Source organism: Paraburkholderia heleia NBRC 101817 (assembly GCF_000739775.1).
Lineage (GTDB): Bacteria > Pseudomonadota > Gammaproteobacteria > Burkholderiales > Burkholderiaceae > Paraburkholderia > Paraburkholderia heleia.
This window is the reverse complement of sequence record NZ_BBJH01000036.1, coordinates 1-55,616: the sequence shown is the minus strand read 5'-3', so window position 1 is coordinate 55,616 and position 55,616 is coordinate 1. Positions and strand designations below refer to the sequence as shown.

Genomic DNA, 55,616 nt, shown 5'->3' with positions numbered 1-55,616 from the left:
GTAGCGGATCGTCGCGTCCTTCGTGTAGCTCTTGAAGATGAACGGACCCGTGCCGACCGGGTACTGGTTGATGTCGGCGGCCTTGCCGGCCTTCATCAGTTGATCCGCGTATTCGGCCGAGAGGATCGAGGCGAATTCCATCGCCATGTTCTGGATGAACGGCGCGTTCGGCTCGTTCAGTGTGAACTTGACCGTGTACGGATCGACCTTTTCGACCTTCGCGATCAGCTTGTCGAGGCCCATGTCGGTGAAGTACGGGAACGACACCGGGTACGCCTTGCGGAACGCATTGTTCGGGTTGAGCATGCGGTCGAACGAGAACACGACGTCGTCCGCATTGAATTCGCGCGTGGGCTTGAAGAACGCGGTGGTCTGGAACTTCACGCCATGACGCAGATGGAACGTGTAGGTCTTGCCGTCCGGGGAAACGTCCCACGACTGGGCGAGGCCCGGTTCGACCTTGGTGCCGCCGCGCTCGAACTCGACGAGGCGGTTGTAGACGGTAAACGTGTTCGCGGTGAAGTCGGTGCCGGTCGTGTATTGGGCCGGGTCGAAGCCAGCGGGGCTGCCTTCCGAGCAGTAGACGAGCGTCTTGTTCGGGATGCTTTGCGCGGCGTGCGCGAGCGGGGCCCCGGCAATCGATGCCGCTGCGAGCGCCACGAGAGACGTCAATCGGGCAGCTCGCAACAGTTTGTTTTCTTTCATGTTTCCTCCGGTTCAATGCCGGCTTGCGCCAGCGTAGCGCGATCTTACTTGAGCACGCGCCGCAGTCACAAGCAAGCCAAAAGTCCCGTCGCCTGTGGAAAACGCCGGGTTGACAGGTTCATTTGTTGCCGCATGCTGCGGTGCAGCGTCGCCTTGCCCCTTTTTATTGCGCCGGAACCCGACAATAGCGCGCCGAAATGACGCGCGCTCCCGGCCGGGCTTGTGCGCCTGAGACTCGTCACCCGCAATCGTCCGGATCACGCTACCCAAAAGAAAACCGCGCGGCCCGGGAGTCCGGGAGCCGCGCGGTTGGTCGCCGCTTGCGGGGCCGGGAGCGAGCGCCCTCGCCCTAGAACCCGAGCCGCTCGCAAACGGCCTTGGTGGCCGGCGCCGCGTTGAGCGTGTAGAAGTGAATGCCCGGCACGCCCGCCTCGACGAGGCGGCGGCACAGGTCGGTCACCACGTCGAGCCCGAACGCGCGAATCGACTCGCGATCGTCGCCGAAGCTTTCCAGCCGCTTCGCGACCCAGCGCGGCACTTCGGCGCCGCACATTTCCGAAAAACGCATGAGCTGCGAATAGTTCGTGATCGGCATGATGCCGGGCACGATGGGGATCTCCACGCCCAGCTTCTTCGCGTCGTCGACAAAGCGGAAATACGCATCCGCGTTGAAGAAGTACTGCGTGATCGCCGAGTTGGCGCCCGCTTTCACCTTTTGCGCGAACGCTTCGAGGTCGTGGCGCGGCGAACGCGCCTGCGGGTGGTACTCGGGATACGCGGCCACTTCGATATGGAACGCGTCGCCGGTTTCCTCGCGGATGAAGGCGACGAGTTCCGAGGCGTAGCGCAATTCGCCCACCGCGCCCATGCCCGAGGGCAAGTCGCCGCGCAGCGCCACGATGTGGCGGATGCCGTGCGAGCGGTACTCGCCGAGAATCGCGCGCAGGTCCTCTTTCGAAGAGCCGATGCACGACAGGTGCGGCGCCGCCTCGATGCCTTCCTTCGCAATATCGACGACGGTGTCGAGCGTGCCCTGTTGCGTCGAGCCGCCCGCGCCGAACGTCACCGAGACGAACTTCGGCTTGAGCGTGGCGAGCTGGGCGCGCGTGGCGCGCAGCTTCTCCACGCCGTCCGGCGTCTTCGGCGGGAAGAATTCGAATGAGAGTTCGATCGGTTTCATGTTGATGAGGCCAGTGAGGCCGGGCTGCGAACGTGAGCGGCCCGGACCCGCATCAGCCGAGGCTGCGGTTGCCGAAAATCAGCGCCGAAAGCAGCCACGACACGATGCTGTACAGGATCGAGCCGAAAAATGCCGACCAGAAGCCCGACACCTCGAAGCCCTTGAGGAGCGACGCCGCCAGCCAGAAGCACAGCGCATTCACCACGAGGATGAAGAGGCCGAGCGTGAGAATGGTCACGGGCAGCGTGAGCACGATCAGCAGCGGCCGCAGCACGGCGTTGATGAGGCCGAGCACGATCGCGACGATGAGCGCGGTGCCGAAACTGCGAATATGGATCGACGGAACGAGCCACGTGATGATCAGGAGCGCGAGCGCGTTGATCAGCCAGGTCAGCAGCACGGTCATAAGGACTCCTTTTGCGTCTTTGCTTTTGTGTCGCCAGGTGCCGGCGGCGGATGCCGCCCGCGGTCCCCACGCGTTGCGTGTGCGGGGATGGGGGTCAGCATCCGCGCTGTGTCAATTAGTAACGGTAGTGATTCGGCTTGAATGGACCGTTCTTGTCGACGCCGATGTACGAAGCCTGGTCGTCCGACAGCACGGTCAGGTTCGCGCCGATGCGCGCGAGGTGCAGACGCGCGACCTTTTCGTCCAGGTGCTTCGGCAGCACGTACACCTTGTTCTCGTACTTCTTGCCCTGCGTGAACAGTTCGATCTGCGCGAGCGTCTGGTTCGTGAACGAGTTCGACATCACGAACGACGGGTGGCCCGTGGCGCAGCCCAGGTTCACGAGGCGGCCTTCGGCCAGCAGGATCACGCGCTTGCCGTCCGGGAAAATGATGTGGTCGACCTGCGGCTTGATGTTGTCCCACTGGTACTGGCGCGTGGACGCGACGTCGATTTCCGAGTCGAAGTGGCCGATGTTGCAGACGATCGCGTTGTGGCGCATTGCCTTCATGTGGTCATGGCCGATCACGTGGTAGTTGCCCGTGGCCGTCACGAAGATGTCGGCCTTGTCGGCAGCGTATTCCATCGTCACGACGCGGTAGCCTTCCATCGCGGCCTGCAGCGCGCAGATCGGATCGATTTCCGTGACCCACACCGTGGCGCCGAGGCCGCGCAGCGATTGCGCGCAGCCCTTGCCCACGTCGCCGTAACCGGCGACCACGGCGATCTTGCCCGCGATCATCACGTCGGTTGCGCGCTTGATGCCGTCCACGAGCGACTCGCGGCAGCCGTACAGGTTGTCGAACTTCGACTTCGTGACCGAGTCGTTGACGTTGATGGCCGGGAACGGCAGGCGGCCGTCCTTTTCCATCTGGTACAGGCGGTGCACGCCGGTCGTGGTTTCTTCGGTCACGCCCTGGATGTGCGCCAGGCGCTTCGAGTACCACGTCGGGTCGATCTCGAGATGCTTTTCGATCGACTTGTACAGCGCGACTTCTTCTTCGTTGGTCGGCCTGGCGATGACCGAGCGGTCCTTTTCGGCCTTCGAGCCGAGGATTAGCAGGAGCGTGGCGTCGCCGCCGTCGTCGAGGATCATGTTGGCGAACTCGCCGTTCGGCCATTCGAAGATGCGATGCGAGAATTCCCAGTACTCGTCGAGCGACTCGCCCTTGAACGCGAACACCGGCGTGCCGCCCTGCGCGATCGCGGCGGCGGCGTGGTCCTGGGTCGAGAAGATGTTGCACGAGGCCCAGCGCACGTCGGCGCCGAGCGCCTTCAGGGTCTCGATCAGCACGCCCGTCTGGATCGTCATGTGCAGCGAACCGGCAACGCGCGCGCCCTTGAGCGGCTGCTGCGCCTTGTACTCTTCGCGAATCTGCACGAGGCCGGGCATTTCGGTCTCGGCGATGTCGAGCTCCTTGCGGCCCCAGCCGGCGAGCGACATATCGGCGACGACGAAATCTTTGGCTTGATCTTGCGGAACTGCGGCGTTCATCACGCCCTCCTTTCTAAAAGTGACTAGAAATTAAAGACGTGAGCGCCGTTTCAGTGCGGTCGATTCAGTGGATTCAACCGGATTGAAGCACTTTCGAGCCTGGCGGGTTACGGAAAACCCGTCGCAACGCTCCTCGAAAGCGAGCCGAGATTGTAGCAAATCGGGATGGCGTCCGCGCGTGGGCGACATGTGCGCAGGCGACATGCGCGTGGGCGACATGCGCGTAGGCGATAAAGCGGGTGCGAACGCGCCCGCCGGACTTCAAACCGGCAGAAACCCGAGCGCCGGCGCGAGCAGCACCATCACCACGCCCGCGATCATCATCGTGAGGCTCGCCACCACGCCTTCTTCGCTGCCGAGCTCCCGAGCCTTCGCCGTGCCGACGCCGTGCGCCGCCGCGCCAAAGAGCGCACCGCGCGCCAGCCGCGTGCGCAGCGGCACCAAGCCGAGCACCAGTTCGCCGAACAGCATGCCGCACACGCCCGTGGCGATCACGAACAGCGCGGTGAGGTCGCGCGGCGCATGGATCTTGTCCGACACCGCGAGCGCGAACGGCGTGGAGATCGAGCGCGTCATCAGGCTGCGCTGCAGATCGGGCGAAAGATGCAGGAGCTTGGCCAGCGCGAGCGAGCCGCCCACCGCCACAATGATGCCGACGCTCACGCCCACGGTGAGCGAGATCCAGTGGCGCCTGAGCAGCTCGCGGTACTCGTAGATCGGCACCGCGAAGGCCACGGTGGCCGGGCCGAGCAGCCACATGAGCCAGCGCGTGTCCTGGAAGTACACGGGGTACGGAATATGGAGCACCAGCACGAATACGCCGAGCACCGCGGGCACCGCGACGAGCGGCGTGAGCCACGGCGAGCGAAAGCGCGCATAGAGCGCCTTCGAGGCGAAATAGAGCGCCACGGTGAGGATGAAACAGCCGGCGGCGATGAGCCGCGCCGCGTCGTCGGCGAACAGGGACGAATAAAACGTGTTCATGGCGCCATCACCCTCGCTCTATTCAGGACGTCGCGGCCTCAAGCCCGCACCAGATGGCGCGCGTGCCGCGAATCGCGCACGCGGCGCAGCGCGAGGCGCCTCTCGAGCTTCGCGGCCTGTTCGACCGCGAACGCCACCGCCACCATCACCATCAGCGTGCCGCCGACCACGACGAGCGCGAGACGCCAGCCGTCGGCGCGAAAGAGGCCGCCGTATTTCACGGCGGCGACGGCGGCCGGGATGAAGAACAGCAGCATGTCGGAGAGCAGCCAGTCGGCGCCCGCCTTCACCCAGCGCGGCGTGACGCCGCCGCAAAAGAGCAGCGCGAGCAGCAGCACGAGGCCCACCACGCCGCCCGGCACCGGCAGGTGCGTGAAGCGCGTGAGGGCGTCGGCGGCGTACCAGACGCCCGCGAGCAGCGCCGCTTGCACGGCAATGCGGCCGATCCGGCGCCCGAGGCTCGCCATGCCGCCGACGTTGCGCTCAGCGCTTTCAGAAACCTTCGCGGTCGTGATCGGTGCAGTCATGGCAAACCCTAAGTGACACTGGAATGGAAGTCAGTATAGGGTTCAGCCAATTATAAGTATAATGACTTGGAATCATCCGCTACATTCCATATTGGAATGCACCAACTCGGCGCCCGGCTGAGCGTGTTTCCTGCCCATTTGTGGAGTCCCGAACGTGGAACTGCGCGCGCTTCGCTATTTCATCGAGGTGGTGCGGCAACAGAGCTTCACCGCCGCGGCCGAAAAACTGCATGTCACGCAGCCGACCATCAGCAAGATGGTGAAGGCGCTCGAAGACGAGACCGGCACTCAGCTCCTGCTGCGCGACGCGCGTCAGATGGTGCTCACCGACGCCGGCCGCATCGTCTACCAGCGCGGCCAGGACGTGCTCGCCGCACAGGCGCAGCTGCAGGCCGAACTCGCCGATCTCGGCACGCTCGGGCGCGGCGAACTCACTATCGGCATTCCACCGATGGGCGGCTCGCTCTTCACGCCCGCCATCGCCACCTTCCGCCAGCGCTATCCGAAGATCGAGCTGAAGCTTTTCGAGCAGGGCTCGCGCGCCATCGAAGCCGCGCTGATCTCGGGCGAGCTGGAACTGGGCGGCGTGCTGCTGCCCGTCGATCCCGCGCTCATCGACGTCCTGCCGATCTCGCACGAGCTGCTGTGGCTCGTCGCGCGGCGCGGCTCGCGCTGGGACAACAAGCTCGCCGTGCCGCTCGCGGAGCTGGCCGGCGAGCCGTTCGTGTTCTACGGCGAAAGCCTGGCGCTCAACGACGTGGTGCTGGGCGCGTGCCGCACGGCCGGCTTCGTGCCGCAGATCGTGGGGCGCAGCGGCCACTGGGACCTGATGGCGGCGCTCGTGCTCGCGGGCGTGGGCATCGCGCTGCTGCCCGCGCCGTACGTGCGCCGGCTCGACGCCGGGCGCTTCACCTGCTTGCCCGTGAGCGAGCCGCAAATCACCTGGGACATGGCGATCGGCTGGAAGCGCAGCGGCTATCTCTCGCATGCGGCACGCGCCTGGCTCGACGTCGCGCGCGCCGAGTACGGCAAGCCCTTCACGTTTCTCGACGACTTCGTGCATCCGCCGGGGATGGAAAAGCAGCCGGGCAAGCCAGGCTGAAGCCCGCGATGAGCAAAGGCCGCGCAACAGGGAAAACGAATCGTCAGGCGTCGACGCGCTGAGGCGCCGGATCGCGTTCGTATCGCGCTTGAGCGATGAAGTCGGCCGCCCGCTCGCCGATCATCACGCTCGGCGCATTCGTGTTGCCGCCGATGAGCGTCGGCATGACCGAGGCATCGGCGATGCGCAGCCCCGTCACGCCGCGCACGCGCAACTGCGGGTCGACGACGGAACGCGCGTCGCCGCCCATGCGGCAGGTCGCGACGGGGTGGTAGATCGTGTCGGCGTGGCGGGCGATCGTCTCTCGCAACTGCGCGTCGCTCTGCTCGCCGTGCGTGTAGAGTTCGCGGCCGCCCAGCCGCGCCAGTGCGCTCGCGTCGAGGATGCGCCGCGCGAGGCGCGCGCCCTGCGCTAGCGCGTCGAGGTCGCGCGGATCGGACAGAAAGCGCGGGTCGATCACGGGCGCCACGCGCGCGTCGGCGCTCGCGAGCGTGAGCGTGCCGCGGCTCGCCGGGCGCAGTACGCACACGTGCAGCGAATAGCCGTGGCCCCAATGCAGGCGGCGGCTATGATCGTCGACGAGCGCCGTGCAGAAGTGCAGCTGCAGGTCGGGCCGGTCGAGTTCGGGGCGGCTCTTCAGGAAGCCGCCTGCTTCCGCCACGTTGGTCGTGAGCATGCCGCGCCGCCCGCGCAGATAACGCACGAGCCCTGCGGTCATGCGCGCCACGCCGCGCAGCGAGTAGCCCACGGTGTCACTCGAATGCACGCGCTTGTTGAAGGTGAAATCGATATGGTCGATCAGGTTGCGGCCGACTTCGGGCGCATCGTGGCGCACCGCGATGCCGAGCGCACGCAGTTCGTCGGCGGGGCCGATGCCCGAGCACATCAGCAACTGCGGCGAGTTGAACGCGCCCGCGGCGAGGATCACCTCGGCGCGCGCGTGCAGCTTCTCGATCGCGCCGCCGCGCGCAAGCTCCACGCCGCTCGCGCGCGCGCCGTCGAAGCTCACGCGCAGGACCGTCGCGTCGGCGATCAGATGCAGGTTTGGCCGCTCGCGCCCATACAGATACGCGCGCGCCACTGTGCAGCGTTCGCCGCCGCGCTGCGTCACCTGATAGAAGCCGACGCCCTCCTGTTCCTCGCCGTTGAAGTCGTCGTTCAGGCGAAAGCCCGCCTCGCGCGCGGCCTCGACGAAGCGCGCAGCCACCGGATTGCGCTCGCGCAGGTCGGCCACGCCTAGCGGACCGCCCGCGCCATGCCACGCGCTCGCGCCGCGCTCGTTGTCCTCGGCGCGCAGAAAGTACGGCAGCACGTCGCGCCACGCCCAGCCCGTGCAGCCAAGCTGCGCCCACTCGTCGTAGTCGAGCGGATGGCCGCGCGTGTAGATCATCGCGTTGATGATGCTCGAGCCGCCGAAGCCGCGGCCGCGTGGCTGGTAACCGCGCCGTCCGGCGAGTCCAGGCTGCGGCACGGTTTCATAGGCGTAGTTGTTTTTCGTTCGAAACGGGACGAGCGCGGCGACGCCGAGCGGCATGTTGACGAACGGATTGCGCGCCGTGTGCGGTCCGGCCTCGACGAGCGCGATGCTCGCCTGCGGGCAGCGCTCGGCGAGGCGCCCCGCCAGCGACGCGCCGCCCGAGCCGCCGCCTACGATGATGTAGTCGTATTGCATCGTCTCCGCCTGTCCAGTGCGCGCTATTTGCACGTTCGTTCGTTTTCGGCTTCAATGGCGCATTGTAGGAAGCGTCTGATTCCGAGGTCAGCTTTTATGTCAGAGCATCCACTCTAAAACTGACGGCGGATCGAAGCCTATGATGGAAGGCGGTTCAGCCTTGCATCGGAGACAAGCAGATGAACCCGACGGAAGTCACGCATCGCCCCGGCACGACCCACGAAGTGACGAACCAGGCGCCGCCGCTCGCCGACTACAACCTCTTCACCACCGACGCCGCGCTCGGCGAGGCCCTCGCGCGCGCGGGCGCGGACTGGCACCGCGAAACGCTCGCGCGCCACGGCGAGACGCTCGGCAAGGCGCAAACGCTCGCGCTCGCGGAGCTCGCCAACCGCCACGAGCCCGAACTGCACACGCACAGCCCGCGCGGCGAGCGGATCGACGCGATCGAATTCCACCCCGCCTGGCACGAGTTGCTCGCGCTGCTGCGCGAACAGGGGCTGCATGCGCTGCCGTATTCGGACCCGCGACCGGGTGCGATGGCCGCGCGCTGCGCGGGCTACTTCCTGCACGCGCAGATCGAATCGGGGTCGTTATGCCCGCTGACCATGACGTTCGCGAGCATTGCCGTGCTGCAGCGCGAGCCGGCGCTGTTCGAAACGCTGCGTGCGCCGCTCTACACGCGCGAGCACGACGCGCGCGACCTGCCGCTCGCGCAGAAGCGCTCGATGATGATCGGCATGGGCATGACGGAGAAGCAAGGCGGCTCGGACGTGCGCAGCAACCGCACCGAGGCGCGAGCGGCGGGTGCCGAAACCGGACGCGGCGCGGCGTATCTGCTCACCGGCCACAAGTGGTTTTTCTCGGCGCCGCAGTGCGACGCGCATCTCGTGCTCGCGCGCACCACGGAGCACGACGGCTCGGGCGCCCCCGGCCTCTCCTGCTTCCTCGTGCCGCGCTACCGGCCAGACGGCACGAAAAACGCGATCAATGTGCAGCGCCTGAAGAACAAGCTCGGCAACCGCTCGAACGCGAGCAGCGAAGTGGAGTTTTTCGATGCCTACGGCGTGATGATCGGCGACGAAGGCCGCGGCGTGCCGACCATCATCGAGATGGCGAACTACACGCGGCTCGACTGCGTGATCGGCAGCGCGGCGCTGATGCGCGCGGCGCTCGTGCAGGCGATTCACCACGCGCGCCACCGCAGCGCGTTCGGCCGCGTGCTCGCCGAGCAGCCGCTCATGCAAAACGTGCTCGCCGATCTCGCGCTCGAATCGGAAGCGGCAACGGCGCTCTTCATGCGTCTTGCGCGCGCCTTCGAAGACAGCGCCGAGACGAAACCCGCCGACACCGACGACAAGTCGCTCGAAGCGCGCGCCTGGCGGCGCATCGTCACGCCCGCGGCGAAGTTCTGGGTCTGCAAGCGCGCGCTCGCGTTCACGGGCGAGGCCATGGAAGTCTGGGGCGGCAACGGCTACGTCGAAGAGGGGCCGATGGCGCGCTTTTACCGCGAAGCGCCCGTCAACTCGATCTGGGAGGGGTCGGGCAACGTGATGTGCCTCGACGTGCTGCGTGCGCTCGAACGCGAGGCCGACGCCGCCCAGGTGCTCTTTCTCGCGTGGCGCCGCGACGCGCAGACTCACCCGGTTCTGAACGCCGCGCTCGACCGCCTTTCGGTGCTGCTCAACGGCGCGCCGGGCACGCGCGAGGCGAGCGCGCGGCGCATCGCGCAGCAGATCGTGCTGATCGCCCAGGCCATGCTGCTGCGCGACGGACCGCCCGAGATGGCGCAAGCGTTCATCGCCACGCGCCTCGACGAGCACGACGCCGACTGCGACCGCGTATTCGGTACGCTGCCGGCGCGCTTCGACCATGCCGCGATCATCGAGCGGGCGTTTGCGTCGAGCCAGGCGTGATCGAAGCGTGATCCCAGCGTGATCCGTGCCAAGCAAAAATAAAGTTCTACAGTGGCTGCGTATTGCCGACTGAAGACCAACGGTGCTTCGCGGGGTCGGGTCCCGGTTTGCCGGCACCCAGCGAGCGGGTGGTACTCAGGCTAACTTCGAAAGTACCGCCATAGCTTCATGATCATGAAGTAGGCAAGCGTTGCCACAATCAGATCGGCCAGCAGGATGATCGGGATGTACAGGTCATCCGGGTCACGAACGCCGAGCCAGTTGGCGGCGTGCAACCATGCGCGCGCCTGATTGGCTGGCATGGGTATCGGGTATGTGTGGATATAGGGCACTGCCAGGCAGAACAGGCCGACAAACAGCGCGACCTTCAACAGCCTACGGACAAGTATTCCGATATGTGACGACCTCGATCGATCCATAAGCATTGATCCCCGGCTTACCGGCCGCAATCTTCCCGGTTCCCAGCAGCGCCGAGCGGATACGCAGGAAATCGACGCGGCTCGGCAGAGTAATGCAGCCAAGCGTGATCAACTGGACTTCCAATCGCTGAATTAACCGTGTGCTTTATGGAGGCCCATGCGCGAGACCCGAAGCCGCCTGTGACGCGATCCACGATCCAGTACTTTCCGGCAGGGATCGGACTGTTTGAAGGAATCATCGTACAGCCACCCCTATTTCGGTATTGATCACTCCCGGAATATTCGCGATTTAACAATTTCCGGTAGACCTACGAGGACCGACCATGAAGCAGGACCTGCCCGAAGACTTCGCCCGCAGTGCGCACGACGCGCCCGCAGACCCGCGCGACGCGCTCGACACGCTGCTCGCCGCGCAGCGCGAAGCGTTCCTGCGCGACCCGTTCCCGTCCTGGGACGCGCGTGCGCGCCATCTCAAGGCGCTGCGCGAGGTGCTGTTCTCGCACCGCGACGCGCTCGCCGACGCGATGAACGCCGACTTCGGCCAGCGCGCGAAGGCGGAGGTCGCGCTCGCGGAATTCGTCGTCCTCAAGCAGGAGATCGATGCGGCGCTCAGGCACGGCGCACGCTGGATGAAGCCGCGCCGCAGGCCGGTCGGCAAATGGCTGCTGCCCGGGCGCGCGAAGCTCGTGCCGCAGCCGCTCGGCGTGGCGGGGATCGTCGTGCCGTGGAACTATCCGCTGCAGCTTGCCGCGAGCCCGCTCGTGTGCGCGCTCGCGGCGGGCAACCGCGCCATGATCAAGATGTCGGAGCTGACGCCGCGCACGTCCGCGCTCTTCGAGGCGCTGATCGGCAAGACCTTCGCGCGCGACCACGTGGCGGTCGTGAACGGCGACGCGTCGGTTGGCGCCGCCTTCAGCGCGCTGCCGTTCGACCATCTGCTCTTCACGGGCTCGACGCGCGTGGGGCACGAGGTCATGCGCGCGGCTGCTGCGAACCTCACGCCGGTCACGCTCGAACTGGGCGGCAAGTCGCCCGTGATCATCGGCGAAGCGGCGCGCCTGAATTACGCCGTGGACAGCCTGCTGCTCGGCAAGACGCTGAACGCCGGGCAAACCTGTATCGCACCCGACTACGTGCTGCTGCCGCGCGGGCAGGAGGCGGCGTTCATCGCCCGCGCGCGCACGCGCTTCGCCCAGCTTTATCCGGACTTCGCGAACAACCGCGACTACACGTCGATCATCTCGGCGCGCCACTTCGAGCGCCTGCAACGCCTCGCCGACGAAGCGCAGGCAAGCGGCGCGCAGTTGCACGCGCTCGGCACGCACGACGCCGCCACGCGGCGCTTCGCGCCCGTCATCGTGACGAACGCCGGCGCACGGACGGCGCTCATGCAGGAGGAAATCTTCGGGCCGCTCTTGCCGCTCGTGCCCTACGACACGCTCGACGAAGCGTTGCGCTACGTGAACGAGCGCCCTCGCCCGCTCTCGCTCTACCTCTATGCCGACGACCCGCGCACGGTCGCGCGCGTGACGCGCGAAACGGTGGCGGGCGGGATGTCGGTGAACGAGACGCTCATGCATGTCGCCGCCGAGGGACTGCCGTTCGGCGGCGTCGGGCCGAGCGGCATGGGCGCGTATCACGGCTACGAGGGCTTCGTCACGTTCTCGCAGATGAAGCCCGTCTTCACCCAGGCGCGGCTGAACGCGCGCGGACTCATCGCGCCGCCCTACGGCAAGCGCGTCGCCTGGCTGATCAGGTTGATGTTGAAGGGTTGAAGGGCAGCGCGGGGCGCGTGCCGCCGATCCTGCGAACGTCGCTGATATCGCGTGGTGCGGTCGCGGCCGGCGTGGCGGTTTGCGCCTGCGCGGCAGCGTTGGCCTTCGCGTCGTCGCCCGCTTCAAGGCGGTGCAGCCAGGCAAGCAGTTCGGCCACCGCCTGATAGAGCTGCGGCGGGATCTTCGCGTCGAGGTCCACGCGCATGAGCAGCGAGACCATCTCGGGCGCTTCGTGCACGTAGAGGCCCGCTTCCTTCGCACGTTGCACGATCATTTCCGCGACAAGGCCGTAGCCCTTCGCGACCACGCGCGGCGCGCCGTCGCCTTCGGGGGCGTCGTAGGCGAGCGCGGCGGCGCTCTTGCGGTGCGTGCGGCTCATCACAACTCCCAATCGTGGTCGAGGCGGCGGTTGCGCGGATCGGCCGCGTCGGCGCCCGCTCGTGCAGCGGGTGCATCCGCCGCGGCGCCAGCCTGCGTGTTCTGCGCCGTGGCCGCGGCGGATGTGGTTTGGGCGGCGTAGGCACTCGCGGCGTTCGCGGCCCTTGCCGCCTCGGCGGGGCTCGCCGCGGCGCCGCTGCCGATCTCGCGGATCGAGAGCCCCGCGAGCGTGAGCCCGAGCGCTTCGAGCCGCCCGCGCAGCGACTCGCTTTGCGCCGTGAGGCGCGCGGCGCCGCCCGCGTTCGCCTGCACGCGCACGGCGAGCGTCGAGCCCGTCAGCGTGAGTTCCGCATCGACGGTGCCGAGCTTCGGCAGCGCCAGCGTGAGCCGCGTGCGCCATGGAATGTCGTCGGCGTCTGCCCCGCCTGCGCCCGGGTGCGGGTCGCGGGCATCGTAGTCGTCTTGCTGGATGCTCCAGTCCACCCGCACGCCCGGCCAGGCCTCGCCATTCCAGCGAAACTCGCCGGTCGCGAGCAGATCGAGCTGCTGGCGCACGAGCGGGATCACGGCCGGATGGACCGTCGGGCCGGCGGCCTGCGCGGCAGCCTCGTGCATGGCGGGCAACAGGGTGTCGGCAAGCGTCGCGCGCGCCTCGGCCTGGCTCGCGGCCGCTTCGTCGTGCAGATCCGCGAGCCCGGAGAAGGCGCGCGCCAGCGCGGCATTGATCGCGTTTGCCGTGTTGCGGGCATTGCCCGCTTCGCCGCGCGCGGCGCCCGGCGCGTCGGAGAACGTTTCGATCCACTGCACGTCGTCGACGTCGTCGGCCGGGCTCCAGTCGAGCGGCAATTGCGAGTGAGCGCCGAGCAGACGGTTCTGCGGTTCGTCGGCAAGTTCGGCGGGCGAGAGCAGGCCGCGCAACCATTGCGCGAGGTGGGCTTCGTAGAAGAGCCCGCTCGTGCTCACCGTCTGCGCGAGCGACGCAGCGAGCGCGGCGACCGGGCCGGCCTGTGCGGCGGCGGTTTGCGCAGCTTGTGCGGCCTGAGCCGTTTGTCCGGCTTGCGGGTTTTGCGTGGATGACGCTTGCGCGGAAGCGCCGGTCCCGGCGTCGGCCGCCCCGGCCAGCGCCTCGCCGGCCAGACCCTGGGCCGCGAGCGCCACGTCCGCCAGCAACGCAGCTTGCGCCGCCTGCGCCTCGCCGGCGAGACCCGGCAGCGGCAACGTGGCCGCGCCGCCAGGCGCAGCGTCCGCATCGGGGCTGGCCCAGAGCGGCGCGCGGCCCACCACGGCGGGTGTCGCTTCGCCGCCCGAGCGGATGATGGCGTCGAGCGCGAGCGCAACGGCCGAAAGCACGGTCTGCGTGGAGTCCTGCGTCGTGCTGGTGTTGGCGGCGGTGTCGGCGAGCGCGGCGGTGCCCGTTGCGAGCGCCGAGACGCCCGTTTGCGCCGCGCCGGAGGCGCTCTGCGGCCCGACCGGCGTGAGCGCCGCGATGCGGCTCGCGAGGAGCGCGGCGGCTCCGGTGTCGATTCCGTTCATGGTGTTCCGGATCTGCGCAAGGCGCTGACCCGCCGGTTCATGGGGCGTTGCGCGCCGTTGCCTCGCGAGGCGTCATGCGCCGCGCTAGCGGGCTCCGTAGATTTCCTGCAAGACCCGCGCGGGCTGCACGGTGCCGTAAAAGAGCGCCGAAAGCCGCGCCATGCAAGGGCTTGCGAGATCGCGAATGGCGGCGTCGTCGGCGAGGATCTGGCGGATCAGCTCGTACTTGCGCGCCCGCTCGGAAACCGTGAGCCGCACCGCGGCTTCGGCGTCCTTCAAGGCATCGACGAGGATCCGGTACTCCTCCTGCAAGCCGATCAGATCGTTCCAGTGCGCATCGCGCGCCGCATGGAGCATCTGCTCCGACACGGCCGCTATCGCTTCGTAGCGGGCGAAGTAGTCTGCTTTTGAACTCATCTCATCAATGAGCCGGGCGCTGACGCGGACGCCTGTTCGGCCATCCTCGCCACTTCCGGCGCTATCCCCAACCAGGCTTCTTCGAGCGTAGCCAGCAGTCCATCGACCTCGACCAGCATGGTCTCGCTCTGTTTAATATTGGCTTCCAGCAGGCGCTTCGTCATGTAGCTGTACAGCGCATTCAGGCGTTGGGCGATCTCGCCGCCCGCCTCGACGTTCAACGCGAGCTGAAGTCCGCTCTCGACAATCCGGATCGCCTTGGCGATCGCCTCGCAACGCGGGCCGACGTTGCCGGCCTGCAAATGCATACGTGCCTGCGCGATGGCCTGGCGCGCCCCCTGGTACAGGAGCACGATCAGCTTGTGCGGGCTCGCACCCATGACCCCCGTTTCGACGCCCACACGTGCGTAGGCGTTAGCTCCAGATTGGGCTGGGGAAAACATCGGCGCTTCTCCTTGATACGTTTGGCTTGAATGCGGTCGTCCGGCGCCTGCGCGAAGCACGAGCGGCGGACTCTTCTAGCCGGGTTATCGGAACGTAGGGGAAGAAGCTTTAGCGCGTTGACTGGGCAAAGGCCACGGGCACCGTCACACCTGGATCTGCATGATGTCGGTGTAGGCGGCCACGAGCTTGTTGCGCACCTGCAAGCCGAACTGGAAGCCGATGTTGGCTTTCTGCATGTCGACCATCACGTCGTTGAGCGACACGTTGTTCGCGCCCAGCTCGAACGCCTGCGACTCGCCAACCGCCTTCTGCTGGGCGTCGCTGATCTGGTCGAGCGACGACTTGAGCGCCGCCGCGAACCCGCCGGCCGTGGCCGCGCCCGACTTTTCGTCGGCTGCGGTGGGGCCGCCGGCCGCCTGGGCCGCCATCGACTGCATCTGGGCCAGGGCGGACGTGAGCGGGGATACTGGCACGGTCATGTTTGCTCCACGAAAAGGGGACATGCGGGGAATTCCGGGGACGAGCCCCAGGGCCGGGGTTCGGCTATCCCGCAGCAATGCCGCGGGTCCGGCCGGCGCGGCGCACCGACAGGGCGCCGAATCTGGAGGAGAGCATAGCAGCGGGTCCGTTTCGGCAGCCCCGAAACTAGGGGGAAAACCCGGCTCTATTCGCGCAATCGGCTTGCCAGTGGCCCCGGATAATGCATCACGTGAAAGTCTCCGCCGTGCAAGGCGAGACCTGGAAGCCTCCGGAGATACCCGTCGCATGGATTCGACTGCCAATTCTTTGATCAACCCCGACGCCCGCATGGGCCTCGCCACCTCTGGCGCGGGCGCCGCGCCCGGCGCTGGCGCGGGCGCAGGCCTGGGCGGCGCGGAAGACCTCGGCGGCGGCTTCGCACAACGCCTTGGCTCGCTCTCGTCGCTGCGCAACGTGCGCGGCAACCCGCGCGCGCCGCTCATTTTCGCCGTGGCAGTGCTCGTGGCCGTGGTCGCGGGTCTCGTGCTGTGGTCGCGCGCGCCCGACTACAAGGTGCTGTACAGCAACCTGTCGGATCGCGACGGCGGCGCCATCATTACTGCGCTGCAGGCCGCCAACATTCCCTACAAGCTTTCGGACGCCGGCGGCGCCATTCTCGTGCCCGCCGAGCAGGTCAACGAAATGCGCCTGCGCCTCGCCTCCCAGGGGCTGCCCAAGAACGGCTCGGTCGGCTTCGAGCTGATGGACAACCAGAAGTTCGGCATCAGCCAGTTCGCCGAGCAGGTCAACTACCAGCGCGCGCTCGAAGGCGAGCTCGAGCAAACGATTCAGTCGATCGCGAGCGTGAAGTCGGCACGCGTGCATCTGGCCATTCCGAAGCCTTCGGTGTTCGTGCGCGAGCGCGAAGCGCCCTCCGCCTCGGTGCTCGTGAACCTGTATCCGGGCCGCATTCTCGACGACGGCCAGGTTGCCGCGATCACGCACATGGTGGCTTCGGCCGTGCCGGACCTGCCGGTGCGCAACGTGACGGTGGTCGACCAGGACGGCAACCTCCTCACCCAGAGCGCCACGGGCGTGGGCCTCGACGCCTCGCAGCTCAAGTATGTGCGCCAGGTCGAGCACGACACCCAGGCACGCATCGACGCGATCCTCGCGCCCCTGTTCGGCGCCGGCAACGCGCGCTCGCAGGTGAGCGCCGACCTCGACTTCTCGAAGCTCGAGCAGACCTCCGAAGCCTACGGTCCGAACGGCAACCCGCAGGCCGCCGCCATCCGCAGCCAGCAGCAGAACATTTCGACGGAAATGCAGCAAAGCGGCGCGGGCGGCGTGCCCGGCGCGCTCACGAACCAGCCGCCGCAGCCGGCTTCGGCGCCGATCAACGCGCCTGCGGGTGCGAGCGGCGCCTCGGCCCCGGTGCCGGTCTCCGATCATCGCGACACCACCACCAACTACGAACTCGACAAGACTGTGCGCCACTACCAACAGGCGCCGGGCGACGTGAAGCGCCTGTCGGTCGCCGTGATCGTGAACTATCAGCCGAAGATGGACGCCAGGGGCCACGCCACCATGCAGCCGCTCGACGCGCAAAAGCTCGCGCAGGTCGAGCAGCTCGTGAAGGACGCCATGGGCTACGACGCCAAGCGCGGCGACTCGGTGAACGTGGTGAACGCCGCGTTCCAGACCGAAGTCGACCCGAATGCGAACCTGCCGTGGTGGCGTCAGCCCGACATCCTCGCCCTCGCCCGGCAGATTGCGACCTGGCTCGGCATTGGCGCGGTGGCGCTGTTCCTCTATTTCGTGATGGTGAAGCCGGCGCTGCGCCGCGCGTTCCCGCCGCCCGAGCCCGTTGCGCCCGCGCTGCCTGGCATGGCCGACGGCGAGCCGCTCCTGCTCGACGGCATCCCCGAAGCCGTGCGCGTCGGCGGCGCGGGCGCGCAAGGCGAAGACAGCGCGGACAACGAAGCCGCCCTGCTCGCCTTCGAAAACGAGAAGAACAAGTTCGAACGCAATCTGGAATACGCGCGCAACATCGCGCGCCAGGATCCGAAGATCGTCGCAACCGTCGTGAAAAGCTGGGTGAACGATGAACGCTGAAGGCGCAACCAAGAGCGCGCTGCTGCTCATGTCGATCGGCGAGCAGGAGGCCTCCGAGGTCTTCAAGTTCCTCGGTCCGCGCGAAGTGCAGAAGATCGGCGCCGCCATGGCGGCGCTCAAGAACGTCAAGCGCGAAGAGATCGAAGTCGTGCTGCAGGAGTTCGTGAAGGAAGCCGAGCAGCACACGGCCTTCTCGCTCGACTCGAACGACTACATCCGCAACGTCCTCAACAAGGCGCTGGGCGAGGACAAGGCCGGCGCGATCATCGACCGCATTCTGCAAGGCGGCGACACGAGCGGCATCGAAGGCCTCAAGTGGATGGATTCGGGGTCGGTAGCCGAACTCATCAAGAACGAGCACCCGCAGATCATCGCGACGATTCTCGTTCACCTCGACCGCGACCAGGCCTCGGAAATCGCTTCGTGCTTCACCGAGCGCCTGCGCAACGACGTGCTGCTGCGTATCGCGACACTCGACGGCATCCAGCCGCAGGCGCTGCGCGAGCTCGACGACGTGCTCACGAACCTCCTCTCGGGCAGCGACAACCTCAAGCGCAGCCCGATGGGCGGCATCCGCACGGCGGCCGAAATCCTCAACTTCATGACAAGCCAGCACGAAGAAGGGGTGATCGAGAACGTCCGCCAGTACGATGCGGAACTCGCGCAGAAGATCATCGATCAGATGTTCGTGTTCGAGAACCTGCTCGACCTCGAAGACCGCGCGATCCAGCTGCTGCTCAAGGAAGTCGAATCGGAGTCGCTCATCATTTCGCTCAAGGGTGCGCCGCCCGCGCTGCGTACCAAGTTCCTTTCGAACATGTCGCAACGTGCGGCCGAACTGCTCGCCGAAGACCTCGACGCGCGCGGTCCGGTGCGCGTCTCGGAAGTCGAGGCGCAGCAGCGCCGCATCCTGCAGATCGTGCGCAACCTCGCCGAGAGCGGCCAGATCGTTCTAGGCGGCAAGGCAGAAGACGCTTATGTCTGACACGCGCTCCGCGAACAGCCATCGCTCGGCGTATCAGCGCTGGGAGATGGCCTCGTTCGACCCGCCGCCTCCCCCGCCGCCTCCCCCGCCGCCGCCGCCCACGCCCGACGAAACGGCCGCGTTCGAGGCCCAGCTCCACGCGCTGCGCGACGCGGCGCACCAGGAAGGGCTGCGCTCCGGCCACGTCGCGGGCCAGGCGCTCGGTTATCAGGCCGGACACGAACAGGGCCGCCAGCAGGGCTTCGAGCAGGGCCAGGCCGAAGCGCGCGCGCAGGCGGCGCAGCTCGCGGCGCTCGCCAGCCGCTTTAGCGATGCGCTCGAAACAGCGCAGGCCGGCGTGGCCGAAACGCTCGTCGAGCTCGCGCTCGACATCGCGCAGCAAGTCGTGCGCCAGCACGTTCAGCACGACCCCACGGCGCTCGTCGCGGTCGCGCGCGAAGTGCTCGCGGCCGAGCCGCAGCTCACCGGCTCCCCGCAACTCGTGGTGAGCCCCGCCGATCTGCCGATCGTCGAGGCCTACCTTCTGGACGACCTGCAGGCGCGCGGCTGGAGCGTGCGCACCGACCCGACGATCGAGCGCGGCGGCTGCCGCGCGCAGGCCGCGACGGGCGAAACCGACGCCAGCGTCCGCACGCGCTGGGAGCGCGTGACGGCCGCGCTCGGCAAGGCCCGGCCATGGTGAATCACCCGCAACCGCCGAGCCGTCAGGCGATCCACACGGGCGGCCTCACGCCGCTCGAGCAGGAGCTCGCGCTCGCGTCGTTCGGCCCGCTCGCGAGCGACCCCGCGCAGCTCGGCGCGCTGCTCGTGGGCGACCTCGACATCCCGGCCAGGCGCGAGGCGCGCGAACTGGGCGCCATCGACGCAATCGACGCCGCCCTCGCCGCGGACCCGGCCGATGCGCCGCCACGCCAGACCGATCACGGCGCGACCGGCGCGCCGGACGATGCCAAAGCCGCGAGCGCACCCTATGTGCCGCCGGCGAACTACGACCCGGCCAACCCGTTCCTGACCTCGTGGAACGCGCAACTGCAGGGCGTGCGCGAGCGCAATGCGCTCGCCCTGCCGCTGCGCGGCTGCGGGCGTCTCACGCGCGCGGCGGGCCTCGTGCTCGAGGCGGTGGGGCTGCGCCTCGCCGTGGGCGCCGAGGTGATGATCGAACTGCCGCCGGGCAGCTCGCTGCCGATGGCCGAAGCGGAAGTGGTCGGCTTCGGCGGCGACAAGCTCTTTCTGATGCCGACGACCGAAGTCGCAGGCCTGTTGCCCGGCGCGCGCGTCTGGCCGCTGGAAACCGCGCCTATCGCCGACCCGAAAGCCGGTGCGAAGCGCCTGCCGGTGGGCTGGGGCATGCTCGGCCGCGTGGTCGATGCCTCGGGCAAGCCGCTCGACGGCCTCGGCCCCCTGAACACCGAAGCCGACGCGCCGCTCACCGCGCCCGTCATCAACCCGCTGAACCGCGAGCCGATCCACAAGGTGCTCGACGTGGGCGTGCGCGCGATCAACGCGCTGCTCACGGTCGGGCGCGGCCAGCGCATGGGCCTCTTCGCGGGCTCGGGCGTGGGTAAATCGGTGCTGCTCGGCACGATGGCCCGCGCGACGAGCGCCGAAGTCATCGTGATCGGCCTGATCGGCGAGCGCGGCCGCGAAGTGAAGGAATTCATCGAGCAGATCCTCGGCGAGGACGGCCTCGCGCGCTCGGTCGTCGTGGCCGCACCGGCCGACGTTTCGCCGCTTTTGCGCATGCAGGCCGCCGCGTACACCACGTCGCTGGCCGAATATTTCCGCGACGAGGGCAAGCACGTGCTGCTGCTCATGGACTCGCTCACGCGCTACGCGATGGCGCAGCGCGAGATCGCGCTCGCCATCGGCGAGCCGCCCGCAACCAAGGGTTATCCGCCTTCGGTGTTCGCCAGGCTGCCGGCGCTCGTCGAGCGCACCGGCAACGGCCCCGAGGGCGGCGGCTCGATCACGGCGTTCTACACCGTGCTCACCGAAGGCGACGACCAGCAGGACCCGATCGCCGACTCGGCGCGCGCGATTCTCGACGGCCATATCGTGCTTTCCCGCGCGCTCGCCGAGGCGGGGCATTATCCTGCCATCGACATCGAGGCCTCGATCAGCCGTGCGATGACCGCGCTGATCGACGACCAGCATCTGAACCAGACGCGCACGCTCAAGCAGATGCTTTCGCGCTACCAGCGCAACCGCGACCTCATCAACGTGGGTGCGTACGTGAGCGGACGCGACGCCGTGCTCGACCGCGCGATCGCGCTGTATCCGCGCATCGAGGCCTTTCTTCAGCAGGGTTTTCGCGAAACCGCGAACTATGATCAGAGCGTCGAGATGCTCGGCCAGCTGATCGGAGCCAGGACATGACGAAACAGACCGCGCTGCAAACCTTGATCGGCCTCGCGCAGGACGACGTCGACGCCGCCACGCAAAAGCTCGGCCGCGTGCAGCGCGAGTGCGTCGAGGTCGAGAAGCAGCTCGAGGCGCTCATCGCCTACCGTGACGAGTACCACACGCGTTTCACCGAATCGGCGCGCAGCGGCATGGCCGCGGGCAACGTGCGCAACTTCCAGGCGTTCATCGACACGCTCGACGCGGCGATCGACCAGCAGCGCCGCCTGCTCGAACAGGCCACCGCGCGCGTGGAGGCCGCGAGGCCCGAGTGGCAGCGCAGCAAGCAGAAGCTCGGCTCGTACGAGGTCCTGCAAACGCGCCACGACGATGTGCAGGCCCGCAAGGACGCCCGCCGCGAACAGCGCGACGCCGACGAGCACGCCGCCCGCGTGCTGCGCACGCGCACGTCGCAACATCCGTAAATCCGCTTCCGAGGCCGCCGCCATGTCGCTCCTCTCTTCCCTTTCTTCGCTGTTCGGCGCCGCCGCGGACGCGGTGTCGGGCAATACCGCATCGAACAGCGCGTCGAACGCCATCAGCCAGGCGGACGCGTCGAGCCAGGATTTCGCCCAGGCGCTGCAGCAGCAGATGAACGCGCAAAGCGCGCAGGCGAACCAGAACGCCCAGGCGGCGCAAAGCGCGCAGTCGAATGCGTCCGCACAGTCGAACTCGAACGCGTCGAGTAGCAACGCGCCGCAAAGCGGCAGCACCACCAGCAGCAGCACGCAGACCTCGAGCTCGAACTCGAGCCAGGGCTCGCAGGGCACGTCGAGCGCCGATCACCGCGCCGCCGCCGCGCGAGCCCAGCAAAAGCAGGCCGCCGACGCAGGCGCGCAAGCCGCCGCGGCTCAGGCCCAGCAGGCCCAGCAAGCGCAACAGGGCCAGCCGGCCCAGGACGGCAAGAGCACCGCCGCGAATGCCGACGGCAGTCAGACGAGCAGCGACGGCACGCTCGCCGGCGTCGCCGCTGCCGCAGCAGCAGCGGCCGCCACGGCAGCCGCCGGTGCGGCAGGCGACGGCACGGCCACGGGCAGTGCCGCGAGCGGCAACGCGAAGTCGGTGCACGACGCCCTGCAGGCCGCGCTCGCGCAGTTGCGCGGCGGCGCGGGTACGCTCGCCACGCATGCGACGGGCACGGCCGGCTCGGCTGCGAATGGCGCAACCGCGGCCAGCACGGCCTCGGGCTCGAACATCGTCAGCAGCTTCGCCTCGCATTTGAGCGCGACCGCCCAAAGCAAGGCGTTCAGCACGGCCGCGAGCGGCGACGCGGCCAAGGGCGCCACGCCGACCGCGACGGACGCGGCGAAGGCCGCCGCCGACGCGCTCACGGCAGCGGCGCAGCAGCAGGCAGGCGCCGCCACGCAGACCGACGCCACGGCGAACACCGCCACGACCGACGCGCTCGCGGCGAACCAGGCCGCAGCGGTCGCCGCCGCGACGGCCGCGCAGGCCCAGGCCGCCCAGGCGGCCAGCGCCACCGCGAATCCGGCGGCGGCCGCCGCCGCCGCGTCGATCGCGCCGCAGGTCGGCACGAACGACTGGCAGGACGCGCTCAGCCAGAAGGTCGTGTTCCTCTCCAACGCGCACCAGCAGTCGGCGGAACTCACGCTCAACCCGAAGGATCTCGGACCGCTCCAGGTCGTTCTGCAAGTCTCGGACACCCACGCGCACGCCCTCTTCGTCTCGCAGCACCCGCAGGTGCGCGAAGCCGTCGAGGCGGCCCTGCCGAAGCTGCGCGAGGCCATGGAGCAAAACGGCATCGGCCTTGGCAGCGCGAGCGTGAGCGACGGCTTCTCGCGGCAGATGAACCAGCAGGCGCAGCAGGACGGCGGCGGTTCTGGCCGCTCCGGCGGTTCCGGTTCGGGCTCGGGCAGCACGCTCGCGGCGGCGGACGCCGTGGACGACACGAGCAGTGTCGCGAGCGCCACGCAGCGCTCAGTCGGTCTGATCGACACGTTCGCCTGACCCGCGCCGGGTCCTTTCCCGGTCCGTTCGCCCCGGCGGGACCCGCCCGCCCCTTGGGGCAACGCAGCCGCGCACGCGGCTGCCTGCGTTCGGCCCGCGTTCGCATGGCGCGCCCGCTTTGCCGCGGCGCGCAACAAAACCACGAGATAGCCGGAATTCCCCCGTCTATTCCTCCCATCGCCGAAAGGCAAAAGCCGGAACAATGCAGCATGCCCGGACTGACCACCTGGTCGGCGCCCCGGACCCTTGCAAGCATCCAGGCTGACTTTTCGACATGGCGACCACCACCGCATCCCAGCAAGCCGCGCCCCAAAGCGCGAAACCCGGACCGATGAAGCGCATTCTCCTCATCGCGCTCATTGCGATCCTCGCCGCTGCGGCGGCGGGCGGCGCGACGTGGTTTTTCATGTCGCGCCACACGGCCAGCGCGCCGGCCACGCCGGCCGCGGCGCCGGCGGCCATGCCCGTGTACTACGCGCTCGAGCCGATGACCGTCAATCTGCAGTCCGACGACGGCGAGTCGCACTACCTGCGCATCGGCCTCACGCTCAAGCTCGACAGCCAGGCGACCCAGGACGCGCTCGTCGCGCGCATGCCCGAGATCCGCAGCCGCCTGTTGCTCGCGCTCTCGAACAAGCATCCTTCCGACCTCGCGCCGCTCGACGGCAAGCGTGCGCTCGCCACGGAACTCGCCGTGCTGATCTCGCAGCCTGCGGGCGCGAACGAGAAGCCGATGCACGTCGACGACGTGCTGTTCACCGAATTCGTCGTCCAGTGAGCGTGGCTGACATGATTCCCGCGATGGAGGGCCAGTCATCATGACGATGGGTCACGACGAGTTCATGTCCCAGGAGGAGGTCGATGCCCTCCTCAAAGGCGTCACCGGCGAAGTCGATTCCGATTCCGGCGGCTCCGAAAAGCAGGGCGTACGGCCCTACAACATCGCGACGCAGGAACGGATCGTTCGCGGCCGGATGCCCGGCCTCGAAATCATCAACGAGCGCTTTGCCCGCCTCTTGCGCGTCGGCATCTTCAATTTCATGCGCCGCACGGCCGAAATCTCGGTCGGTCCGGTGCGCGTGCAGAAGTACAGCGAATTCACCCGCAACCTGCCGATCCCGACGAACCTGAACCTCGTGCACGTGAAGCCGCTGCGCGGCACGTCGCTGTTCGTGTTCGACCCGAACCTCGTGTTCTTCGTCGTGGACAACCTGTTCGGCGGCGACGGGCGCTTTCACACGCGCGTGGAAGGCCGCGACTTCACGCAGACCGAGCAGCGCATCATCGGCAAGCTGCTCAATCTCGTGTTCGAGCACTACACGAGCGCATGGAAAAGCGTGCGGCCGCTGCAGTTCGAATACGTGCGCTCCGAAATGCATACGCAGTTCGCAAACGTCGCCACGCCCAACGAGATCGTGATCGTCACGCAGTTCTCGATCGAATTCGGGCCGACGGGCGGCACGCTGCATATCTGCATGCCCTACTCGATGATCGAGCCGATCCGCGACGTGCTCGCCTCGCCGCTGCAAGGCGAAGTGCTCGACGTGGACCGCCGCTGGGTGCGCGTGCTCTCGCAGCAGGTGCAGGCCGCCGAAGTCGAGCTCACGGCCGACCTCGCGCAGGTGCCCGTCACGTTCGAGCAGATCCTGAACATGAAGAAGGGCGACGTGCTGCCCATGAACATCGCGGAGCACATCACCGCCAAGGTGGACGGCGTGCCCGTGATGGAGTGCGGCTACGGAATTTTCAATGGTCAATACGCGTTGCGGGTCCAGAAGATGATCAGCGCAGCCGACACGATGAAGGAAGGTGGATATGAGTGACATCAACGGCACGAGCGCAGACGAGCCGGTGCTCGACCCGGGTTTCGACGCCGCGGCGCAGGAAGCCGGCGCCGACTCCATGGACGACTGGGCGAGCGCGCTTGCCGAGCAGAACAGCAACGAAGCGCCCGCCGCGCAACCGACGGCCGTGTTCCAGCCGCTCTCGAAGGTCGATTCGACCCGGACCGCCAACGACATCGACATGATTCTGGACATTCCCGTCCAGATGACCGTGGAGCTGGGCCGCACCAAGATCGCCATCCGCAACCTGCTGCAACTCGCGCAAGGCTCGGTCGTGGAACTCGACGGCATGGCCGGCGAGCCGATGGACGTGCTCGTGAACGGCTGTCTCATCGCCCAGGGCGAAGTGGTGGTCGTGAACGACAAGTTCGGCATCCGTCTTACCGACATCATCACGCCGTCCGAGCGGATCCGGAAGCTGAACCGATGAACCCCGAGGCTGTTGCCGGCGCCGCTTCCCGCACCAACGCACGACGCGCCGGCCTGTCCCGCGGCGCGCGCGTACTGCGATTCTCGTGGCGCCTCGCCGTGCACCTCTCGCTCGCCGGCGCCGCCGTTTTCGCGGTCATGAGCGCGCGGGCCGCCGACCTTCAGGCGGTCAACGAAGCGGCGCGCGCGGCATCGGGTGCGTCAGGCGCCTCCGCCGTGATCGCCGGCAGCGCGGTCCCCTCGCTCGGGTTCGGCGCGGTCGTGCAGACGGTGCTGGGTCTGGCGCTCGTGATCGCCGTGGTGTTCGGCTGCGCCTGGCTCGCGCGGCGTCTCGGCCTGCAAGGCGGCCCGCATAACGCGCTCGTGAAGACCGTGGGCGGCGCATCGCTCGGCGGCAAGGAGCGCGTGGCCGTGGTCGAGATCGGCGACACCTGGCTCGTGCTGGGCGCCGCGCCCGGCAGCGTGCGCCTGCTCCACACGCTGCCCGCGGGCGAGCTGCCCGCAGGCGTCGCGGCCGCCGCGCCCAACGCCCCCGCCCTCTCGGGCACCTTCGCACGGCGCTTTCGTGACGCGCTGAAAAGCGAGGCGAACAAACGCATCAACGCGCGTTTCATGCGTCACGACGGCGGAGCGCAGTAAATGCACGGCAGTTCCCTTCACGCGCCGGGTGCGGGCGGCGACGTCCGCGCACGCGCGGCTACCCTCGCGAAGATCGCCAGAACGGCGCGCCCGTTCGCGCTGATGCTCGGCGCGCTCGCCTTCGCCCTCGCGCTGCCGCACCTCGCGCATGCACAAGGCGTGAGCGGCCCGCAAGGCCTGCCCGCGTTCAATACGAGCCCGGGCCCGAACGGCGGCACGACCTACTCGCTGAGCGTGCAGACGATGCTGCTGCTCACGATGCTGTCGTTCCTGCCGGCGATGGTGCTGATGATGACGAGCTTCACGCGCATCATCATCGTTCTCTCGCTGTTGCGCCAGGCGCTCGGCACGACCACCACGCCGCCCAACCAGGTGCTCGTGGGCCTCGCGCTCTTTCTCACGCTGTTCGTGATGTCGCCGGTGCTCGACAAGGCCTACAACGACGGCTACAAGCCGTTCGCGGCCGGCACGATTTCGATGGACGACGCCGTGGCGCGCGGCGTCGCGCCGTTCAAGACCTTCATGCTGCGCCAGACCCGCGAGTCCGATCTCGCGCTCTTCGCGCGCATCTCGCACGCAGCGCCCATGCAGGGACCCGAGGACGTGCCGCTCACGCTGCTCGTGCCCTCGTTCGTCACGAGCGAGCTGAAGACGGGTTTCCAGATCGGCTTCACGGTCTTCATTCCGTTTCTCATCATCGACCTGGTGGTGGCGAGCGTGCTGATGTCGATGGGTATGATGATGGTCTCGCCCGCGACGATTTCGCTGCCGTTCAAACTCATGCTGTTCGTGCTGGTGGACGGCTGGCAGCTGCTGATCGGCTCGCTCGCACAGAGCTTTACCTGAGGACACAGACATGACGCCTGAAATGGTCATGACGCTCTCGCACGAGGCAATGTATGTGGCGCTCCTGCTTGCCGCGCCGCTCCTGCTCGTCGCGCTCGTGGTGGGTCTCGTGGTGAGCCTTTTCCAGGCGGCCACGCAGATCAACGAATCCACGCTCGCGTTCATCCCGAAGCTGGCTGCCATTGCGGTCACGCTCGTGATCGCGGGGCCGTGGATGCTTACGACGATGCTCGACTACATGCACCGCATCTTCACGAGCATTCCGCAGCTCGCAGGCTAGGCGCGGCCCCGGCCGCCCCTCCTCCGCGCTTTCGCCCCCTTCCGGCACACGATGTTTACGGTCACCTACGCGCAGCTCAACGCCTGGCTCACGGCCTTCCTCTGGCCGTTCACGCGCATTCTGGCGCTCGTGGCGGTCGCGCCCGTGCTGGGCAACCGCTCCGTGCCGACCCGCGTGAAAATCGGCCTCGCGGGCTTCATCACGCTGATCGTCGCGCCCACGCTCGGCGCCATGCCGCAGGTCACGGTGTTTTCCGCCGAGGGCGTGTGGATCCTCGTCAACCAGTTCCTGATCGGCGTGGCGCTCGGCTTCACGATGCAGCTCGTGCTGGCGGTCGTGACCGCGGCCGGCGACATGATGAGCCTCGGCATGGGGCTCGGCTTCGCGAGCTTCTTCGACCCGCAGGCCAACACCAGCACGCCCGCGCTTTCCTCCTGGCTGAACATGATGGCGATGCTCGCCTTCCTCGTGTTCGACGGCCATCTGCAGATGATCGCCGCGCTCGTCGCCACGTTCCAGACGCTGCCCGTCACGGCGAGCGTGCTCGGCGCCTCGGGCTGGCAGCTGATCGCCAACTACGGCACGACGATCCTCACCTCGGGCCTGCTGCTCTCGCTGCCGGTGGTGGTCGCGCTGCTCATCACCAATCTGTCGCTCGGCATTCTGAACCGCGCGGCCCCGCAAATCGGCATCTTCCAGATCGGCTTCGCACTTACGATGCTCGTGGGCCTGCTGCTCGTCCAGCTCATGATGCCCAACCTGATTCCCTACTTCGCGCGCCTGTTCGACAGCGGCATCGATCAGATGGGCCGCGTGGCCGCCGGGTTGAAGCCAGCCGGTTGAAGCGGGTTTTGCACAGCGCGTGCAGGTGCAGGTGCAGGGCAATAAAAAAGCGGACCGAAGTCCGCTTTCTTTTCCCCACTCAACGCCCCGCGATCAAGGATTGATGTACTGGAACAGCGAGAGATTCTGCGTGGCCGCAAAACTCTTCTGCGAAGCCGTGAGCGCATTCGAGAGCTGCTCGAACTGGCTGATCGCGGCCACCGTGTCGGTGCTCGTGAGGTCGGCCAGGTTCGAGGTGACCTGCAGCGAGTTGGTCGACGTGACCGTTTGCAGCGCCTTCACCTCCTGCTCGCGGCCGCCCACGGAAGCCTGCACCGTGATCACGTTCGAGAGCGAGTTGCCGACCTGCGTGAGACCGGTGTTCAACGCGTTGTTGAGATTGGCGACGGCGGCCTGGGAGCCGCTCGTCGGCGTGTTCAGCGCAGCGATGATGCTGTCGATGCTCGCGAACACGTCCGTATTCTGCGACGCCGTGGCGGGCGTGACCGAGAACGCGTCGCCCGCGGCGGGCGTGCCCGACATCGTCACGCTCATGCCCGAGCCGAGCGCGATCGCATTGCCTTCGGTGTAGGTGGCCGGGGTCGTCGTGGTTGCCGGGCTGACGCTGTTGTCGGTCACCGTGTAGGTGAGCGCGCCCGTGGTCGGGTCGTTAGCGAACGCAATCGAATAGTTGTCGTTGTTGGTCGCCTGGGTCGGATCCGTCACCGTCACGCCGCTGATCACGCCCGTGCCCTTGTTCGACGAACTGCCCGAGGCCACGTTGGCCGACCCCACGGCCTGCACGCTCTGGAACACCGCGGTGCCCGTGTCGCCCACCGCGATGTTGCGCGTGCCGGCCACCTGCATCACGCGCTGGCCCGCGTCGCCGTTGTAGGTCACGCCGCCGCCCGACTTGTTCGAGAACACCTGCGAGGTGCTCTGGAAGCCGGAGAAGATGTAGTTGCCCGCGCCATCCGTGGTATTGGCGAGCGTGAGCAGCTGGTTGCGGTCGCCTTGCATCTGCTGGGCGATCGCCTGGCGCGCCTGGTCCGTGAGCGAACCGTTCTGCGCTTCGATGATGAGCGAGTGGATGCTCTGCATCGTGCTCGTCACGCTCGTGAGCGTCGTGTCCTCGAGCTGCAGCGCGGTGAGCGCCGTGGTCTGGTTCGACGAGTACTGCGTGAGCGTCGCGCTCGTGGCGGAAAGCGTCACGGCCTGCGCGGCGCCGAGCGGATTGTCGGCCGGGTTCGAAATCGCCACGCCGGTCGAGATCTGCTGCTGGACCTGAAGGAGCTGAGCCTGCTGGTTCTCCATCGTGGACAGACTGGAGGAAAAAATCTGGGAAGTCGCGATACGCATGGGTCAGCGCCTCACTGGAGAATGCCGATCAGGGTCTGGAACAGCGACGCCGCCGTCTGGATCACCTTGCTGTTGGCCTGATAGAGCTGTTGATACTGCAGCAGGTTGGCGGCCTCCTCGTCGAGGTTCACACCCTGCACCGACTGCTGCTGCGAAGTGAGCTGCGTCACGAGCGACTGCTGCGACGTGTTCGACGCCTTCAGCTGGCTGGCGGTGTTGCCGATCGTGTTGACGTAGTTCGCATACGCCGAGGTCAGCGTGGTCGACCCCGTGTACGCCGTGCTCGACGTGAGGTTCGCGAGCGCGAGCGCGTTGCGGCCGTCCTGCGTGCCGCTCTTGTTGCCCGCCACGGTGAACGTGTCCTTGTTCGAGGGCGTGCCGGTCATCGTGAAGCTCACGTTGGTCGCGGTGGCGTTCGCGCCGGCCGAATCCGTGAGGTTCGTGATGGTATAGGTTGCGCCCGTGGTCGGATCGTAGGGCACGCCGGTCACAGGCGGCGTCGCGGCGCTGTTGATCGTCACGGTGCTGGTGGTGGTCGACCCCGGCGTCGTAATCGTGACGGTCGTGCCGTTGGGCAGGCCGGTCAGCGTGCCCGCCGCCTGGTTGTAGGTGAGCGTGACCGGCAGGTTCGTCGTCGAATAGCCGGCGCCCACCGCGCCTTGCGTGACGTTGGCCGTGCCCGCGTTGGTGGTGGCCGCCGAAACGACCACCGGCGTGGCCGCCGCGATGGCCGCGGGGTCGCTGGTCGCGACCGAGAAGCTCGCGAGTGCGCCGGCCGTCGGCTGGATCATGAACGAGTCGCCCGCGCTCACCGTGCCCGAAGGCGTGATCGAGAAGCCGCCGATCGTGATCGGCGCGGCGCCGTTCGGCTGGGTGGCGACCAGCGAATTCGTCGTCGTGTCGGTGAGGTTCCAGTTCGTGCCGTCGTAGCTCAGCTTGTAGTTGTCGGTGAGCGGCTGCGTGCTGTTCGTGAGCGTCGCGCTTACCGTGGTCTGCGCGTCGGGGTTCGTCGAGCTGGCCGTGACGAGCGGGTTGCCCACCGTGAACAGATTGCCGCCGGGGCCGCCCGAGAGCGTGAGACCGAGTGCGTTCTGCGAGTTCACCTGCGCGGCGAAGCTCGTCACGATCGCGCCCAGCTGCGACTCCGCCGGATCGAGCGTGGTCGAAACGAACGAGACCAGGCCGCCCACGGTGCCGCCTTGCAGCGCGGCCGACGACAGCACCTGCGGCGCGCCTTGCGACGCGGGGCTCGCGCCGTTCAGGCCCTGCCACGTCACGGCCAGCTCTTGCGGGTTGGTGCTCGACGGCTGCGTGCCGAGGTTGTAGCTCTGGCTGCTCACCACGAGCGGCTGGCCGTTGCCGAGGAAAACGCTGTAGCCGGTGCTGCCCTGCACGACCTGCACGCCCACCAGCTGCGAGAGATTCGCCACGGCTTGATCGCGCTGATCGAGTAACTGGTTCGGCTGCTGGCCGCTCGCGCTCGCGGACGTGATCTGCGCATTGAGGCTCGCGATCTGCTGCGTGTAGGTGTTGATTTGCGAGACCGCGCTCGTGAGCTGCGTGTTCACGCTCTGGCGCATCGCGTCGTACTGCTGGCTCGCGGCGTTGATCTGGGTGGCGAGCGTCTGCGCGTCGGAGAGCACGGTTTGCCGCGCTGCGGTATCCGAAGGCGAATTCGAGACGTTCTGCAGGCCCGTGAAGAAGTTCGTGATCGCGGTGGCGATGCCCGAGGTCGGGCTGCCCACGAGGTTCGAGAGTTGCGTGGCGAGGTTGTACGAAGCCGTGTACGAACTGCTGGCCGTCTGCGCATTGTTGACGGCCGTCGTGAGGTACTGGCTGTAGGCGCGCTGCACGGTCGCGGTGGTGACGCCGCTGCCGAGGTAGCCGTTCGACGTGTACTGCCCCGCCGATTCCTGGTACACCGGCTTCTCGACGGTGTAGCCCGCGGTCGTCGAGTTGCTGATGTTCTCGCCGGTGGTCGAGATACCAATCTGCGCCGCCTGCAGGCCGCTCAGACCGATCGAGAAAATGTTGGACATGCGTGATCCTCGAAAACGGCCTGCCCCCTGGCAAGCCGCGTGCTGTACTCACGGTATAACGGCAACGCACCGCAAAAATTGAGCGCCACGATGGTGGCGAAAGCGCGGCGAAAACGTTAGCGTGCGCGGCTTGCGCGCGGCGGTCGAACCGGCGCATGCGCGGCGTCGGCCAGGGTGCTGCGGATCGCGCGGGCGAGGCTGTGCCGGTCAGGCACGCGCGAGCGCGCGGCGCTTCATCTCGAGCTGCGTGATATAGCGCTGCAGCGTGTTCTCGGCGGAGCCGGGCAGCGCGTCGAAGCGAAAGCCCATGTGATAACGGCGGTCGCCGTTGGGCAGGTCGATGAAGCGCAGCACGACGAGCGCGAGATCCACGCGCAGCTTGCCGTGCGCGCGCAGGTCGAGCTCGATGTCGGGCAGCACGAGGCCCATGGCGAGGTCCGCCACGCGCTCGTCGGTCGTGCGCAGCCCGAGGCCGCCGAGCGAGAGGTCATGCACCTCGTAGGCGAAGCGCGGGCCGCCGCCCGGCAGCTCGCCGCGGCAGATGCACGGCTCGAGCACGGGCGTGTCGACACGGAAGTACTCGCGCCGCTGCACGTAGAAGAGCACTTCGGGGAAATCGGCTTCGAACGCGGGGTGCCCTTCGAACTCGGTGCGCCGCGGCGTAGCCGTCTTGAACTCCACGCGCACGCCGTCGGGCGAGGCGTGGAACTGGCACTCGGGCGCAGCGAGCACGCCCGAGTTCTGCTCGGGCAGCGCGCCCCAGTCGAACACGAAAGTACGCTCGCGTCCGTTGACGGCCAGAATGCGCGTGACGAGCTGTCCGCCGCGATACTGGAGGGTCAGGAAATCGCCGCGATTGACGAGATTGCGTAGCTGGACGCCGATCTCAAGCGGATTGCGGCGCCCAAAATCGTGGGAGCCTTCCGCACCCTCGCCTGCTTCCTGTGGATTCGACTGAACGGTATTCATCGGCCTGCCGGAAATTCGTGAACGTGCCGGCGCGCCCCGCGGACCCTTTCCGCACGCGCCGTTCGGGCGGTCCAACCGCCCGGATTGCTTTCCATCTTGCCTGCATTAGCGGCAGACATGACGAAAAATTTAGGGATTGGGCGTAAAAAAAATGTGCCCGTTCGATGCATGAAACACGTGTGCGCAGCTTCTTCCGGCAACTGCGCCGAGGCAACGTTTGCGGTTGCCTGATTAACGTCAACCGCATGATGTCAACTGCGTGACGTCAACCGCGCGGCGCCCGCCGTCGAATCCGCCGTCGGGTCCGGCCCTCAGGCCATGCGCTGCATGATGGTCAGCAGCTTCTTCGCGTAGTGCGGGTCGGTGGCGTAGCCTGCGCGCTGCATGCCGTGCGCGAAGCCCTCGGCGCTCTTCGAGCCGTTGATCACCGACGCATAGCGCGGATTGTTCTTGAGGAGCGAGGCATAGTCGGTCATCGCTTCTTCGTACGAGTCGTAGGCGCGGAACTTCTCCACCACGCGATGCGGCTGGCCGTTCACGTACTCGGTCGTGACCGTCGAGACGGTCTTGCCGGTCCAGTCCTTGCTCGCCTTGATGCCGAACACGTTGTGGCTCGTCGAGCCGTCGGCGTTCTTGATCTCACGCTTGCCCCAGCCCGATTCGAGCGCGGCCTGGCCGAGAATGAAGCGCGCCGGGATGCCCGTGGTCGAGCTGGCCTGCTGCGCGGCGTTGGCGAGCTTGTCGACGAAGGCGTCCACCGAGGCGTCGCCGTTGCCCCTGACCGGCGGCGTGAGCGCGCTGTTGCCGCTGTAGCCCGCGCCGTTGGCGAGCGCGCCGTTGGCGGCAGCGTTGCCGTAGGCGCGGCCGAGCGCGTTAAGCATCGCGAGGTTGCCTTCGCTCGCGTCCGAGCCCGAAAGCCCGGAAATCGCGCCCGCCACGCCGCCTGCGCCGCCCGCGCCATCGGCACCGGCCGCGCCGCCCATGCTGCGCATGAGCTGCTTGAGCATCGCGTTCGCCACGCCGATGCCCTTGTTCGACATCTGCTGGGCGAGCTGCTGGTCCAGCATCGAGGTGAACTGCGCGCCGTCGTGCGAGTCGAGCGGACCGTCGTCAGGCGTTGCGTCGCGCATGCTCTTGAGCATCATCTGCGTGAAGACCGCGTCGAACTGCTTCGCGGCCATCTTTACGCCCTGCTGGGGTGAGGCGTTCGCCGCGGCGCGCATCGAGTCGAAGCCCTGCACGTCGAGCGCGAAGCGGTTGGAAAGGTCGAGGCCGCCGCCGATGTTCTTCGTATTATCCAAGTTGCACCCCTTAGATGATCTCGAGGTCGGCGCGCAGTGCACCCGCCGCCTTCATCGCCTGCAGGATCGACATCAGATCCGCAGGCGTCGCGCCCAGCGCGTTGAGCGCCTTCACGACCTCGGCGAGATTGGCGCCCGCCGTGACGAGCTTGAGCGATCCGTTGTCCTGCTTCAGCTGGATCTGCGACTGGCGCGTCGCCACCGTCTGGCCATTGGAGAACGCGCCGGGCTGGCTCACCGCCGTCTGCGTGTTCACGACGACCGAGAGATTGCCGTGCGCGACCGCGCAGCTCTCCAGCGTCACCATCTGGTTCATGACGATCGAGCCGGTGCGCGCGTTCAGGATCACCTTCGCAGCCGGCGTGGCCGGATTCACGTTGAGGTCCTGGATCTGCGCGATGAAGCCCACCTGCGAGGCCGGATCGGCCGGCCCGCGCACCTGGATCGTGCGGCCGTCGAGCGGCGAGGCCGTGCCCGGGCCGAACATGTTGTTGACGGCCGAGACGATGCGCTGCGTCGTGTCGTAGTCCATGTCGTTGACGGTCAGCGTGAGCAGACCGCCTTGCTGCGCAACCGGCGAGACCACCGCGCGCTCGACGATCGCACCGCCCGCGATGCGGCCCGCGGCGAGCTGGTTCACCTGTACCCTGCTGCCGTTGGCCGAGGCGCCCGCGCCGCCCACGGCCACGTTGCCCTGCGCGAGCGCGTAGACCTGGCCGTCGGCCCCCTTGAGCGGCGTGAGCAGCAGCGTGCCGCCGCGAATGCTCTTGGCGTTGGCGAGCGACGACACGGTGACGTCGATCTGCTCCCCGGGCCGCGCGAACGGCGGCAGCACGGCGGTCACCATCACGGCTGCGACGTTCTTCAACTGCATGTTGTTGAGCGTCGACGAAGAGCCCGACGAGCTCGACGTGTTGTTGATCGAGATGCCGAGGTTCGCGAGCATGTTCGCGAGCGTCTGCGTGGTGAACGGCGCCTGGGTGGTCTGGTCGCCGGTGCCGTCGAGACCCACCACGAGGCCGTAGCCGATGAGCGGGTTGTCGCGCACGCCCTGGAAGGTCGCGAGGTCTTTCACGCGCTCGGCGCGCGCCGGCGTCGCGTAGGCGACGAGCGCGCCGCAGGCCAGCACGAAGCCGAACGCCACGCCGATGGCGGCGAGCACGTCCTTCACGCGCGAGCGGCGCGAACGATGGAAGCGGATCTTCACCATGGCGCGATGTTCAGGAAAAAGCGTTGCAGCCAGCCCATCGTCTCGGCTTCGTCGATCACGCCCTTGGCGGAGTATTCGATCTTCGCGTCGGCGACGTCGGTCGAGAGCACGGAGTTGTCTCCGGCAACGGTGTTCGGGTTGACGACGCCGGAGAAGCGCACGAATTCATTACCCTGGTTGATGAGCATCTGCTTCTCGCCGGAGACGACGAGATTGCCGTTGGGCAGCACGTTCGTCACGGTGACGGTAATGACGCCCGTGAACGTGTTCGAGGCGTTCGCGCCGCCCGTGGCGTCGAACTGGTTCGCGCCCGTCGTATTCAGGTTCGCGCGGTTGAAGAAGCCCGGCAGGAAGTTCGCGGTGCCCGAGAAGCTCGCGCTGGTGCCGCGCTTGGTGGCCGCGCCCGACGACTTGGTCGCGTTGATGTTTTCGGAGATGACGATCGTGAGGATGTCGCCGATATTGCGCGGACGCTGGTCCTCGAAGAGCGGACGCCCCGCGTAGCCGGGGTTGTAGATCGCGCCCGGCGAGGTGTTCACGGGCGGCGCGGGCGGCACGGCCGTCATGGGTTGCTGCGTGATCGGCTGCCGGTTGGGAATGTAGGCGCAGCCCGCCAGCATCGCGAGCGCCACAGCCGCCGCGAGCGTCCGGGCATTGCCCGGATGCCGCGCGCGGATGCGAGAAGGGTTTCGAACGGACTGCGACATATTCTTCACCGACTTGATTGACCAGGGAAACCTCAGACCTGCATCTGGCTGAGGGTTTGCAGCATCTGGTCGGAAGTGGTGACCGCCTTGCTGTTGATTTCGTAGGCGCGCTGCGTCTCGATCATGTTCACGAGCTCTTGCACGACGTTCACGTTCGACGATTCGACGTAGCCCTGGTTGAGCGTGCCCGAAGCGTTCTGGCCCGGCGTGGAAACCGTGGGCGCGCCCGACGAAGCCGTTTCCGACAACAGGTTCTGCCCGTTCGACTGCAGGCCGGCCGGGTTGATGAACATGGCGAGCTGCAGCGTGCCGATGGTCGTGTTGTTGCTCGTGCCCGGCGTCGTGACCGTCACCACGCCGTCGCTGCCGATGGTGAGCGAGGTGGCGTTGGCCGGCACCGTGATCGCCGGGATCACCTGGTAGCCGCTCGCCGTCACGAGCTGGCCTTGCGAGTTGGTCTGGAACGAGCCGTCGCGCGTGTAGGCCGTCGTGCCGTCGGGCATCTGCACCTGGAAGAAGCCCGCGCCGTTGATCGCCACGTCCTTCGAGTTGCCGGTCTGCTGCAGGTTGCCCTGCGTGTAGAGACGCTCGGTCGCCACCTGCTGCACGCCCGTGCCCACCTGGCTGCCCGAAGGCAGTTCGGTTTGCTGCGTCGAGTTCGCACCCGGCTGGCGCAGCGTCTGGTACATGAGGTCCTCGAACACCGCGCGCGAGCCCTTGAAGCCATTGGTGCTCACGTTCGCGAGGTTGTTCGAGATCACGTCCATCTGCGACTGCTGGGCCTGCATGCCGGTGGCGGCGATATAGAGCGATCGGTTCACGGTGTCTTTCTCCCGGTCCGGCTTCGCGCGCGTCGTGCGGCGCGAAGCGGCCTTCATTTAACTTGAAATGGCTTAGCTGAAGTTGAGCAGCTGGTTCGCGCTCTGCTCGTTCTGGTCGGCGTTCTGGAGCAGTTTGGTCTGCATCTGGAACTGGCGCGCGTTGGTGATCATCGAGACCATCGCCGCCACCGGGTTCACGTTGCTGCCCTCGAGCGACTCGGTCGCGACCTGCACGGTCTGGTCCGGGTCGGCGGGGTTGCCGTCCGCCGTGTGGAACAGACCGTCGTCGCCGCGCGTGAGCGCACCGGCCGGCGGGTTGACGAACTTGATCTGGTCGATCATGGCGATCGCGTTGGCGGGACTGCCCGGCGCAATGGCCGAAACCGTGCCGTCCCTGCCGATCGTGATCGCCGAACCGGGCGGCACCGCGATCGGGCCGCCGCCGCCGATCACCTGCTGGTTGGCCGCCGTGACGAGCTGGCCGTTTTCATCGACGTGCAGGTTGCCCGCGCGCGTATAGGCCTCGTTGCCGTCGGCCGTCTGCACGGCCATGAAGCCCTGGCCCTGGATCGCGATGTCGAGCGGGTTGCCGGTATGCGAGATCGCACCGGGCGTCATGTCCGAGCCAGGCGTCGCAGAGAGCACGTAGGTGCGCGTGGTCTGGTCGTTCACCGTCGAGCCGTCGCCGAACGACATCGGCACGGCGCGAAAGTTGGCGAGCTGCGCGCGAAAGCCCGTGGTCGAGACGTTCGCGAGATTGTTCGCGACGACGGCCTGCTGCTCGAGCGCCTGGCTCGCGCCCGTCATCGCGGTATAGATCAGTCGGTCCATGATGTGCCCGGTACGTGGTTAGACGCGTTACATCTGCAGCAGCGTCTGGTCGACGGTCTGCTGCGTCTTGATGGTCTGCGCGTTCGCCTGGTAGTTGCGCTGGGCCGTGATCAGGTCGACGAGCTGGTTCGTCAGGTCGACGTTCGACGCTTCGAGCGCGCCGCCCGTGAGCGTGCCGTGGTTCGTGCTGCCCGGCGTGGAGACCTGCGCGACGCCCGAAGCCGCCGTTTGCTGGAACTGGTTGCCGCCCAGGTTCAGGAGGCCGTTCGGGTTGTTGAAGTTGGCGAGCACGATCTGGCCGAGCGCCATGGTCTGGCCGTTCGAGTAATTGCCGGTGATGGTGCCGTCCGCGCCGATCGAGAAGTTCGAGAGCGTGCCGCTCGCGTAGCCGTCCTGGGCGAGGTTGTTCACGCCGTTGGCCGAGCCGTACTGCGTCGTGCCCGCGAGGTCGAGCGTCAGCGACTGGGGCGTCGTGGAGCCGTCCGTCGGGTTAATGCTGAAGGTGAACGACGTGGTGCCGTTGCTTGAAACGGTGGTGTTGGTCGGATCCGGCGTGATGCTCTGCAGCGCGCCGGACGAGCTGAACTGCGCCGTACCGAGCTTTTCCACCGAGCCGGCCTGACCGGCATACACGGTCCACTGGCCGCTCGTCGCGTCCTTCGCGAAATACATGTTGACCGTCTGGGTGCCGCCGAGCGTGTCGTAGGCCGTGACCGACGTCGAATACGTGTAGCTCGACGAGTCGGTTTCGCTGAAGGTCGTCGTGGTGGGCGTCGTGGCCTGCGCGTTCAGGTTCAGCTGCGCGGTAATGTTCTTGGTAGCGACCGGCGCGATGTTGGTGGTGGGCACCTGGAGCGGCACGGTCTGCGCGGTGTTGATCACGCCGGTCGAACTGGCGGCATAGCCCATCAGGTCGTTGCCCGACGCGTCGGTGATAAAGCCGTTCTTGTTGAGCTGAAACACGCCGTTACGCGAGTACGTGACCGTGCCGTTGTTCGACATCTGAAAGAAGCCGTTGCCGTTGATGGCGACGTTCAGCGCCTGGCCCGTCGTGTTGATCGTGCCTTGCGCGAAGTCCTGCTGCACGGTCTGCAGCGAGGCACCGAGGCCGATCTGGTTGCCCACCGACGTCGCGATGGTGTTCGCGTAGACGTCGGCGAACTGCGCCGTGCTCTGCTTGAAGCCGACGGTGTTCGCATTGGCGATGTTGTTGCCGATCACGTCGAGGTCGTTCGACGCCGCGGCGAGGCCGCTCAATCCTTGCTGGTAGCCCATGTTTGTCTACTCCGCGCTTTTCGCGTTGTCCATCGTGTTCAGAGAATGGCGCCCACGCTCGAAAGCGGGACGGTCTTGCCGTTTGCGAGCGAGAGGCTCGGGTTGCCGTCCGGCTGCTGGACCACACCCTGCACCTGGCTCGCGACGAGCGCGGTTGCCGTGGCGGACTGGCCGTTGGTCGTCGCACTGGCGGTGATCGTGTAGGTGCCGTCGGCGACCGTGTTGCCCGAGCTGTCCTTGCCGTTCCAGGTGACCGGCACGGTGCCGGCCGACTGCGCGCCGAGGTCGAGCGTGTTGACGACCTTGCCCGCCGAGTTGGTGATCGTGAGCTTCACGTCGGAAACCGCCGCAGGCAGCGTGACGCCGAGCTGCGGCGCGTTGCCGCTCGACACGGCGGCGCTGCTGCCCGGGGCGAGCACGGTCGAGCCGATGAGCAGCGCAGCCTGCGCGTTCTGGCCCGCCGAAAGCTGCGTGGAGAGCGACGACAGCGACGTGTTGAGCTGCTGGATGCCCGACACCGTGTTGATCTCGGCAAGCTGCGAAGTCATCTGCGAGCTGTCCATCGGATTGGTCGGGTCCTGGTTCTGCAGCTGCGCGACGAGCAACTGCAGGAACGTGGACTGCAGGTCGCTCGCGCTCGTGCCGCTCGACGACGACGAACTCGAGCTCGTGCCGTTCATGGTGTCGAGCAGTTGCTGCGACACGGTGGCGGTGCTGCCGCCAATGGTTGTGTTGCTGGAACTCAACGCGTTCTCCCTCGATTGCGCTTCGTGCTTGGCGTGTGGTGGTGGCGGGCGCGGCTTCGTTGCGCGCCGGCTGGTCTCTGTATGACTGCAGTCTGTCTTCTTGCTGCGGCGTGCCGTGCTTCAGCTTCAGGTTCCGATCGTCAAGGTCTTGAGCATCAACTGCTTGGCCGTGTTCAGCGTTTCGACGTTGGCCTGATACGAGCGCGACGCCGAGATCATGTTCACCATCTCCTGCACCGGATCGACGTTGGGCATCGTCACGTAGCCATCCGCGTTGGCGGAAGGATTGTCGGGGTCGTAGGTCTGCTTCATCGGCGTGGGGTCGTCCACCACGCCGGTCACCCTGACGCCGCCCACCTGCTGGCCCGAGGCCGTGCGCGCGCCGCCGAGCGGGTTGACCGCGAACACGACCTGCTTCGCCTTGTACGGCTGGCCGTCGGGGCCGGTCGTGCTGTCGGCGTTGGCGAGATTGGACGCCGTCACGTTCAGACGCTGCGATTCCGCCGTCATGGCGGAGCCCGCAACGCTGAAGATGTTCATCAGGGATGGCATGGTTTCGTTGACCTCACATCAGGTGCGCGTCGCGCGCGCGTTGGTCGTTCATGGCTTCGTTACTGCGTTTTCCGGCTGGGGCGATCAGCTCGAACCCGAGGTGATCGCGGAGAGCATCGTCTTGATCTGCTGCGAGACCACCGTCATGCCCGACTCGAAGTGCAGCGCGTTGTCGGCGAACTGCACGCGCTCCGTGTCGAGATCGACCGTGTTGCCGTCGAGCGCGGGCTGCACCGGCGTGCGGTACATGAGCTGGCTCTTGTAAGTATCGGCCGGGCCGCCCGTCGGGATCAGCTTCGCGTCGCCGGCCATGTGGCCCGACTCCGTGGCCGCCATCTGCATGCCGCTCGTCACGCCCGCGGGCTGCGCCATGGCGAGCGGCTGGACGTTGCCGCCCGAGGCGGCCGCCATGCCTACCGTGCCGCCCGCGCCCTGCTGGCGCAGCGCGCCGGCCAGCGAGGCCGCGAAGTCCACGTCGCGCGCCTGGTAGCCCGGCGTGTCGGCGTTCGCGATGTTCGAAGAGATCAATGCCTGCCGCGTGGCGCGCACATCGAGCGCTTCGCGCCCAAAGGCGAATTCGGCATCGAGTTTGTCCAGCATCGGGCGTTCTCCGTGAAACGAAAAGGATTCGGCGTGAGCGCGGCGGGCCCGCCAGCGGCGGGAAACCGGTGCAGGCGCGGCGCAAACGTTAGGCGCGCAGCCCGAAGGCCTTTGCGCATGGAGTGGAATATTAGGCGGGGGTGGCAAGAACCAATCGGACGAATAGCCGGTAAAGCGCCCCTCTATTCGACGCAAGCGCGCGAGGGCTGCCGCCTAGAATGCGAGGCGTGTCAATGCATTCGATGGAGAACGACAATGCCGCAAACTGCCATTACCCGCAGGCCGCTCGCCGGCTTCGTGCGGCGTGCGCGCGCGCTGTCGTGGAGCGCGTCCTGGACGGGCGCGCTGGCGTGTGCGCTCGGCGGGACGCTCGCTCATGCGCAAACCGCGCCGCAACCCGAGGGTGCGGGCGGCCAGATCTTTATTGCGGGCCCCGGCGACCGCTCGGGCTCCGACGCCGCGCAGATGAACGCGCTGCTCGCGAGCCAGGCGAAGACGCCCGCCGCGGCTGTGGCGAGCCTTGCGCCCGCCAGCGATGCCGCACCGCTGCGCGCGGCCAGCTACGCCGATCTGAATTCGCGCGGCGTGCCCGAGGATGCGCGCGCGGGCGTCGATTCGAACGGCATGATCACGATTCCGGGTCCCGGCGAGCGGGCGGCCCAAGGCGACGCGCCGCGCATCGTCACGGTTCCCGCGCCGGGCGCGAGCGCCCAGCCCATGCGCGTGCCGGCGGCCAACGCAAACAACGCGGGCACGCTCGAGCGCGTGAACCTGTCGAGCGCAGCGAACCGCGTCGCGCCGGTGGTGGTGGACGCCGGCGCCGCGGCGCTCGCGGGCGCGAAGCCGGTTGCCGGCGCAAGCACCGGCGCGCCGCCTAACCCCAATACCAGCGCCGTCGCCACGAACGTGCCGGCCACGCCGCCGGGCCAGCAGGACGGCGAATCCATCCGCGCCGTCGCGCTCGCCTTCCTGCAGCAGCAGTCGGCGGGCTTGCCGGGCCACGTGAGCATCACGGTTGCGCCGGTGTTTCCGCGCGGCCTCGCGGCCTGCACTTCGCTCGAGCCGTTCATGCCGCCCGGCGCGCGCACCTATGGCCACACGACCGTGGGCGTGCGCTGCATCGGCGCGAAGCCGTGGACGCTCTATGTGAGCGCGCGCATTGCCGTGGACATCACCTACTACGTCGCCTCGCGCCAGATCGGCGCCGGCGAAGCGCTTTCGGCCGCCGACTTCATGCCGCGCGCGGGCGACCTCGCGAACCTGCCGCAGACCATCATCACCGATCCCAGGCAGGCGACGGGCGCCGTCGCGCTCGCGCGCATAGCCGCGGGACTGCCGCTGCGCACCGACATGCTGCGCAGCGCCGCTTCGGTGGCCATCGGACAGACGGTCAAGGTGATCGCCGTGGGCAGCAACTTCACGATCTCGGCCGAGGGCAGCGCGCTCAACAACGCCGAGCCCGGCCAGCAGGTGCGCGTGCGCACGAGCGGCGGCCAGATCATCTCGGGCGTGGTCAGGGACGCAGGTACCGTGCAGGTGCAGATCTAGGGCCGGTAACCGCCGGCAAGGGCCGGACCGGGGCGCACCGAACCCCGGCCGGCGGCCCGATCCGGCCGTTTCCGGCCTGGTGCGCCAGCGCACGTAACAGCATGTAACGGTGGACTTTTCGGCTAAAGTTCGGCCCGACCTGTGCCGTTATCAAGGTCAAATCGATCAGGAACGCCCATCGTGAAAGTTGACTCCTCCACCCGCAATGGTCCGCGCACGCTGCAGGATGGCCTCGCGCGCACGCAAGCCGATTCGACCGGCCCAGGCGCCGCCGGCACCGACACCGCGGCCAACTCCGGCGCGAACGCTGCGGGCGCGACCGGCGCTGCTCAAGGCGGCGCGAACGTAAGCCTCTCGTCGCTCTCGTCGACGCTGCGCTCGCTCGCGGCGAGCGGGTCCGCCGACATCGACACGGCGCATGTGCAGTCGATCAAGGACGCGATCCGCAACGGCACGTTGCAGATCGACTCCGGCAAGATTGCCGACGGCGTGATCCAGACCGCCCGCGATCTCATGAAGCCGACGTCGGGCAACTGACGTTTGACGTACGAGCGCCGCGCAAACCTCGCTTTTTTGGGTGCCTTGCAATGAAAGATGCCTTGTTGGCCACACTGATCGACGAACACGCCACGGTTGAGGCGTTCGCGTCGCTGCTCGCCTATGAAGAGAAGGCGCTCGTGTCGGCCGACGGCATGGAAGCGCTGCCGCAGATCGTCGAGCAGAAGACGACGCTCACGCAGCGTCTCGCGGGCCTTGAAAAGGCGCGCGACGCGCAACTGGCCAGCCTCGGCCTGCCGGGCGGCCGCAAAGGTATCGAAATGGCCTGCGACGGCGACACGCGTCTGGCGGGCCAGTGGGAACTGCTCAAGGGATCGACCGAGCGTGCGCGCCGCAAGAATCTCACGATCGGCATGATGATCCGCACGCGCATGGAGCATAACCGCCGCGCGCTCTCGATCCTGCGCGGCGAAACGGGCAACGGCGCGATGCTGTACGGTCCCGATGGGCGGCTGCCGGCGTTCGGGCTGTAAGCGAGCACACACAGCGTTCGCCAAAGACAAAAGCCGAAGCGGCAATGCTTCGGCTTTTGTTTGTGCGAGTCCAGTCCACCCCAAAAAAGAGCCGGAGTGCTCTCGCACCCCGGCTCTCTCACCACACACGGTCCGCGCCGACAACCGCGCGCACCGTCGATCAGGTCAATTCTCCTGGCCGGCCCACGACATCTCGCGCAGCCGCGTGCGCAAGCGCGCCACCGCCTGGCTGTGCAGCTGGCACACGCGCGACTCGCTGACCTCCATTACCGCGCCGATCTCGCGCAGGTTCATGCCGCGCTCGTAGTAGAGCGACATCAGCAGCTTCTCGCGCTCGGGCAGCCGCTCGATCGCCTCGACGAGCGCGCCGCGCAGGCTGTCGTCGAGCAGCGCCGAAAGCGGGTCCGAATGATCGACGCAATAGCGGTCGAGGAACGGTTCGTCCTCGGCGGAGCGGTCGAAGTCTTCGTAGTAGATGAGCTGGCTGCCGTGCAGGTCCTGCAGCATGCTCTGATACTCGTCGAGCGGCATGCTCAGATGCTCGGCGATCTCCGTTTCGCTGGCCGAGCGCCCGAGCCGCTGCTCCACCTGGTGCACCGCGCTTTCCACTTCGCGCGAGGTGCGGCGCAGGCTGCGCGGCAGCCAGTCGTTGCTGCGCAGCTCGTCGAGCATCGCGCCGCGAATGCGCTGGCTCGCGTAGGTCTCGAACTGCGCGCCCTGATCTTCCTTGTAGCGGTTGGCCGCGTCGAGCAGGCCGATCATGCCGGCCTGGATCAGGTCGTCGAGGTCCACGCTCGCCGGCATCTTGGCCACGAGCTGCAAGCCAAGCCGTCTCACGAGCGGCGCATACTTCGCGAGCACGTCGGCCTGCGAAATTTTTCCTTGAGCGTTATACATCGTGCTCTCCACTTCTCATGTCCCTGATTGGCGTCGTCGTGCGCACGTCAGACGTGCTGCGGCGACGTCCGCTGCGCGGGCGTATCGGTGCGCCAGCCCACATGGGCCGATGCGGCCGCGGATGTTGCGTTGGGTGCGGGATGCACACCCGTCACGGCCGCCACGAACGAATCGGCGTTCGCGGCGAGCGTGCTGTGTGCGGCGTTTGTTGCATGGGCAGCGGGTGGCTGGACGCCGGCTTGCAGCGCGCCGTCCAGATCGTCGGCGGGTGCGTGGCCCGCCGCTACATGTTCTTCGTGCGTCGCGCCGAACGCTGCGGCCGCGCGCGCCGTGGCCGGCGAGCACGCCGAGACCGCGGGCCGCATCGGCCAGTGCGGCAATTCGTCGGCCACGTGGCGGAAATCGCGCGCGGCGGCCGTCGACGGAAACGCATCGACGATGCAGCGTGCGAGCCTGAGCGCCTGCGCCATGTGCTGATCGGCGGCGACGCTTCCGGCACTTTCGAGCGACACGCTCAGGTAGCGGCTCGCCACCCCGGCGAGGTTCTCGATCGCGGTCTGCGCGTCGCTCGCGTTCGCCACATGATTCGCCAGTACGCGAAACTGCGCGATCGCATGCGCGAAGTGCAGCCGCTTCATGCACGCGTAGGCGTCCGTGATCGACTGCGCGCCGATGCGCATCACGATCAGCACGTCGTGCGCGTGCATGGCGAGCGGCGAAAGCGCGCCTTCGGCGTCGAGCTGCGCGTCGATCAACACGATGTCCGCGGGACCCGAAATGACCTTCTGCAACTGGGCGGCCGTGTACTGCGCGCGGTGGTCGCGCGAGGCGACCAGCACGCCGAAGCCGAGCGCATGGCGGCCGACGGCTTCCTCGAGCGTGCGCTCGCCGCGCATGACGGCGGCGAAGCTGCCCGCGCCGCGCACACCGCCCACCTGCGAGCAGACCGAGCGGGGCCCCAGACACTCGTCGATCACGAGCACGTCCTTGCCCTGCGCGGTGAGCGCCGCCGCGAGATTGACCACGGCGGTCGTGCGCCCGGGCGAACCGGCGCCGCCCGTCACCGCGACCACGCGCGAGCCTTCGCGTGCAAGAAGCCGCCGCAGCCCTTCGGCCTGATCGATGACGAACTTATCCAAACCTGACCTCGGGAGCCTGCGAATTCGAACGCGTCGAGAGTGCCGACAGCAGCGCCGGGATATCGTCTTCGTGCGGCACGAACGGCGAGCTCTCCCGCGGTATGCAGAAAGCGCTGCGGATCAGGAAGCGTCGCGTCGCCACGTAAAGGTTCTCGGGGACCTTCTGGCCCGTCGAGACGTAATACACCGGCAGTTTGTAGCGCAGCACCGTGTCGAGCGCGCTGCCGAGGTTGGTGGCCTCGTCGAGCTTGGTGAGGATGCAGCCCGTGAGCGGCGCGTTGTCCGGGCCGCTCTGGTAGGCCTGCACGACTTCGTTGAGCGTGTCGCCGTGGTTGGTCGCCGAGAGCAGCAAGAGGCGCTGCACCGGGCGGCCCGCGCCGCACAGCATGGCGATCTGGTCGGCCACGGCGCGGTCGCGCTGGCTCATGCCGATCGTGTCGATCAGCACGATGTGCTTGTTCTTGAGTTCGGTGAGCGCGAGCTGGAGGTCCGCGCCGTCGCGCACCGCGTGCACCGAGACGCCGAGGATCTTGCCGAAGATGCGCAGTTGCTCGTGGCCGCCGATCCGGTAGCTGTCGGTGGTGAGCAGCGCCACCTTGCTCGCGCCGAAGCGCATCACGCAGCGCGCGGCGAGCTTCGCCGTGGTCGTGGTCTTGCCCACGCCCGTCGGGCCCATCAGCGCGAACACGCCGCCGCGCTCCATGAGCGCTTCTTCGTCTTCGAGCACAGGCAGGTTCGATTCGAGCACCGACTGCAGCCACTCCATGCCGGCCTCTTCGGTTTCGACTTCGGGCAGGCGGTCGATCATCATCTTCACGAGCTGCGCCGAGAAGCCCGCGGCGAACAGCTGCTTGGTGAGCGCGCCCTGCACCGGGCTGCGGCGCTGGCGCTCGCCCCACAGGAGGCCCGCGAACTGCTCTTCCATCATGCCGCGCATGGAGGCGAGCTCGTGCATCACGGTTTCGTTGACGACCTGCTCGATGCGCGCGCGGATCGCTTCGCTCACGGTTTGCGCGGCGCTGGCGCCCTCGGCGCCCTGCGCATTGCGGTTGCCGGGCGCGAGGCCCGCGGCTTCCGGACCGTGGCCGAGGCGCTGCGCGGCGCGGCGCGCGGCGACATGGGCGGCCTCGAGCGCCCAGTCGGGCGTGCTGGCATCGACATCGTGCGGCAGCACCGGGTCGGCGACGCTGCCAAGGCCGCGCGCGGCGGCGGCGGCGGGCGTCATGCCCGGCACGCGCGGCGCGTTCTGCTGGCTCGCGATGCGGCGGGCGTGGTCGATCAGCCAGGGATTCGACTCGGCCATGGTGCGCGGCGCGTCGCTCGCCGGCGCCGCGGCGGCCTGTTCGAGCCGTGCTGCGGCTTCATGCGCTGCCGCCTGGGCGTTTGAGTTCGCGGCCGGCGCCGTGGACGCAAACGATGGCGCGAAGGCCGGCGAGGCGAGCGACCCGGTTGCCGCCTGCAGCGCCATTTGCAGCGGCGTTTGCTGACCCGGCATGGCTTGCTGTGCCGACTGCGCTGCTTGCACCGCGGACTGCCGCGTCGCGGGCATCGGCGATTGAGCGGCCTGCTGCCCCGCAGCGGCGCGCGAAGAAGGCGAACGCGCAGCGATGGCGGCAGACGCGGCCGACGCCTCCTGGCCGAGCGAGACCGCAGTGTCGGCGGCGTGATCGCCATCCGCATCGGCTTCGGCGTTCGCGCCGCCATTTTCGGCGCCCACTTCCGGGCTCGCGCCGAACACCGAGGAGAAGACGTCCGGCATACCGCTCGCGTACGGGTTCGCACTGCCGATCGGGGCGGCGAGGGCCGCGGGAGCGGCGCCAGACGCCGCGCGCGGCGTGCGCGACATTGGCGTCATGGCGGCGGAGGGCTGCGCGAACGGAGCACCTTGACCACCCTGAGCCGCGAGGCCGCCGAGGCCTTGCGCGGCGGCAGCATCGGCCGGCGCGATCGCCGCGAGATCGCGGTCCGCGAGCGCGACGATTTCGACGCTGCCGTCGTCGAGCGTGCGGTTCGACAGAACGACGGCGTCCGCACCCAGCGCTTCGCGTACGAGCCGTAACGCGTCGCGGCTGGTGCCACCGATGAATTTGCGAATGTTCAAGCTAAGCCCCTGATGAGGTGAGCGGCTTATGCCGCCGCCGGTCGTCTGTTGCTGGAATGGCGCTGGATGGCTACCGGCCTGGCGTCGTGCGCAAGGCCTTTTCCGATGTTGGAATTATTTCGAAGGTGAGCGCCCCATGATCGATGGATCAGGGCGGAAAAATGCGGGCAATTCGCGGAATCGGTGGCGGGGTGCGCGGGAGGGAGAAGTGGCGTGCGGCCGTCAGTGCAGACGTTTCGTTTTGCGGGAACGACCAAATACGCGACTAAATATTCGACCTATAATCAGGTCAATTGATCGCCATCAGCGCACGGCGACTTCGTAATACGCGCATCGCTTCGAGGCCCCCGAAAATGGAAAGCATTCTGGCAAGAGCATCGATTGGTATCAGCGAACTGAAGGTGAACCCCATGGCAGCCATCGAACAGGCCGACGGCCCCGTGGCCATCCTCAACCGCAACAAGCCGGTTGCCTATCTCGTCCCTGCAGGCGAATGGGAAGCAATCTGCGAACGGCTGGAAGACGCCGAGCTCGCGGAAATCATTCGGTCCCGCGCCGATGAAGAAGCCGTGAGCGTCAAGCTTGAAGACCTATGAGCTGAAGTTCCGCAGAAGCGCGCTCAAGGAATGGCGGCAACTCGACTCGACAGTGCGCAAGCAGTTCCTCAAGAAGCTCGCGGAGCGCCTCGTGACGCCTCACGTGGCGTCCGCGCGTTTGAGCGGCATGGCGGACTGCTACAAGATCAAGCTCGTGGCTTCGGGTTATCGCCTCGTCTATCAGGTCGTGGACGGGGAGTTTGTCGTCCTCGTGATCGCCCTCGGCAAGCGCGAGGCGGATGAGGCGTACCGGAAAGCGCGCACACGGCTCGGCCAATGAAAATGTAGGTCAGCCCGACCCTCTCATGAGGCCCGCAAAAAGCGGGCTCCTTTTCTGTGCGGTGTGGCAACGCGCCCGGCGCGATCAATGCGCCCCGATCACGTTCACCACCTTCACGTTGCGCGTATCCGGCACCTCGGCATACGACAGCACCTTGAGCTGCGGCAGGCTGCGGCGCAGGAAGCGCGAGAGCATGGGCCGCAGCGCGTGCTGCACGAGCATCACGGGCGCGAGACCCAGCGCCTGCTGACGCCCCATCGCCTGCTCGGTCTGCGCGAGCAGCGTATGCGCAAGCCCCGGTTCGAGCCCGGGGTTCGGGCCCGAGGTGAGCGTCTGCGAAAGCACGCGCTCGAGGTTCGCGTCGAGGCCCATCACCTGCATGTCGGCGTTGCCGGGGAACCATTGCTGCGTGATCGCGCGGCCAAGCGCGATGCGCACCGCCGCCGTCAGATCGTGTGCATCGGTGATGCGCGGCGTGTGCTCCGCGAGCGCCTCCATGATCGTGCGCATGTCGCGAATCGGCACGCCTTCTTCCAGCAGGTTCTGCAGCACCTTCTGCAGCGTCGTGACGGGCAGCACCTTCGGCACGAGGTCGTCCACGAGCGAAGGCGTGTCCTTCTGCACGCGCTCGAGTAGCGCCTGCACTTCGCGGCGCCCGAGCAGCTCCGCCGCGTGCGTGACGACGAGGTGATTCAGGTGCGTCGCCACCACCGTGCTCGAATCGACCACGGTGTAGCCGAACACCTGCGCCTGCTCGCGCACGTTCGAATCGATCCACACAGCGGGCAGGCCGAACGCCGGGTCCGTGGTCGGCGTGCCGGGCAGCACCGCGCTCACCTGGCCCGGGTTGATCGCGAGCCACTGGCCCGGGTAGGCCTCGCCCGTGCCCACTTCCACGCCCTTCAACGCAATCCGGTAGGCGTTCGGCCGCAGTTCCAGGTTGTCGCGAATATGGATGACGGGCGGCAGAAAACCGATTTCCTGCGCGAACTTCTTGCGGATGCTCTTGATGCGCTTGAGCAGCTCGCCGTCGGTGTTCTTGTCGACGAGCGGGATGATGCGGTAGCCCACTTCGAGCCCGAGCGTGTCGATGAGCGCCACGTCGTCCCAGCTCGCCTCGGTGTTTTCGACGGGCGCAAGCGCGGCGGGCACGGCGTCGGCGATCACGGCGCTCGCCTTCTTCGCCTCGGCGTTCTTCTTCAACATGCGGCCAAGCTGGATCGCGCCGCCGCCGAGCAGCAGAAACGCGAAGTGCGGCATACCCGGAATCAGGCCCATCATGACGATGATCGTGCCCGTGATCATCAGCACGCGCGGGTTCGTGAAGAGCTGGCCGGTGAGCTGCGTGCCGATGTCTTCGTTGGTCGCCACGCGCGAGACGATCACGCCGGCCGCCGTGGAAATGACGAGCGACGGAATCTGCGCGACGAGGCCGTCACCGATGGTGAGCAGCGTGTAGGTCTCGCCCGCCGAGGCGAGCGGCATGCCGTGCTGCACGACGCCCACGATCAGGCCGCCCACGATGTTGATCACCATGATCAGCAGGCCGGCGATGGCGTCGCCGCGCACGAACTTGCTCGCGCCGTCCATCGAGCCGTAGAACTCGGCTTCCTGGGCAATCTCGGTACGGCGCCGGCGGGCTGCTTCTTCGTTGATGAGGCCCGCGTTCAGGTCGGCGTCGATCGCCATCTGCTTGCCGGGCATCGCGTCGAGCGTGAAGCGCGCGGACACTTCGGCGATACGGCCTGCGCCCTTCGTGATCACCATGAAGTTGATGACCATGAGGATCACGAACACGACGATACCGACGGCGAAGTTGCCGCCCACGAGGAAGTGCCCGAACGACTCGATCACCTGGCCGGCGGCGCCCGGGCCGGTGTGGCCTTCGAGCAGCACGACGCGTGTGGAGGCCACGTTCAGCGAGAGGCGCAGGAGCGTGGAGAACAGCAGCACGCTCGGGAACGCCGCGAAGTCGAGCGGCTTCATGGTGTACATGCTGACGAGCAGCACCATCACCGAAAGCGCGATGTTGAACGTGAACAGCAGATCCAGCAGGAACGGCGGCAACGGCAGGATCATCATGCCGAGGATCATGCAGATCAGGATCGGTCCCGCCAGCGCGCGCAGATTCGTGCCTTGCAGCATCTCCGGGCGCCGCGCGAGGAAACCGGTGCGGGCGTTCATTCTGTTGCTCCTTCAGTGCCGTCGCGCGCCGGATTCCTGTCGGCGCGGCCAGCGGCGTTCGATGCGTTGTTTGCGTTCGTGGAATGTGCCGCGTCCGCGCGACCGGCGGCCTCAGCGGCCGCGCGCTCCTCGGGTGTGAGGGCTTCGTCGGCTTCGCCGGCTTCGTCTTCGTCGCTCACCGCGCCCTTGTCCATTTCGGGCGGCACGTCGAGATCGGTCGGCTCCATCGGCACGTCGCCGCCGTGTTCGCGGAAACGCTTGAGCTGATAGACCCACGCGAGCACCTGCGCGACCGCGCCGTAAAGCGGACCCGGAATCTCGCGGTTCAGATCGACGTTGTAGTAGAGCGCACGGGCGAGCGGCGGCGCTTCGAGCAGCGGCACATTGTTCTCGGCCGCGATCTCGCGGATGCGTGCGGCCACGAGGTTCACACCCTTGGCGACGACCTTCGGCGCGCGCATCTCGCCGTCGGCGTACTTGAGCGCGACGGCGAAGTGCGTCGGGTTGGTCACGACCACGTCGGCCTTGGGCACCTGGGTCATCATGCGCCGGCGCGCGGCGGCGCGCTGCTGCTGGCGAATGCGCCCCTTCACGTGCGGATCGCCCTCGTTTTCGCGGTGCTCGCGCTTGACCTCTTCCTTGGTCATGCGCAGCTTGCGGTAGTACGACCAGAGCTGGTACGGCACGTCGAGCGCGGCGACCACGAACATGCCGGCGACCGTCATGCCGCAGCACACGCCGATGAGATGCATCGAGTCGGCAAACGCGCGCGGCGCGGGCTGCATGGCGAGCCCGAGAATCTCGTCGCGCCGGCTCCATACCGCCCAGCCGCCGATCACGCCCACCACGAGCGTCTTGACGAGCGACATGCCGAGCTGGATCGGCCCGTTCACCGAGAAAATCCGCCCGAGCCCCGAGATCGGGTTGAGGCGTCCGAAGTTCGGCTGCAGCGACTTCGTCGAAATGAGCCAGCCGCCGAGCGCCATGGGCGCGAGCAGCGCGGCGAGCCCCGTGAGCGCGAGCACCGGCATGAGCGCCATGAGCCCCTCGCGCGCGGCGACGCCCGCGCCAATGAGCATGCGGCGTGTTTCGAACGCGCTCGCGTGATTGAACGTGAACGCGCCGCGCATCATCGCCTGCAGATGCTCGCCGATCGTGCCGGAGAGCAGCCACGTGCCATAGAAGCCCGCCGAGAGCAGCGCAAACGTCGCCAGCTCCCGGGAACGCGGAACCTGCCCCTCCTCCCGCGCCTTTTCGAGGCGCTTGGGAGTGGCGGATTCGGTTTTCTCGAGGTCGCTGTCCTCAGCCACGCAAGCTCCGGTCGCGGGCGCGCGCCGCTCGTCGCGGCTGCGCGGCTGGCGCGCGCCCTTTTTCAGTGATAGCGATTATTGCCGCGGGAGCGAGGCACCGATTGACGGAGTAAGCCGGGTAAATCGGGGTATTTCGGCCGATGGAACCGGGGCGGCATCATCGGCCACGGCCGGTGTGCGCCGGCGGGCGTGGTGCGCAGACGCTCGCGAGCCGCAAACCTCACGGCAGGCGCACCGGCTCGCCCGCAACCTCAGAACGCGACGTAGGGCGCCTTGCCCCCGGACGCGGTCATGTCCATACCGTAGTACACGTAGCGGCCATAGAAGAACGACAGCCCCAGGTCGAGGGCCGCCGACGACCCGAACTGCCCGGCGAGGTTGTTGGCCGCGTAGTTCGCGCCGCTGCCGAGCAATGCGTTCCCGTTGGCGACGTTGAAGGTCGCGGTGCCGGTGGTGGTGCCGTTATTGGAAACGAGCGCCGCGCTGAAGGACTGTGTGGACGACGGGCAGTAGAACGTGCCGAGATTGCCGCCGCACTGGGGCAGGGCGCTGTCGGCGAAGAAGATCGCGTTGGAACCCGAGTCGAGGAAGGTCTGGAGCGTGCGCCCGCTGAGCGTGGAGCTGAGCCTGCCCCACGAGTCCGTGTTGAAGCTTTGCGAGGCAGTCATCGCGTTGTTCGACTGCGTACCGATGCCGAACACGAGCGTGCCCGTCGCGCTGGGCGCGCCGCTATCGGACACGGGCGCCATCTCCAGAATCACGCCGTTGCCGTCCGTGCCGAACCTGGGCACCGGGTTGGCCACCAGCTGGGTTTGCGTGACCGTTGCGGCGACGCAGTTCGTGTTGCCGGGGCAGGAGTAGTAAGCGCCGATGTTGTCATAAGGCGCGACGCCGATGCCGAGAATGCCGTTCGCGCCGAGGTCCTGCACCGTGTTCTGCGCGTTGCCAAAGCCCGCGCAGGCCGACGGCACCGTGCCCGGGTTCAGGTCGCCGATCACCTGGATCGGAATATTCGGTGCCGTCTCGCCGCCGATCCTGACGTCGGCGGGACGCACCGTGCCCCACGTATAGCCGTCGGCGAAGGCCGTGCATTCGGCGAGCGTGCCGCTGTTGCTGGCTGTCGCGACCGGCAACGCGTTCAGGAGCGGTGACGGAATCGCCGATGCAAGCAGGCGCAGGCCGAACGACGCCGTGTCCACCTGAACGTTGCTGATGGGCTGGCAGTTGTTCGTACCGGCCACGCAAATCGTCACTGTCACAGTCGGAATATTCGGCAGCGTGCCGGTCAGTCCGCGGTTCACGACGACGCCCACGGTGTTCGCCGCGGTAGCCGCAGTGGGCTGCTGTGTGGGACTGGGAACCGCGGAGCTGCCGCCGCCGCTGCCGCCGCTCGAGCTGTTGCTGCTGCTGCCGCCGCCCCCCCCGCCGCCGCAAGCGGCGACGAGCGAAACGAGCCCCACGAGCGCGGCGCCCGAAAGGAACCGGAAGGGGCGCAGCCACACATTGCGCGAATCGCATGAAGTCAGCACGTTCGGCCTCCGCTCGTCACTGGATATCGGAGGCGCTGACGCCCGCAGGCAGCGCCTGCGGCAGCCATGCCTGCCCGGAGAACGCGCCCATGTGGCCGCCCGAATGCACGACGACGTTCGGGTTTTCGACCACGCCCGGCCCGCGCACGCGGCCGGCGGCGTGGCTCGCCTTCACGCCGGCCGTGTATTGGGGAAAGTAGCTGCCCAGCAGCGTGGCGAGATTGGGCATCTGCGGGCCGTCCCAGGCCACGCCGAATACGGTGCCGGCCTGCGTGAGGTACTCGCGCACGACGGTGCCGTTGGCGAGCGTGGTCTGCTGGACGGTGTAGGCGGGCGGCGTGGATGCGCCGGACGCCGCGCCTTGCACGGCCGCGCGCGCTGCGGCGGAAGCGTTGCCGGCCGCCGCAGCCGCCGCAGCGGCGCTCAGGGTGCTGACGCTCGCGCCCGCCGGCGTGGGCATGGGCGCGCCGCCTAGCGCGGCGTGCGCCGCAGGCGCCGCGAGCAGCGCGCCAAGCAGGGAACCGAAAAGCGCCACGCCGGGCGCGCAGCGGGGTGCGGCGCGGCGCGCGAACGAGCGCACCGCCTTGCCACAGAACGATGTGTATGGATACAAGGCGTCCCCTCCCTCTTGCGATGGCGCGTTGCACCATGCGCTGTCGGGGCCGCGCGGAACGTTGCGGCGAGACGCAGCAGGACGGGCAACGGCTGGCTATGCTTCGTTGCACCACCGCGGCACGCGTCGCGTCGCGGCTCGGCACGAAGGCATGAGCACTAGTATGCCCGCCTTGGACGATACGCAGCAGCTAACCGAACGATTAGCTGCATGCCAAGGGTCAGAACCCGAGACTTGCGAGGAGATCGTCGACCTGCGCCTGGTCCTGCACGACGTCGGTCTTGCCTTCCGGATTGATCTGCGGGCCGTTGAGCAGGCCTTCGGGGCTGCCCGTGCTGCTCTGGGTCTCCGCGAGCGCCGCCGCCGTCGCCGCGAACTGCTCGCGCCGCTCCGGCGCGATGTTCTCGACCAGCACGGTGAGCAACTGCTGCTCGATCAGATAGACCACGTCCATGATCTTCTTGATCACCTGGCCCGTCAGATCCTGGAAGTCCTGAGCGAGCATGATCTCGAGCAGTTGCTGGTTGGTCGCCGCGGTGGCTCGCGGCACGCCGTCCACGAAGGCGCGCGTGTCGTCCATCAACTGGCGCACTTCCGCGCGGCCGATCGGCGCGTCGTACCAGGTCGCCCAGCGGCCCGTCAGTTCCTTCGCATCGCGTTCGAGCGTTTCCTGCAGCGGCTTGGCGATGTCGATGGCGGTCAGCACGCGCTCGGCGGCCTGCTCGGTCATGTTCGCGACATAGCGCAGCCGGTCGCGCGCGTCGGGCACCGCTTCGGCGGCGCGCTCCACGTGCTTGTCGAGGCCGAGTTCGCGCATCGAGTCACGCAGGCTGCGCGTCAGGTGTCCGATGCGCGCGAGGATGCGGTCCGTCGCCAGCTCGCTGGCCTCGCCCGCCGCAGGCGGCGCGAAATCGAACTCGGGCGGCTGCGGGAGCGGCTCGACGCCCCCGGCTTCCGGCCACTCGCCGCAATGAGCGCCGGAAGGCTCACCGGGTTGCGCACTGATGGGCTCGTTCACGTCAGCTCCCCGTCTTGGCCATCTTCTCAAGAATCTTGTTGAGCTTCTCGTCGAGCGTGGCGGCCGTAAACGGCTTCACCACATAGCCGCTCGCGCCAGCCTGCGCCGCCGCGATGATGTTCTCCTTCTTCGACTCCGCCGTCACCATCAGCACCGGCAGATGCGACAGGTTCGCGTCGGCGCGGATCTCCTTGAGCATGGCGAGACCGTCGAGGTTCGGCATGTTCCAGTCGGAGATCACGAACTCGTAGCTGCCGCCGCGCAGGCGGGCAAGGCCCGCCGCGCCGTCTTCGGCTTCGTCGACGTTCGAGTAGCCCAGTTCCTTGAGCAGGTTGCGGACAATCCGGCGCATCGTCGGAAAATCGTCCACCACCAGAATCTTCATTCCCTTATCCATCACGTTCCATTCCTCCAGGCGAAAACCCGGGCAATTATCCAGAGAAGCGCAGCGCCTATCCAGATAAATTAATCGCAAGCGATCGAGCAAGCGTTTGCGGCCTGCATGATCTCTCTATATCGGCAATTCCTTAGACGCGCTGAACCCGGTCGCCCATCGAGGCGAGTCGGGTCATTACGCGCCGGCTCATCTCTGAGAGCGAGGCGATCTCGTCGGCGCCGCCCATGGCAATGGCTTCGCGCGGCATGCCGAACACGATGCAGCTCGCCTCGTCCTGCGCGAGCGTGTACGCACCGGCCTGGCGCATTTCGAGCAGCCCTGCCGCACCGTCGCGGCCCATGCCCGTGAGAATCACGCCGATGGCGTTCTTGCCCGCATGCAGCGCCGCCGAGCGAAACAGCACGTCGACCGACGGACGGTGCCGGTTGACCGGCGGGTCGTCGGACAGATGCGCGATGTAGTTCGCGCCGCTGCGTGCGAGCAGCAGGTGTGCGTGGCCCGGCGCGATGTAGGCGTGGCCGGGCAGCACACGTTCGCCGTGCTCCGCTTCCTTGACGGTGATGCGGCACAGCCCGTTCAGGCGCTGTGCGAACGACTTCGTGAAACCGGGCGGCATGTGCTGCGCGATCAGCACGGCGGGCGCGTCGGGCGGCAGCGGCTGCAGCACTTCGCGGATCGCCTCGGTGCCGCCCGTCGACGCGCCGACGATCACGAGCTTCTCGGTCGAGACGAGCGGGTTGTTGATCATCGGCGCCGGGCTCGCAGGGTGCGCGGCGGCGTGGCC

General features: G+C 67.5%; 56 protein-coding genes, 1 pseudogene and 1 riboswitch (1 of these 58 running past the window's edge). Of the genes and pseudogenes, 21 read left to right on the top strand and 36 right to left on the bottom strand.

Going from position 1 to position 55,616, the window contains the following annotated elements; genetic code table 11:
• From BHE01S_RS26585 to BHE01S_RS26560, 6 genes are all read right to left on the bottom strand, one after another.
• Positions 1-705: the 5' end (the start) of an ABC transporter substrate-binding protein gene (locus BHE01S_RS26585; protein WP_042269081.1), read on the bottom strand. Its footprint begins 930 nt before the window's first position; the window shows 705 of its 1,635 coding nt (coding positions 1-705); it begins with the start codon at positions 703-705; its stop codon lies off the left edge, out of view.
• 349 nt (positions 706-1,054) lie between these two features.
• Positions 1,055-1,885, bottom strand: a complete 831-nt coding sequence (gene metF, locus BHE01S_RS26580) for a methylenetetrahydrofolate reductase [NAD(P)H] (RefSeq protein WP_042269078.1) — start codon at positions 1,883-1,885, stop codon at positions 1,055-1,057.
• 52 nt (positions 1,886-1,937) lie between these two features.
• Positions 1,938-2,291, bottom strand: a complete 354-nt coding sequence (locus tag BHE01S_RS26575; protein WP_028203399.1) for a phage holin family protein — start codon at positions 2,289-2,291, stop codon at positions 1,938-1,940.
• Positions 2,292-2,406: 115 nt separating this feature from the next.
• Positions 2,407-3,825, bottom strand: coding sequence for an adenosylhomocysteinase (ahcY, locus tag BHE01S_RS26570; RefSeq protein ID WP_042269076.1), 1,419 nt, complete (start codon positions 3,823-3,825; stop codon positions 2,407-2,409).
• 33 nt (positions 3,826-3,858) lie between these two features.
• Positions 3,859-3,966: riboswitch (S-adenosyl-L-homocysteine riboswitch) on the bottom strand.
• A 120-nt stretch (positions 3,967-4,086) separates the two neighbouring features.
• Positions 4,087-4,809: an LrgB family protein gene (locus BHE01S_RS26565; RefSeq protein WP_042269074.1), complete on the bottom strand. Its 723-nt coding sequence runs from the start codon at positions 4,807-4,809 to the stop codon at positions 4,087-4,089.
• A gap of 38 nt (positions 4,810-4,847) precedes the next feature.
• Complete coding sequence (locus BHE01S_RS26560) at positions 4,848-5,336, bottom strand: CidA/LrgA family protein (RefSeq protein WP_042269072.1); 489 nt, start codon at positions 5,334-5,336, stop codon at positions 4,848-4,850.
• A gap of 154 nt (positions 5,337-5,490) precedes the next feature.
• On the opposite strand from BHE01S_RS26560, the gene BHE01S_RS26555 reads away from it, so the two are divergent.
• Positions 5,491-6,438 carry a LysR family transcriptional regulator gene (locus BHE01S_RS26555; protein ID WP_042269070.1) on the top strand — a complete coding sequence of 316 codons (948 nt, stop codon included), beginning with the start codon at positions 5,491-5,493 and terminating at the stop codon, positions 6,436-6,438.
• A 43-nt stretch (positions 6,439-6,481) separates the two neighbouring features.
• Here the strand turns inward: BHE01S_RS26555 and BHE01S_RS26550 are convergent, their stop codons facing one another.
• Positions 6,482-8,110: a GMC family oxidoreductase gene (locus BHE01S_RS26550; protein WP_042269068.1), complete on the bottom strand. Its 1,629-nt coding sequence runs from the start codon at positions 8,108-8,110 to the stop codon at positions 6,482-6,484.
• Between the two features lie 179 nt (positions 8,111-8,289).
• Here BHE01S_RS26550 and BHE01S_RS26545 point away from each other — a divergent pair, with 179 nt between their 5' ends.
• Positions 8,290-10,026: an isovaleryl-CoA dehydrogenase gene (locus BHE01S_RS26545; RefSeq protein WP_042269066.1), complete on the top strand. Its 1,737-nt coding sequence runs from the start codon at positions 8,290-8,292 to the stop codon at positions 10,024-10,026.
• A gap of 140 nt (positions 10,027-10,166) precedes the next feature.
• Here the strand turns inward: BHE01S_RS26545 and BHE01S_RS26540 are convergent, their stop codons facing one another.
• Both BHE01S_RS26540 and BHE01S_RS37135 read right to left on the bottom strand, forming a co-directional pair.
• Positions 10,167-10,397, bottom strand: coding sequence for a hypothetical protein (locus BHE01S_RS26540; protein WP_322787336.1), 231 nt, complete (start codon positions 10,395-10,397; stop codon positions 10,167-10,169).
• Between the two features lie 65 nt (positions 10,398-10,462).
• Positions 10,463-10,684: a hypothetical protein gene (locus tag BHE01S_RS37135; RefSeq protein WP_322787335.1), complete on the bottom strand. Its 222-nt coding sequence runs from the start codon at positions 10,682-10,684 to the stop codon at positions 10,463-10,465.
• An 84-nt stretch (positions 10,685-10,768) separates the two neighbouring features.
• Between BHE01S_RS37135 and BHE01S_RS26535 the strand changes: the two genes are divergently transcribed.
• Positions 10,769-12,220 (top strand): coniferyl aldehyde dehydrogenase, encoded by a 1,452-nt coding sequence (locus BHE01S_RS26535; RefSeq protein WP_084069253.1) that lies wholly within the window; start codon positions 10,769-10,771, stop codon positions 12,218-12,220.
• On the opposite strand, the gene BHE01S_RS26530 is transcribed toward BHE01S_RS26535, so the two are convergent.
• From BHE01S_RS26530 to fliE, 5 genes are all read right to left on the bottom strand, one after another.
• Complete coding sequence (locus tag BHE01S_RS26530; protein ID WP_084069251.1) at positions 12,198-12,599, bottom strand: EscU/YscU/HrcU family type III secretion system export apparatus switch protein; 402 nt, start codon at positions 12,597-12,599, stop codon at positions 12,198-12,200. The genes BHE01S_RS26535 and BHE01S_RS26530 overlap by 23 nt on opposite strands.
• Complete coding sequence (gene fliK, locus BHE01S_RS26525; protein ID WP_042269064.1) at positions 12,599-14,131, bottom strand: flagellar hook-length control protein FliK; 1,533 nt, start codon at positions 14,129-14,131, stop codon at positions 12,599-12,601. Before fliK ends, BHE01S_RS26530 begins: the two co-directional genes overlap by 1 nt.
• A gap of 84 nt (positions 14,132-14,215) precedes the next feature.
• On the bottom strand, positions 14,216-14,548 hold the full coding sequence (locus tag BHE01S_RS26520) for a flagellar protein FliT (RefSeq protein ID WP_042269062.1): 333 nt from the start codon (positions 14,546-14,548) through the stop codon (positions 14,216-14,218).
• Positions 14,545-14,991, bottom strand: a complete 447-nt coding sequence (fliS, locus tag BHE01S_RS26515) for a flagellar export chaperone FliS (protein WP_042269060.1) — start codon at positions 14,989-14,991, stop codon at positions 14,545-14,547. Before fliS ends, BHE01S_RS26520 begins: the two co-directional genes overlap by 4 nt.
• A gap of 144 nt (positions 14,992-15,135) precedes the next feature.
• A complete protein-coding gene (gene fliE / locus BHE01S_RS26510; protein WP_042269057.1) occupies positions 15,136-15,471 on the bottom strand; it encodes a flagellar hook-basal body complex protein FliE in 336 nt (111 codons plus the stop codon).
• Between the two features lie 286 nt (positions 15,472-15,757).
• Between fliE and fliF the strand changes: the two genes are divergently transcribed.
• From fliF to fliR, 13 genes are all read left to right on the top strand, one after another.
• Entirely contained in the window at positions 15,758-17,566 is a 1,809-nt protein-coding gene (gene fliF, locus BHE01S_RS26505; RefSeq protein ID WP_042269055.1) for a flagellar basal-body MS-ring/collar protein FliF, read from the top strand.
• Positions 17,556-18,551: a flagellar motor switch protein FliG gene (fliG, locus tag BHE01S_RS26500; protein WP_042269052.1), complete on the top strand. Its 996-nt coding sequence runs from the start codon at positions 17,556-17,558 to the stop codon at positions 18,549-18,551. The genes fliF and fliG overlap by 11 nt, the downstream gene beginning before the upstream one ends.
• On the top strand, positions 18,544-19,233 hold the full coding sequence (fliH, locus tag BHE01S_RS26495) for a flagellar assembly protein FliH (protein ID WP_042269050.1): 690 nt from the start codon (positions 18,544-18,546) through the stop codon (positions 19,231-19,233). The genes fliG and fliH overlap by 8 nt, the downstream gene beginning before the upstream one ends.
• Positions 19,227-20,927, top strand: coding sequence for a flagellar protein export ATPase FliI (fliI, locus tag BHE01S_RS26490; RefSeq protein WP_042269048.1), 1,701 nt, complete (start codon positions 19,227-19,229; stop codon positions 20,925-20,927). The genes fliH and fliI overlap by 7 nt, the downstream gene beginning before the upstream one ends.
• Entirely contained in the window at positions 20,924-21,376 is a 453-nt protein-coding gene (gene fliJ / locus BHE01S_RS26485) for a flagellar export protein FliJ (protein WP_042269046.1), read from the top strand. The genes fliI and fliJ overlap by 4 nt, the downstream gene beginning before the upstream one ends.
• A gap of 22 nt (positions 21,377-21,398) precedes the next feature.
• Positions 21,399-22,919 carry a flagellar hook-length control protein FliK gene (locus tag BHE01S_RS26480; RefSeq protein ID WP_042269044.1) on the top strand — a complete coding sequence of 507 codons (1,521 nt, stop codon included), beginning with the start codon at positions 21,399-21,401 and terminating at the stop codon, positions 22,917-22,919.
• 274 nt (positions 22,920-23,193) lie between these two features.
• Positions 23,194-23,697, top strand: a complete 504-nt coding sequence (fliL, locus tag BHE01S_RS26475) for a flagellar basal body-associated protein FliL (protein WP_042269042.1) — start codon at positions 23,194-23,196, stop codon at positions 23,695-23,697.
• A 46-nt stretch (positions 23,698-23,743) separates the two neighbouring features.
• Positions 23,744-24,742, top strand: a complete 999-nt coding sequence (gene fliM / locus BHE01S_RS26470; RefSeq protein WP_042269184.1) for a flagellar motor switch protein FliM — start codon at positions 23,744-23,746, stop codon at positions 24,740-24,742.
• Positions 24,735-25,193, top strand: coding sequence for a flagellar motor switch protein FliN (gene fliN, locus BHE01S_RS26465; RefSeq protein ID WP_042269040.1), 459 nt, complete (start codon positions 24,735-24,737; stop codon positions 25,191-25,193). The genes fliM and fliN overlap by 8 nt, the downstream gene beginning before the upstream one ends.
• Positions 25,194-25,330: 137 nt before the next feature.
• Positions 25,331-25,831, top strand: a complete 501-nt coding sequence (fliO, locus tag BHE01S_RS26460; protein ID WP_042269182.1) for a flagellar biosynthetic protein FliO — start codon at positions 25,331-25,333, stop codon at positions 25,829-25,831.
• 102 nt (positions 25,832-25,933) lie between these two features.
• The gene (fliP, locus tag BHE01S_RS26455; protein ID WP_245639871.1) at positions 25,934-26,677 is read left to right on the top strand and encodes a flagellar type III secretion system pore protein FliP; all 744 of its coding nucleotides are present in this window, start codon (positions 25,934-25,936) and stop codon (positions 26,675-26,677) included.
• A 10-nt stretch (positions 26,678-26,687) separates the two neighbouring features.
• Complete coding sequence (gene fliQ, locus BHE01S_RS26450) at positions 26,688-26,957, top strand: flagellar biosynthesis protein FliQ (protein ID WP_028203375.1); 270 nt, start codon at positions 26,688-26,690, stop codon at positions 26,955-26,957.
• Between the two features lie 51 nt (positions 26,958-27,008).
• Positions 27,009-27,800, top strand: coding sequence for a flagellar biosynthetic protein FliR (gene fliR, locus BHE01S_RS26445; protein ID WP_042269036.1), 792 nt, complete (start codon positions 27,009-27,011; stop codon positions 27,798-27,800).
• A gap of 93 nt (positions 27,801-27,893) precedes the next feature.
• Here the strand turns inward: fliR and flgL are convergent, their stop codons facing one another.
• The 12 genes from flgL to BHE01S_RS26385 all read right to left on the bottom strand — a co-directional run bounded on the left by flgL (position 27,894) and on the right by BHE01S_RS26385 (position 40,189).
• Positions 27,894-29,138, bottom strand: coding sequence for a flagellar hook-associated protein FlgL (gene flgL, locus BHE01S_RS26440; protein WP_042269034.1), 1,245 nt, complete (start codon positions 29,136-29,138; stop codon positions 27,894-27,896).
• 11 nt (positions 29,139-29,149) lie between these two features.
• A complete protein-coding gene (gene flgK / locus BHE01S_RS26435; protein WP_042269033.1) occupies positions 29,150-31,177 on the bottom strand; it encodes a flagellar hook-associated protein FlgK in 2,028 nt (675 codons plus the stop codon).
• A gap of 207 nt (positions 31,178-31,384) precedes the next feature.
• Positions 31,385-32,146 (bottom strand): flagellar brake protein, encoded by a 762-nt coding sequence (locus BHE01S_RS26430; RefSeq protein WP_042269030.1) that lies wholly within the window; start codon positions 32,144-32,146, stop codon positions 31,385-31,387.
• Positions 32,147-32,457: 311 nt separating this feature from the next.
• Entirely contained in the window at positions 32,458-33,447 is a 990-nt protein-coding gene (gene flgJ / locus BHE01S_RS26425) for a flagellar assembly peptidoglycan hydrolase FlgJ (RefSeq protein WP_042269027.1), read from the bottom strand.
• Positions 33,448-33,457: 10 nt separating this feature from the next.
• Positions 33,458-34,657 carry a flagellar basal body P-ring protein FlgI gene (locus BHE01S_RS26420; RefSeq protein WP_042269026.1) on the bottom strand — a complete coding sequence of 400 codons (1,200 nt, stop codon included), beginning with the start codon at positions 34,655-34,657 and terminating at the stop codon, positions 33,458-33,460.
• On the bottom strand, positions 34,651-35,364 hold the full coding sequence (locus BHE01S_RS26415; RefSeq protein WP_042269024.1) for a flagellar basal body L-ring protein FlgH: 714 nt from the start codon (positions 35,362-35,364) through the stop codon (positions 34,651-34,653). Before BHE01S_RS26415 ends, BHE01S_RS26420 begins: the two co-directional genes overlap by 7 nt.
• A 32-nt stretch (positions 35,365-35,396) precedes the next feature.
• Positions 35,397-36,185, bottom strand: a complete 789-nt coding sequence (flgG, locus tag BHE01S_RS26410) for a flagellar basal-body rod protein FlgG (RefSeq protein WP_042269181.1) — start codon at positions 36,183-36,185, stop codon at positions 35,397-35,399.
• Between the two features lie 72 nt (positions 36,186-36,257).
• Complete coding sequence (gene flgF, locus BHE01S_RS26405; protein WP_042269021.1) at positions 36,258-37,016, bottom strand: flagellar basal-body rod protein FlgF; 759 nt, start codon at positions 37,014-37,016, stop codon at positions 36,258-36,260.
• A 27-nt stretch (positions 37,017-37,043) separates the two neighbouring features.
• On the bottom strand, positions 37,044-38,291 hold the full coding sequence (gene flgE / locus BHE01S_RS26400) for a flagellar hook protein FlgE (protein ID WP_042269019.1): 1,248 nt from the start codon (positions 38,289-38,291) through the stop codon (positions 37,044-37,046).
• 38 nt (positions 38,292-38,329) lie between these two features.
• Entirely contained in the window at positions 38,330-38,971 is a 642-nt protein-coding gene (locus BHE01S_RS26395; RefSeq protein WP_084069266.1) for a flagellar hook assembly protein FlgD, read from the bottom strand.
• 192 nt (positions 38,972-39,163) lie between these two features.
• Entirely contained in the window at positions 39,164-39,589 is a 426-nt protein-coding gene (gene flgC, locus BHE01S_RS26390) for a flagellar basal body rod protein FlgC (protein ID WP_042269015.1), read from the bottom strand.
• A gap of 84 nt (positions 39,590-39,673) precedes the next feature.
• Complete coding sequence (locus BHE01S_RS26385) at positions 39,674-40,189, bottom strand: flagellar basal body protein (RefSeq protein ID WP_042269012.1); 516 nt, start codon at positions 40,187-40,189, stop codon at positions 39,674-39,676.
• Positions 40,190-40,444: 255 nt separating this feature from the next.
• Here BHE01S_RS26385 and flgA point away from each other — a divergent pair, with 255 nt between their 5' ends.
• The 3 genes from flgA to BHE01S_RS26370 all read left to right on the top strand — a co-directional run bounded on the left by flgA (position 40,445) and on the right by BHE01S_RS26370 (position 42,768).
• The gene (flgA, locus tag BHE01S_RS26380; protein WP_042269010.1) at positions 40,445-41,737 is read left to right on the top strand and encodes a flagellar basal body P-ring formation chaperone FlgA; all 1,293 of its coding nucleotides are present in this window, start codon (positions 40,445-40,447) and stop codon (positions 41,735-41,737) included.
• A gap of 180 nt (positions 41,738-41,917) precedes the next feature.
• The gene (flgM, locus tag BHE01S_RS26375; protein WP_042269008.1) at positions 41,918-42,274 is read left to right on the top strand and encodes a flagellar biosynthesis anti-sigma factor FlgM; all 357 of its coding nucleotides are present in this window, start codon (positions 41,918-41,920) and stop codon (positions 42,272-42,274) included.
• Positions 42,275-42,324: 50 nt separating this feature from the next.
• Positions 42,325-42,768 (top strand): flagella synthesis protein FlgN, encoded by a 444-nt coding sequence (locus BHE01S_RS26370; protein ID WP_042269006.1) that lies wholly within the window; start codon positions 42,325-42,327, stop codon positions 42,766-42,768.
• Between the two features lie 165 nt (positions 42,769-42,933).
• On the opposite strand, the gene BHE01S_RS26365 is transcribed toward BHE01S_RS26370, so the two are convergent.
• From BHE01S_RS26365 to flhF, 3 genes and pseudogenes are all read right to left on the bottom strand, one after another.
• Positions 42,934-43,665, bottom strand: coding sequence for an RNA polymerase sigma factor FliA (locus tag BHE01S_RS26365; protein ID WP_042269004.1), 732 nt, complete (start codon positions 43,663-43,665; stop codon positions 42,934-42,936).
• 296 nt (positions 43,666-43,961) lie between these two features.
• Positions 43,962-44,804: pseudogene (locus tag BHE01S_RS26360) on the bottom strand (nucleotide-binding protein); the annotation flags it as partial.
• On the bottom strand, positions 44,797-46,905 hold the full coding sequence (flhF, locus tag BHE01S_RS26355; protein ID WP_042269003.1) for a flagellar biosynthesis protein FlhF: 2,109 nt from the start codon (positions 46,903-46,905) through the stop codon (positions 44,797-44,799). The gene flhF and the pseudogene BHE01S_RS26360, both read right to left, overlap by 8 nt.
• Positions 46,906-47,258: 353 nt before the next feature.
• Here flhF and BHE01S_RS26350 point away from each other — a divergent pair, with 353 nt between their 5' ends.
• Positions 47,259-47,501, top strand: coding sequence for a type II toxin-antitoxin system Phd/YefM family antitoxin (locus tag BHE01S_RS26350; protein WP_042269000.1), 243 nt, complete (start codon positions 47,259-47,261; stop codon positions 47,499-47,501).
• Positions 47,488-47,781 carry a type II toxin-antitoxin system RelE family toxin gene (locus tag BHE01S_RS26345; RefSeq protein WP_042268998.1) on the top strand — a complete coding sequence of 98 codons (294 nt, stop codon included), beginning with the start codon at positions 47,488-47,490 and terminating at the stop codon, positions 47,779-47,781. The genes BHE01S_RS26350 and BHE01S_RS26345 overlap by 14 nt, the downstream gene beginning before the upstream one ends.
• Before the next feature lie 84 nt (positions 47,782-47,865).
• Here BHE01S_RS26345 and flhA read toward each other — a convergent pair whose 3' ends face one another.
• The 7 genes from flhA to BHE01S_RS26310 form a co-directional block, all read right to left on the bottom strand.
• Positions 47,866-49,965: a flagellar biosynthesis protein FlhA gene (flhA, locus tag BHE01S_RS26340; protein WP_042268996.1), complete on the bottom strand. Its 2,100-nt coding sequence runs from the start codon at positions 49,963-49,965 to the stop codon at positions 47,866-47,868.
• Complete coding sequence (flhB, locus tag BHE01S_RS26335; protein WP_084069247.1) at positions 49,962-51,275, bottom strand: flagellar biosynthesis protein FlhB; 1,314 nt, start codon at positions 51,273-51,275, stop codon at positions 49,962-49,964. Before flhB ends, flhA begins: the two co-directional genes overlap by 4 nt.
• Before the next feature lie 251 nt (positions 51,276-51,526).
• Complete coding sequence (locus tag BHE01S_RS26330) at positions 51,527-52,801, bottom strand: DUF3443 family protein (RefSeq protein ID WP_042269174.1); 1,275 nt, start codon at positions 52,799-52,801, stop codon at positions 51,527-51,529.
• A 19-nt stretch (positions 52,802-52,820) separates the two neighbouring features.
• Positions 52,821-53,339 carry a DUF2844 domain-containing protein gene (locus BHE01S_RS26325; RefSeq protein WP_042269172.1) on the bottom strand — a complete coding sequence of 173 codons (519 nt, stop codon included), beginning with the start codon at positions 53,337-53,339 and terminating at the stop codon, positions 52,821-52,823.
• Between the two features lie 298 nt (positions 53,340-53,637).
• The gene (gene cheZ, locus BHE01S_RS26320) at positions 53,638-54,435 is read right to left on the bottom strand and encodes a protein phosphatase CheZ (protein ID WP_281177775.1); all 798 of its coding nucleotides are present in this window, start codon (positions 54,433-54,435) and stop codon (positions 53,638-53,640) included.
• Between the two features lies 1 nt (position 54,436).
• On the bottom strand, positions 54,437-54,832 hold the full coding sequence (cheY, locus tag BHE01S_RS26315; RefSeq protein ID WP_042268995.1) for a chemotaxis response regulator CheY: 396 nt from the start codon (positions 54,830-54,832) through the stop codon (positions 54,437-54,439).
• Positions 54,833-54,962: 130 nt separating this feature from the next.
• Positions 54,963-55,616: chemotaxis protein CheB (locus BHE01S_RS26310; RefSeq protein WP_042268993.1), on the bottom strand; the 654-nt coding region annotated here is incomplete at its 5' end.

Excerpts from the sequence above, each read along its gene's own strand:
- metF (WP_042269078.1), bottom strand. The coding sequence starts at position 1,885 with ATGAAACCGATCGAACTCTCATTCGAATTCTTCCCGCCGAAGACGCCG.
- BHE01S_RS26575 (WP_028203399.1), bottom strand. The coding sequence starts at position 2,291 with ATGACCGTGCTGCTGACCTGGCTGATCAACGCGCTCGCGCTCCTGATC.
- ahcY (WP_042269076.1), bottom strand. The coding sequence starts at position 3,825 with ATGAACGCCGCAGTTCCGCAAGATCAAGCCAAAGATTTCGTCGTCGCC.
- BHE01S_RS26565 (WP_042269074.1), bottom strand. The coding sequence starts at position 4,809 with ATGAACACGTTTTATTCGTCCCTGTTCGCCGACGACGCGGCGCGGCTC.
- BHE01S_RS26560 (WP_042269072.1), bottom strand. The coding sequence starts at position 5,336 with ATGACTGCACCGATCACGACCGCGAAGGTTTCTGAAAGCGCTGAGCGC.
- BHE01S_RS26550 (WP_042269068.1), bottom strand. The coding sequence starts at position 8,110 with ATGCAATACGACTACATCATCGTAGGCGGCGGCTCGGGCGGCGCGTCG.
- BHE01S_RS26545 (WP_042269066.1), top strand. The coding sequence starts at position 8,290 with ATGAACCCGACGGAAGTCACGCATCGCCCCGGCACGACCCACGAAGTG.
- BHE01S_RS37135 (WP_322787335.1), bottom strand. The coding sequence starts at position 10,684 with ATGATTCCTTCAAACAGTCCGATCCCTGCCGGAAAGTACTGGATCGTG.
- BHE01S_RS26535 (WP_084069253.1), top strand. The coding sequence starts at position 10,769 with ATGAAGCAGGACCTGCCCGAAGACTTCGCCCGCAGTGCGCACGACGCG.
- BHE01S_RS26530 (WP_084069251.1), bottom strand. The coding sequence starts at position 12,599 with ATGAGCCGCACGCACCGCAAGAGCGCCGCCGCGCTCGCCTACGACGCC.
- fliK (WP_042269064.1), bottom strand. The coding sequence starts at position 14,131 with ATGAACGGAATCGACACCGGAGCCGCCGCGCTCCTCGCGAGCCGCATC.
- BHE01S_RS26520 (WP_042269062.1), bottom strand. The coding sequence starts at position 14,548 with ATGAGTTCAAAAGCAGACTACTTCGCCCGCTACGAAGCGATAGCGGCC.
- fliS (WP_042269060.1), bottom strand. The coding sequence starts at position 14,991 with ATGTTTTCCCCAGCCCAATCTGGAGCTAACGCCTACGCACGTGTGGGC.
- fliE (WP_042269057.1), bottom strand. The coding sequence starts at position 15,471 with ATGACCGTGCCAGTATCCCCGCTCACGTCCGCCCTGGCCCAGATGCAG.
- fliF (WP_042269055.1), top strand. The coding sequence starts at position 15,758 with ATGGATTCGACTGCCAATTCTTTGATCAACCCCGACGCCCGCATGGGC.
- fliG (WP_042269052.1), top strand. The coding sequence starts at position 17,556 with ATGAACGCTGAAGGCGCAACCAAGAGCGCGCTGCTGCTCATGTCGATC.
- fliH (WP_042269050.1), top strand. The coding sequence starts at position 18,544 with ATGTCTGACACGCGCTCCGCGAACAGCCATCGCTCGGCGTATCAGCGC.
- fliI (WP_042269048.1), top strand. The coding sequence starts at position 19,227 with ATGGTGAATCACCCGCAACCGCCGAGCCGTCAGGCGATCCACACGGGC.
- fliJ (WP_042269046.1), top strand. The coding sequence starts at position 20,924 with ATGACGAAACAGACCGCGCTGCAAACCTTGATCGGCCTCGCGCAGGAC.
- BHE01S_RS26480 (WP_042269044.1), top strand. The coding sequence starts at position 21,399 with ATGTCGCTCCTCTCTTCCCTTTCTTCGCTGTTCGGCGCCGCCGCGGAC.
- fliL (WP_042269042.1), top strand. The coding sequence starts at position 23,194 with ATGGCGACCACCACCGCATCCCAGCAAGCCGCGCCCCAAAGCGCGAAA.
- fliM (WP_042269184.1), top strand. The coding sequence starts at position 23,744 with ATGGGTCACGACGAGTTCATGTCCCAGGAGGAGGTCGATGCCCTCCTC.
- fliN (WP_042269040.1), top strand. The coding sequence starts at position 24,735 with ATGAGTGACATCAACGGCACGAGCGCAGACGAGCCGGTGCTCGACCCG.
- fliO (WP_042269182.1), top strand. The coding sequence starts at position 25,331 with ATGAGCGCGCGGGCCGCCGACCTTCAGGCGGTCAACGAAGCGGCGCGC.
- fliP (WP_245639871.1), top strand. The coding sequence starts at position 25,934 with ATGCTCGGCGCGCTCGCCTTCGCCCTCGCGCTGCCGCACCTCGCGCAT.
- fliQ (WP_028203375.1), top strand. The coding sequence starts at position 26,688 with ATGACGCCTGAAATGGTCATGACGCTCTCGCACGAGGCAATGTATGTG.
- fliR (WP_042269036.1), top strand. The coding sequence starts at position 27,009 with ATGTTTACGGTCACCTACGCGCAGCTCAACGCCTGGCTCACGGCCTTC.
- flgL (WP_042269034.1), bottom strand. The coding sequence starts at position 29,138 with ATGCGTATCGCGACTTCCCAGATTTTTTCCTCCAGTCTGTCCACGATG.
- flgK (WP_042269033.1), bottom strand. The coding sequence starts at position 31,177 with ATGTCCAACATTTTCTCGATCGGTCTGAGCGGCCTGCAGGCGGCGCAG.
- BHE01S_RS26430 (WP_042269030.1), bottom strand. The coding sequence starts at position 32,146 with ATGAATACCGTTCAGTCGAATCCACAGGAAGCAGGCGAGGGTGCGGAA.
- BHE01S_RS26420 (WP_042269026.1), bottom strand. The coding sequence starts at position 34,657 with ATGGTGAAGATCCGCTTCCATCGTTCGCGCCGCTCGCGCGTGAAGGAC.
- BHE01S_RS26415 (WP_042269024.1), bottom strand. The coding sequence starts at position 35,364 with ATGTCGCAGTCCGTTCGAAACCCTTCTCGCATCCGCGCGCGGCATCCG.
- flgF (WP_042269021.1), bottom strand. The coding sequence starts at position 37,016 with ATGGACCGACTGATCTATACCGCGATGACGGGCGCGAGCCAGGCGCTC.
- flgE (WP_042269019.1), bottom strand. The coding sequence starts at position 38,291 with ATGGGCTACCAGCAAGGATTGAGCGGCCTCGCCGCGGCGTCGAACGAC.
- BHE01S_RS26395 (WP_084069266.1), bottom strand. The coding sequence starts at position 38,971 with ATGAACGGCACGAGCTCGAGTTCGTCGTCGTCGAGCGGCACGAGCGCG.
- flgC (WP_042269015.1), bottom strand. The coding sequence starts at position 39,589 with ATGCCATCCCTGATGAACATCTTCAGCGTTGCGGGCTCCGCCATGACG.
- BHE01S_RS26385 (WP_042269012.1), bottom strand. The coding sequence starts at position 40,189 with ATGCTGGACAAACTCGATGCCGAATTCGCCTTTGGGCGCGAAGCGCTC.
- flgA (WP_042269010.1), top strand. The coding sequence starts at position 40,445 with ATGCCGCAAACTGCCATTACCCGCAGGCCGCTCGCCGGCTTCGTGCGG.
- BHE01S_RS26370 (WP_042269006.1), top strand. The coding sequence starts at position 42,325 with ATGAAAGATGCCTTGTTGGCCACACTGATCGACGAACACGCCACGGTT.
- BHE01S_RS26365 (WP_042269004.1), bottom strand. The coding sequence starts at position 43,665 with ATGTATAACGCTCAAGGAAAAATTTCGCAGGCCGACGTGCTCGCGAAG.
- BHE01S_RS26350 (WP_042269000.1), top strand. The coding sequence starts at position 47,259 with ATGGAAAGCATTCTGGCAAGAGCATCGATTGGTATCAGCGAACTGAAG.
- flhA (WP_042268996.1), bottom strand. The coding sequence starts at position 49,965 with ATGAACGCCCGCACCGGTTTCCTCGCGCGGCGCCCGGAGATGCTGCAA.
- cheY (WP_042268995.1), bottom strand. The coding sequence starts at position 54,832 with ATGGATAAGGGAATGAAGATTCTGGTGGTGGACGATTTTCCGACGATG.